Source organism: Variovorax sp. GW821-FHT09A10 (genome assembly GCF_059418385.1).
The window spans coordinates 506,578-551,464 of the sequence record NZ_JBWKPT010000002.1; the positions used below are offsets into that span (position 1 = coordinate 506,578).

Consider the following 44,887-nt stretch of genomic DNA (forward strand, 5'->3'; position numbering starts at 1 on the left):
CCGCCGTCATCGACAGCGGGTTCGCGTTGTACGACTCGTCGATGACGCGAAAGCGCCTGTGGTCGAGCGTGAACGACAGCTCCTGGCCGCGCCCCTTCACGGCGGCGAACGAGGCCAGCTGCTCTGGCACGCGCCCGCTGTCGAGCGACAGCGCGTGCGCCACGGCGAAGCACACGAGGCTGTTGACGGCCATGTGGCGGCCCTTGGCGCCGAGCGTGTATTCGAAGCGCTGGCCGTCGCTGTGGGGGCGGCTGGCGCGGACGTGGCCGGTGGCCGGGTCGTGCGCGTCGAGACGGAAGTCGGCCGATGCGGCGCTGCCGTAGGTCAGCACACGCAGCTCGCGCGCCCGCGCACGCTCCACGAGATAGTCGAAGTGGTCGGTGTCGGTGCAGATCACGGCCCAGGCGCCGGGCTGCATGCCTTCGAAGATGTTGGCCTTGCGTCGCGCGACGTCCATCACGGTCTCGCCTTCGCCCAGGTGCGAGGCCGTGATGTTCGTGACCACGGCCAGGTCGGGCCGCACGCGCTTGATGTTCTGGTAGTCCACCGCGTTGATCGCGCTGACGGCCACCTCCAGGATCACCAGGTCGGTCTGCGCGGGCGTGTTGGCCAGCATCGACAGCATGCCCACGCGCGAGTTGTAGTTGTCGATGGTCGCGAAGCGGGTGTGCGTGGGCGCGAAAGCGTGGTCGAGCATGTGGCACACCGAGGTCTTGCCCGCGCTGCCTGTGATGCCGATGACCTTGCCCTGCAGCCGCTCGCGCGCGGCGATGCCCAGCTCGACCAGCGCCTGGATCGGGTCGTCGACCAGCAGCACCGGAAAGTCGGGCGCCAGGCCCGGCACGGGCTTGCGCAGCACCGCGCCGGCCAGCGTGGGCTGCATGCGCGCGACCGACTCCGACCAGTCCCAGTTGCGCTCGCTCTCGTTGTCGCCGAAGCGCTCGTGGGTCGCCAGGGTCCAGTAGTCGGAGGCGACAAACATCGTGGGCGGCGGCACCAGCGGCGTGTGGCCTTCGCCGCGCGTGAGCGAGCGAATGAACCAGCCCGGCGGCGGGGCCACATGCCAGGTGCCGCCCGTCACGGCTTCGATCTGCGCGGCGTTCCAGGTCTGCCGCGGCTCGCCCGGCTGGTCGGGCGGCAGCGACGCGGGCGCGACGACGCGGTAGCGCGGCACCGCCGGGTAGCGCCACGTCGGCGCAGGCGAGGCCTTGCCTTCCTGCACGACGAAGTCGAAGAAGCGCGGCATGCGCAGGCGCTCCACACGACGACCATCGGGGCCGATCAGTCCGGCTTCCATCTGCATGTCGACGTCGTACAGCCGCGTGGCCAGCGGCGGGCGCAGCACGTGGACGTCGCGGTAGACCTTGCCCGGCGTCCACCGGCTGACGGGGTGGCGGCCCTGGCAGGGCGCGTGGCCGGTCGAGAGGCCCCAGGCCGGCGCGGTGACGCAGGTGGCGGGGCGCGTGCCGATGTCCAGGCGCCAGTCGGTGTCGACGGGCGCGTCGGCCTGCCACCAGGTCTCGACGGTGAGCGGGCCGGGGCCGGTCATCTCGCGCGGGCGCACGCGCGCGCCGAGCAGGCGCAGCGGGCCCAGCGTGAGCGGGTGGGTGAAGCGGACATCGCGCGGCACGGCATCGAGCACTGCGTCGGCCAGCGGCTGCCGCGCGGCGGTGCGCACGGCCTCGGCCAGCGCCGCGTCGTGCAAGGGCGCGCCGGCCGTCGACTGCAGCAGCTTCAGGCAGGCGACGGCATCGGCGAGCGCCTGCGCGGTGTCGCCGAAGAAGCTGCCCTCGACGGCCGCCGGCTGCGCGAAGAACATCGCGCGCTCGGGCCCGGCATGGTTGTCGGCGAGGCGCTGCATGCTGTGCAGCAGCGCGCGGTGCAGCGCGGCGCGATCGAGCCCGTCGAGCAGCGGCTGCTGGGCGGGGTTGGCGTCGAGCCGCGCGACCAGTTCGGCACCGGCCGCCAGCTGGGCCGGCAGGGCCGCCACGGCGGTGGTCTGTGCCAGCGCGAAGTCGAGCGAGGCGTGGAGGTTCTGCAGGCCGAACTGGAAGTAGCGCGGCTCGGGCCGGTAGCGCACGAGCGCGCTGGTGGCGCGGCACAGCGCGTGGTCTTGCGCGTTGGCGTAGCCGACGGCGACGAAGTGCTCGAAGGCCTTTTCGACGGCGCCGAACCAGCGGCGGTTGCCCGTGAGGCCGTACAGACGCAGCAGCGCCACCACGGCCTGGTCGTCCTCGCGCGCGTCGCCGGGCGCTTCGGGCTTCTCGGCCATCGACGGGTGGTGCAGCGCGTGGGCGAAGCGCCCGGACACCGGGTCCTGCATGTGCAGCACGGTGCGCGCGAGCTGGTCGAGCAGGGGCAGGTAACGCCGGTCGCGGCTGAGCTCGGTGTAGCGCACCAGCGCGCCGATGCAGGCGGCGTTGGCGCCCAGCGAGGTGTCGCTGCTGCCGGACTCCACGAGGCAGGCGACGTGCGTGCCGTTGGGCAACGCGGCCGGCCGGATCAGCGTGCGCGTCAGCCGCGCGAGCGCGCGGTGGATCGCGGCCTGGCGGGTTTCGGCCTGCGCCGGGTCCCAGGCGCCGAGCAACGCGTGCACGGCGTGGGCATGGTCGGCGGCGCGGGGGGCGTCGGCATCGGGCGTGCTCGGCGCGAGCGCGCCGTCCGCTTGCACGCGGGCGGCGAGATGGTCGGCGCTGGCGGCGATCAGGCGGCGCAGCAAGGGTGCGTCGATGGATTGCCGTTCGCGGTGGCCGTCGGTAGCGATGGTGTGCACGCCGCTGGCGTCCACGTGCACCGCGCGGGTCTGGAAGGCCCAGACGGTCGTGTCGTCGTCGGTGGGGGCGTCCAGAAGGCGCAGGCGCTGGTTGTCGATCTGCGGAGCGAGCAGGGCGGTGTCGCATCGCGCGTCGAAGGCCAGTCCTTCGGCGGCGGGGGACGTCAGGGCCGCCTTGAACGCGCCCCAGTGCAGCGGACGCACGCGCCGGACCCAGTCGACGCGCAGGTCACGTGGCACGCCCGTGGCCTGCGCTTCGAGCGCCCGCGTGCCTTGTGCCCACGCGGTCTCGAGATTCTTGCCGCGTCCGGACATCACCCGCGCCTGCGTCGTGCCGTCGCTCCAGGCGAAGAAGACGAGGCAGTCCTCGAGGCCTTCGGCGGCGTGCGTTTCGTCGGGGTTCGATGCGGCGTGCAGGCCCTGCCAGGCGCTGCCCAGAAGATCGGAGAGACTCACGGCGTTGTGTCCTGTCCTGCCCGACTCGCGGCGGGTGCGGTTACAAATGGCGTTCAGTCTAGCGTTACAGATACAAATTCCGCATGAGGCTTTCCATAGCTCCCTCTCTCCTCGAGATCCAGAACCTGCGCTTCGCGTACCCCGACCAGCCCGCGCTGGCCGACCGCTGGTCCGCCTCTATCGGCGAGGGCGTCACGCTGCTGTACGGCGACACCGGCAGCGGCAAGTCGACCTTGCTGCGCGTGCTGGCGGGGCAGCAGCCCGCATCGGCCGGGCAACTGCGCGCGGCCGGCGTGGCGCTCGACGCCGAGCGCGAGGCCTACCGGCGCCAGGTCTTCTTCTGCGAGCCGGCGTCGGAAGCCTTCGATCAGCTCGGCGTGCAGGCCTGCACGGCCTTGCTGGGCGAGGGCGACGCGGGGTTCGACAAGGCCGAGTGGCTGCGCCTTGTCGAGGCCTTCTCGCTCACGCCGCACCTCGAAAAGCAGATGTTCATGCTGTCGACCGGCTCGCGCCGCAAGGTCGGACTGGCCGCCGCGCTCGCGTCGGGACGGCCCGTGGTGCTGCTGGACGACCCGGTGGGTGCGCTCGACGCGCGTTCGATCCACGGCCTGTGGCAGGCGATCGAACGGCGCATGGCGCAGCCGGGGCGGGCCGTGGTCGTGGCGAGCAGCGAGCGCGTCACGGAAGTGCCGCTGGCCGCCTGCATCGAGTTGCCGCTGGGCTGATCAGCGGCCCGGCGTCGCCATCACGTGGTTGTCGTGCGGCTTGCCGCCGAGCATGAACTGCGTGAGCCCCATCGCGACCAAGCCTTGCTTTTCGTAGAACGCGACCGCACGCGGGTTCTTCGCGTACACCGCGAGCCACAGGCCGTCGCTGCCCGTGTGTGCGTGGGCGGCGTCGCGGGCTTCGCGCAGCAGCATCGACCCGACACCGCTGCGCTGGAAGGGTGACTGCACATAGAGCGTGCGCAGCTCGGTGTCGCAGCCCGGCACCAGCGGCTGCGCGGCGTCGAACTGCAGCAGCGCATAGCCCACGAGCTGGTCGCCGACCTGCGCCACGCGCAGCGCGACCTGGGGCGACTGCGACCACGCAGCGAACGCGGCCGGCGTGAAGGTCGAGAGCACGTAGCGCCCGAGCACATCGTTCACCCCGTCGGTGGCGTAGGTGTCGAGCCAGACCTGGATCGCGAGCGCGGCAAGGGTGTGCGCGTCGGCTGCGGTGGCGGGGCGGAGGGTGACAGGCGGACGGTTCATGGTGCGGCGCATTCTGCGGCAAACGCCTCACACCGCCTGCAGCGCCGACCGGAACCGGCTCGGCGGCGCACCGGCCGACTTGCGCATCAGCCGCCGCAGCGCCGTGGCGTCTTCGTAGCCGACCTGCGCCGCGACCTGCTCGATGGTCATGCGGCTGCTCTCGATGAGCAGGCGCGCGCGGTTCAGCCGCACGCTCTGAACCAGCGCCAGTGCCCCCAGGCCGGTGGCGGCGCGCACGCGGCGGGCCAGCGTGCGCTGCGACATCGCGAACTCCTCGGCCAGCGCGGCCACGCTGGGCGGCGTGGGCAGCGCGGCCTCGATGCGCCGCGTGAGGCGCGCGACCAACTCGTTGCCGTTGGACAGCATCGAGGGCACGACGAACGGGGCCTGCGCCTGGCGGCCGTCGATCAGCAGCACCTTGCTCACCGCCTCGGCCAGCGCGGGGCCGAAGCGCGTGCGCAGCAGGTGCAGCATGAGGTCCGACTGCGCAAAGGCCGCGCCCGCGGTGCTCACCGGCCCGTCGGCGCAGACCATGCGGTCGGCATCGACATGGCAGGCCGGTTCGAGCCGGCGCAGCTCGGGCGCCAGCCACCACGACGTGGTGACGCGGCGCTGCGCCAGCAGGCCGGCTGCCTGCAGCAGGAACACGGCCGAGCACGAGGCCGCGACTGCACCGCCGCGCGCGGCATGGCGCCGCACGGCGTCGATGGCGGCGCGGGCGTGGTCGTCGGTCAGGCGCAGCGCGAGGTCGGCCGGCTTGTCGACGCCGAGGCCGGGCACGATCCACGCCGAGCCGTCGGCGCGCGCGCGGCGGGGCATGGCGAGGGTGTCGATCTGCAGGCCGTTGCTCAGCGGCACGCTGCCGCCATCGGGCGACACCACGCGCCAGGTGGGGCGGGGCATCTGGTGGCGCGGTGCGAGCGTGGCGGCGGCCGCCAGCACGTCGAGCGTGACGGCGGTGCTGGTGGCGAAGCTGCCCGGAAGAACGAGAACGGTGAAGTCGTGCATGGCAGAAAACGCCCGATAGGCGTCTGAATGGACACTGGCAGTCTAGTGCGTGCTCGGGTGCAATGGGCATCGTCGCAACATCGAAAGTGCCTTCGTGTCCCACATCCTTGCCCTTGCTCCTCACGGCGCCCACCTGCACGCCCGGGAGGCCTTGCCATGACCGACCCGCTCGACGATTTCACCCGTCGCGAGATCACGCTCGACGGCGCCACCAAGGCGGTCTACGTGGCCGGCACCGGCCCGGCCGTGATCGTGATGACCGAGATGCCCGGCATCAGCCCGCACGTGGCGCGTTTCGCCCGCTGGGTGCGCGACGCCGGCTTCACGGTCTACATGCCGTCGATGTTCGGCCGCGACGGCGCGGTGCCGGATGCGGAAGAGGGCAAGGCCGTGTTCCAGCGCGCCTGCGTGAGCGCCGAGTTCCGCGCCTTCGCGGGCAACGCCTCGAGCCCGGTGACGCAGTGGCTGCGCGCGCTCGCGCGGCTGGCGCATGCGGAATGCGGCGGGCCGGGCGTGGGCGCGATCGGCATGTGCTTCACCGGCAACTTCGCGCTCACCATGATGCTGGAGCCTGCCGTGCTGGCGCCGGTGCTGTCGCAGCCGTCGCTGCCGCTGGACAACCCCGGCGGCATCGAGATCTCGCAGGAAGAAATCGCCCAGGTGCGCCGGCGCCTGGAGCGCGAGGACCTGACCGTGATGGCCTACCGCTTCGAGGGCGACCGCTTCTGCCGGGCCCAGCGCTTTGCGGCGTATGCCGACGCGCTGGGCGATCGCTTCGTGGCCCGCGTGCTGCCCGACAGCGCGGCCAACACGCGCGACCTGCCGTCGTTCTTCTCGCAGGTGGTCGCGAGCCCGCACAGCGTGGTCACGGCGCACCTGATCGACGAGGCCGGCCAGCCGACGATTGCGGCGCGCGACGAGATCCTTTCGTTCTTCGCGTGCCGCCTGGGGGTGCAGGATCAGGCCCGTGCCGAGGCGCTGTCGGCCGGCAGCTGACCGGTCTTCTGTGCGCGACGGTCGAGCGCGCGGCTCCACAGCGCGATCGCCAGGCCCACGAGCGTGAGCAGCGCGGCCACCCAGCCCAGGGCGCGCAGCCCCGGGCCGTGGTCGATGGTCACGCCGCCGACCCAGGCACCTAGCGCGTTGCCGAGGTTGAAGGCCGCGATGTTCAGGCTCGAGGCGAGGTTCTGGCCCGCGCCCGAGGCCTTCTCGAGCACGCGCAGCTGCATCGGCGCCACGGTGGCGAACGAGGCCACGCCGAGCAGGCCGACGAACACCACGGCGGTGAACGGCGTGCCGATGGTGAACTGCATCGCGCCGAGCACCACGGCCAGCGCCACCAGCGTGCCGAGCACGGCGGCCATCGGTGCGCGGTCGGCCAGCTTGCCGCCCAGGATGTTGCCGACGGCCAGGCCGCCGCCGAACACCAGCAGGACCGGCGACACGGCCGATTCCGACAGGCCGGTGACCTGCGTCAGCAGCGGCTGGATGTAGGTGTAGACCACGAACACGCCGGCAAATCCGAGCACCGTCATCGCCAGGCCCAGCAGCACCTGCGGGCGAGCGAGCACGGCGATCTCTTCGCGCAGCGGAGCCGGCTTGGCCTCGCCCTTCATGCGGGGCACGAAGGCCGCGAGCACCACGAAGGCCAGCACGCCGATCAGCGTCACGGCCCAGAAGGTCGAGCGCCAGCCCAGCTGCAGGCCCAGCCAGGCGCCGGCCGGCACGCCCAGCAGTGTGGCGGCGGTAAGGCCGGTGAACATGATCGCGATGGCCGAGGCGCGGCGCTCGGGCGCCACGAGGCCGGTGGCCACCACCGAGCCGACGCCGAAGAAGGTGCCGTGCGCCAGCGAGGTGATGACGCGCGCGGCCATCAGCATTTCGTAGTTGGGCGCGAGCGCACAGGCGAGGTTGCCGAGCGTGAAGATCGCCATCAGCGCGAGCAGGACGGTCTTGCGCGGCAGCTTGCGGGTGGCGATGGTGAGCACGGGCGCGCCGACCGCGACGCCGAGCGCGTAGCCCGAGATCAGCAGGCCGGCGGCCGTGATGGAGACGTGCAGATCCGTCGACACCTGCAGGAGCAGGCCCATGATGACGAATTCGGTGGTGCCTATTCCGAAGGCACCGGCGGTGAGGGCAAGAAGAGCGATGGGCATGATGCCTGTACTGTGCGGACGATCGGCCTCGATGACTAGAATGCCGCCAGTACATGCACTTGTGAATTCAAGTCACAGACAAGGAAGCCCATGCCCCGCATCGACGTCAACCGCTCCGGCGAAATGGAGGCCTTCGTGCAGGTGGTGGAGGCGGGCGGCTTCTCGGCGGCGGCGCGGCTGCTGGACATGACGCCCTCGGCCGTCAGCAAGCTGGTGGCGCGGCTCGAGCTGCGCCTGGGCATCCAGCTGGTGCACCGCTCCACGCGCAAGCTGCAGCTCACGCCCGAGGGGCTGCATTTCTACGAGCGCAGCACGCGCGTGCTGGCCGACATGGACGAGGCCGAGCGTTGCGCCGCGGCCGGTGCGGCGCCGCGCGGGCGGGTGAGCATCAACGCGAGTGTTTCCTTCGGGCACCACAAGCTGGTGCCGCTGGTGCCGCGCCTGCTCGAGATGCATCCGCAGATCACGCTCGACATTGCGCTGACCGACCGCATCGTCGACCTGATGGACGAGCGCGCCGACATTGCGATCCGCTGGGGCCAATTGCCGTCGTCCGACCTGGTGGCGCGGCGCCTGGGCGAAACGAGCCAGGCCATCGTGGCCGCGCCGGACTACCTGGCGAAATACGGCACGCCGCGCACGCCGCAGGAGCTGGAGGCGCACAACCGGCTGGGCTGGAGCTACCGGCGCAACACGCCCGACTGGCCGTTGCGTGTCGACGGCCGCATGGTGATGCTGCCGGTGGCGGGGCCGGTGCGCGCGGGCGATGGCGAGACGCTGCGGCAACTGGCGATTGCGGGGGCGGGTGTGGCGCGCTTGTCGCTGTATCACATCCAGCACGACATCGATGCCGGCCGGCTGGTGCCGCTGCTCGAGGAGTTCAACCCGGGCGAGATCGAGCCGATCCACGCGGTGTACATCGGCAAGGCCGGCACGCTGCCCGCGCGGGTGCGGGCGGTGCTCGACTTCCTGGTGGCGTGTTCGGGCGTGGGCGGCGGGCGTTACACGCTCAAGCGCACGGCGCCGATGCCGGGAAACTCGGCTGTCACCTGATCACCGCGGCGGCAGGGCAGCACGCCGACCCACGAGCCGGTGGTGACGACGGTGCCGGCGGGCACGGTCTGGCCGTGGCGCGTGAGGTGGCGCAGCCAGATCGGCAGCAGCCACGCCGGATCGGCCAGCGGATGCGTGCCTTCGCGCACCACCGTTTCTGCGTCGCCGATCTTCGTTTCGCAGCGCTGCGAGGCCCAGTCGACGGCGGCGTACGGTTGCCACTCGCCGAGCACGAGTGCGCCGTGCACCTGCGAATCGGCCAGGCGCAGCAGGGCGGGCGTGGCGGCCAGGTCCTGCCAGCGGGCATCGACGATTTCGACGGAGACGGCCATGGCGTCGATGAGGGCTGCCGAGTTCTCGTGGTCGAGTGCGGCGGCTTGGGCGGGGGTGACGTCCTGGCCGAGTCTCAATGCAATTTCTGCCTCGATGCCGGGGGTGTGGAACGTGAGGTCGCTGAAGTTGGCCGGGCTTTGGCGCACGCCGTGCGGGGGCAGCGGGGCGTGTGTGAGCGTGGCGCTGCGGGAGCCGCCGCCGGACTTCCAGGTCTTCGGGACACCGTCGAACCAGCCGAGGGCTGCGGCTACCGCGTCTTGCACTTCATACGCTTGAGGTGCGTCTGGCAGGGCGTCGGTCCACGGGGTCGCGTCGAGCGTGCGGTTGGCCTGGCGTGCGGCGATGAGGGCTTCGGTGAGGGCTTTTTGGTCGGGCGTCATTCTTGAATCTTCTCAGTTTCTCTTGGAGGGCGTTCGGGGCCCGTGCACAGGACACCGGGTACTCCCCTCCGCGAATGTCCCCCGCCTTCGGCTCCTCCTTGATTTCGCTGCGGGGAGCACCCAGTGCCCTGCGCACGAGGGCACGCTGCGGGTGCACGCCGATCAACGACCGCTGCTGACAACGATCACGCTGGCGGGGTGCCTTGCGCAGCGAAATCAAGGGGGAGGGCGAAGCGCGGAGGACATTCGCGGAGCAAGGTGCCCCGTCGGCGTGATCGTGCCCCGAACCAGAGCGCAAGAAAATCAAGTCTCGACCTGCACCTTGCCGTCCTTCACCACCTTCGCCCACTTGGCGATCTCGGTGCTGATGAACTGCTTGAACTTGTCCTGCGAACCGCCGCCGTCTTCCGCGCCGTAGGTGTCGAGCCGTTCCTGCACATCGGGCATCGCGAGTACGGTGTTGACGTCGCGGTTCACTTTCTGTGCGATGGCCGGGGGCAGCTTGCCGGGGCCCGCCAGGCCGTACCAGGTGGTGGCCTCGAAACCGGCAAAGCCTTGCTCCTGCATCGTCGGCACGTTCGGATGGCCCTTGGCGCGCTTGGTGCGCGTCTGCGCGACGGCCAGCACGCGGCCGTTCTTCACGTGCGGCGTGGCGGCGGTCATGGTCTCGAAGCTGTACTGGATCTGCCCGCCCATCAGGTCCGCCAGCAGCGGGCCGCTGCCCTTGTAGGGCACATGCAGCGCATCGACGCCGCCCTGCAGCTTGAACATCTCCAGCGCCAGGTGCTGGGCCGAGCCCGCGCCGGCGGAGCCGAAGCTCACGGTGCCGGGCGCGGCCTTGCAGGCGGCGACGATGTCTTTCACGCTGAGGGCCTTCTGGCCCGGGTTGGCGATGAGCAGGTTGGGCGTGACACCCACGAGCACGATCGGCACGAAGTCGCGCTCGACGTTGTAGCGCAGCTTGGGCTGCAGGCTGGGTGCGAGCGCGTGGCTGTTGATGTGGGCCATGAGCAGGGTGCTGCCGTCGCTGGGCTGCTGCGCCACGTAGTCGGCCGCGAGCACGCCGGCGACGCCGGCCTTGTTCTCGACGATGACCTGCTGGCCCCACATCGTCGTGAGTTTCTGCGCGACCACGCGCGCGAGCGCGTCGGTGCCGCCGCCGGGTGGAAAGCCCACCACGATGCGCACCGGGCCCGTGGGCCACTCCTGCGCGAACAGCCGGGGCACGCCCAGCGTGGCGGCCGCGCCGGCGGCGGCCTGGATCAGGGAACGTCTTTGCATCTTCTTTGTCTCCGTCGGTTGGGGAATCCGATGCGTGCCGGGAGCCGCTTGCGCGGGCCCGGCAGGGTGGTGGACCGCCGCATCGTTCGAGCGATGCGCTGCGGCCCGTGTGGGTTGGCGTGCGCCGGGGTCAGGCTGCTTTTTGCAGGCCGACCGGCGCGGCCTGGTGGCTCGCGAAGTAGTCCATGGCCGCCTGCACGCCGCTGCCCGCGAGCTTGATGCCGCTGAGCTTCATGCCCATCTCGACACCCGCGACCATGGCCACGAGCGTGAGGTCGTTGCTGTCGCCCAGGTGGCCCATGCGGAACATGCGGCCCTTGAGCTTGCCCAGGCCCGTGCCCAGCGAGAGGTCGAAGCGCTGGTGGATCAGGCGGCGCACGGCGTCGGCATCGACGCCCTCGGGCGTGATCACGCCGGTGAGCACGGGCGAGTACACGGACGGGTCGGCGCACTGGATCGGCAGGCCCCAGGTGTTGACCGCCGCGCGCACGCCGGCGGCCCAGCGCTGGTGGCGCGCGAACACGTTGTCCAGGCCTTCGCCGAGGATCATGTCCAGCGATTCCGAGAGGCCGTACAGCAGGTTGGTGTTGGGCGTGTAGGGCCAGTAGCCGTCCTTGTTCATCTCGACGATCTCGTCCCAGGCCCAGAAGGCCTTGGGCAACTTCGCGTGCTTGGCCGTTTCGAGGGCGCGCGGCGAGAGGGCGTTGAAGCTGATGCCGGGCGGCAGCATCAGGCCCTTCTGCGAGCCGCTCACGCAGACGTCGACACCCCATTCGTCATGGCGGTAGTCGGCGCTGGCCAGGCCCGAGATGCTGTCGACCATGAGCAGCGCGGGGTGGCCTGCGGCGTCGATGGCCTTGCGCACCGAGGCGATGTCGGAGGTGACGCCGGTGGAGGTTTCGTTGTGCACCACGCACACGGCCTTGATCTTCTTCTCGGTGTCCTTGCGCAGGCGCGCCTCGATGAGCTCGGCCTGCACGCCGCGGCGCCAACTGGGCGCATTCGGCAGGTGGGCGTCGGTGCCGGTGTAGGCCAGGAACGCGGTCGACAGGCCCAGGCGCGTGGCCATCTTCTGCCACAGCGACGCGAAGTGGCCGGTCTCGTACATGAGCACGTGGTCGCCGGGGCTGAGTGTGTTGGCGAGCGCAGCTTCCCATGCACCGGTGCCCGACGCGGGGTAGATCGCGACCGGGTGCTTTGTCTTGAAGATCTGCTTGATGCCGCCGAGCACCTTCAGGCCCAGCGTGCCGAACTCGGGCCCGCGGTGGTCGATGGTGGGCAGGCTCATGGCCCGCAGGATGCGGTCGGGGACCGGGCTGGGGCCGGGAATCTGGAGGAAGTGACGGCCGGTGGGGTGGATGTCGAGTTGCAGCATGGGCTCTCCTTGTGCGCTCAGTTTTGCATTCAAAATGCATTTATGCATGCTGGTTTATACCTATCAGCCTTGGTTGTATCGGCTATTTTTTGCATTCAAAATGCAGACAAGGGAACCCCATATGACCGCTGAAATCATCGAAATCTCCAGGCTGGCCTTGCATGACCAGGTGGTGGCGCGCCTGCGCACCATGCTGGTGGAGGGGCGCATCGCGCCCGGCGCCAAGCTCAATGAACGCGAGCTGTGCCTGCAGCTGAACGTGTCGCGCACGCCACTGCGCGAGGCCATCAAGCTGCTGGCGGCCGAAGGGCTGGTCGACCTGCTGCCCAACCGCGGCGCGGTGGCGGTGAAGCTCACCGAGGCCGACGTGCTCAACACCTTCGAGGTGCTGGCGATGCTCGAGGGCATGTCGGGCGAGCTGGCGGCCAAGCGCATCACCGACGAGGAACTGGCCGAGGTGCGCGCGCTGCACTACGAAATGATGGCCTGCTTCGCACGGCGCGACCTGTCGGGCTACTACCGCCTGAACGCGCGCATCCACACGGCCATCAACGACGCGGCGGCGAACCCGGTGCTGTCGAACACCTACCGCTCGATCAACGCCCGCGTGCAGTCGCTGCGCTTTCGCACCAACCAGGACGAGACCAAGTGGAAGCACGCGGTCGAGGAGCACGAGCAGATGGTGCAGGCGCTGGCCGCGCGCGACGCGCAGGCCATGCGCAAGGTGCTCACGGCGCACGTGCTGCGCAAGCGCGACACCGTGCTGGAGCTGCTGCGCGCCGGGCAGATCTATCCGCAAGCCAAGAGCAAGAGCACCACCAACAAAGCGAGCTGACACCCCACCATGCGCATCGACCCCGCCAGCCACATGCAGCCAGCCGGAACCGTTCTTCCGCCCAACGACACCTGCGAACTGCTGGCGCGCCGGCTGCGCACCGACACGCAGGGCGAGGTGCTGTTCGACGACGGCTCGCGCGGGCGCTACGCCACCGACGCGTCGATCTACCAGATCACGCCGGTGGGCGCCTTCGTGCCCACGAACGAGCGCGACATTGCCACCGCCATCGACATCGCGCGCGACCTGAAGGTGCCGGTGCTGGCACGCGGCGGCGGCACCAGCCAGTGCGGCCAGACCACGGGCGCGGCACTGGTGATCGACAACAGCAAGCACTTTCGCAAGGTGCTCGAGGTGAACGTGGAAGAGGGCACCGCGACGGTCGAACCGGGCCTGGTGCTCGACCACCTGAACGCGCAGCTGAGGCCGCACGGGCTCTGGTACCCGGTCGACGTGTCGACCAGCGCGCAGGCCACGCTGGGCGGCATGGCGGGCAACAACTCCTGCGGCTCGCGCTCCATCGCCTACGGCAACATGGTGCACAACGTGCTGGGCGCGAGCGCGTGGCTGTCGAGCGGCGAACTGGTCGAGTTCGGGCCGCTGGGCACGCTGGGCGCACGCGCGGCGGGCATCGCGCAGTTCGTGCACGGACTGGCGCAAGAGCACCGCGAGGCCATGGCGCAGCACTGGCCCAAGGTGATGCGCCGCGTGGCGGGCTACAACCTCGACATCTTCGACAACCAGAGCGAGAAGCCGTACACGGCCGACGGCAGCGTGAACCTCGCGCACCTGCTCATCGGCGCCGAAGGCACGCTGGCCTACACGCGCAGCCTGAAGCTCAAGCTGGCACCGCTGCCGCGCGCCAAGGTGCTGGGCATCGTGAACTTTCCGACCTTCCATGCGGCCATGGACGCGGCGCAGCACATCGTGAAGCTCGGGCCGACGGCGGTGGAGCTGGTCGACCGCACGATGATCGAGCTGAGCCTGGCCAACCCCGCGTTCAAGCCGACCGTGGAAACGGCGCTGATCGGCAAGCCCGCCGCCATCCTGCTGGTCGAGTTCTCGGGTGCCGACAAGGCCGCGTTGCTGCCGCAGCTGAAGCGGCTGGTCGAGCTGATGGGCGACCTGGGCCTGCCCGGCAGCGTGGTCGAGATGCCCGACGACGGCCGCCAGAAGAACCTGTGGGAGGTGCGCAAGGCCGGCCTCAACATCATGATGAGCCTCAAGGGCGACGGCAAACCCGTGAGCTTCATCGAGGACTGCGCCGTGCCGCTGGAGCACCTGGCCGAATACACCGACGCGCTGACCGAGGTGTTCGCCAAGTACGGCAGCCGCGGCACCTGGTACGCGCACGCCTCGGTCGGCACGCTGCATGTGCGGCCCATTCTCGACATGCGCGCCGACGGCGCGGCCAAGATGCGTGCCATCGCGGAAGAGGCCAGCGCGCTCGTGCGCAAATACAAGGGTGCCTTCAGCGGCGAGCACGGCGACGGCCTGTGCCGCGGCGAGTGGATCGAATGGCAGTTCGGGCCGGCGATCAACGAGGCCTTTCGCGCGATCAAGCAGCAGCTCGACCCGATCGGGCTGTTCAACCCCGGCAAGATCATCGACCCGCCGCGCATGGACGACGGCGCGCTGTTCCGCTTTGCGCCGCCGACGGCGCCAAGGCCCTACCGCCGCATCGAACTCAAGCCGGTGCTCGACTGGTCGGCCTGGAACGTCAATGCCGACCCCGTGACCGAGGCGACCACCGCACCCGGCACCGGCGGCGACAGCACCGGCGGCCTCGCCAAGGCCGTGGAGATGTGCAACAACAACGGCCACTGCCGCAAGTTCGACGCCGGCACCATGTGCCCCAGCTACCGCGTGACGCGCGACGAGCAGCACCTGACGCGCGGGCGCGCCAACACGCTGCGCCTGGCGCTGTCGGGCCAGCTCGGCGCCGACGCCTTCACCAGCGAGGCCATGCACGAGACCATGGACCTGTGCGTGGGCTGCAAGGGCTGCAAGCGCGACTGCCCGACGGGCGTCGACATGGCGAAGATGAAGATCGAGTTTCTCGACCACTACAAGAAGCGCCACGGCCACACGCTGAAGGACAAGCTGGTCGCCTACATGCCCGACTACGCGCACCGCGCCAGCCGCATGCCGTGGCTGCTGAACCTGCGCAACCGCGTGCCGGGCGCGGCATGGCTGGGCGAGAAGATGCTCGGCCTTTCGGCGAAGCGCTCATTGCCCGAGTGGCGCACCGACACCTTCTGGCGTGCGAAGGACGCGGTGGCGGCCGGCCTGTTTTCCGATCAGGCCTCGGTGCTGGCTGCCGCAGCGCGCGGCGAGAAGGTCGCCGTGCTGTTCGTCGACACCTTCAACGGCACCTTCGAAAGCGAGAACGTCTTTGCGGCGGCGCGCGTGCTGCACGCCGCGGGCTATGCGTTGCACACGGTGGAGAAGGGCGGCGGGCACCACTGCTGCGGCCGGACCTTCCTGGCCAGTGGCATGGTGGACGAGGCCAAGGTGCGCGCCGGGGCGCTGATCGACGCGCTGCTGCCGCTGGCGCAGGCCGGTGTTCCCATCGTCGGTCTCGAGCCCTCGTGCCTGCTCACGCTGCGCGACGAAACGCTGGTGATGGGCTTCGGCGACAAGGCGCAGGTCGTCGCGAAGCAGGCACTGCTGTTCGAGGAGTTCATCGCCCGCGAACGCAAGGCCGGCCGCTTCGAACTCGCGCTGAAGCCGGCCACCGCGCCCATCCTGCTGCACGGCCACTGCCACCAGAAGGCCTTCGGCGCGGTGAGCCCGATCATGGACGTGCTGAAGCTGATTCCGGGCGCCGAGCCCGAGCTGATCGAGAGCTCATGCTGCGGCATGGCCGGCAGCTTCGGCTACGAGGCCAGCCACTTCGAGGTGTCGATGCAGATGGCCGAGGCGAGCCTGCTGCCCGCCATCCGTGCCCGGCCCGATGCGATCGTGGTGGCGGACGGCACGAGCTGCCGGCACCAGATCGGCGATGGCGCGCAGCGCGAGGCGGTGCATGTGGCGGTGCTGCTGGCGCGGCACATGATGCTCTGAGGGGGCTGCGGTTTTCCCTTTCGGAACTCAGAAGGGTGGCGAGACCACCTGGCGCCAGCTGCGGCGCCAGGTGCGGGACGCCCCGCAGCCGTCGCCGATTTTCTGCGTGTCGCCCACGCCGGTCAGGAAGCCCGTTTCATTGGTGCAATTGACTTCGGGCTTGCCGTCGGGGCGGCCTTCGTTGGGTTGGCCGACCATGTTGCGCGAGGTCACGTTGCCGCGCGTGAACCCGCCGGCAGGGTTCGAGACGATCGAATAGAAGTCGAAGCTGCCGTTGCCATCGACGTCGAACGAGTACTTGTTCTTGCCCGTCAGCGCGTCCAGCACGTAGGTGTTGTTCGGCAGGCTGCCGGTGGCCGTGCAGGACTCGATGCCCAGGTTCTTGTCCTCGGGCAGGAAGGACGTGACGATCACGCTGCTGCCCAGGTTGCTCAGGTCGCCCACCACGCGCTCGCCGTTCTCCATGGCGCCGGGGTAGGGGATCACGCCGAGGTTCAGCAGCCATCCCTTCCTGGTTTTCCAGTCCACGGCGTTGCTGCTGACCTGGTAGAAGTTCTTGTCGCGCTCGGCGAGCAGGCCGGCTTTTGCCGAGGCCTTGTCGATGGTTTGCTCCACGAGGTCGGCGAGTTCGACCTTGCGGGCGTCGGCCTTGGCGTCGCCGCCGATGGGCGTCGGGTCCCAGATGCCGTAAATGGCCTGTTTCCTGGCGGGCGTCGCGAGGTCTTCCTCGTCGAGCAGGATGCCTGTGCCCACGACCACGATGGCGCCGCACTGCGTGGAGGCGTTGTACGTGCAGGTGCTGCCGTCGCCGGGGTGGACCTGCCACGCCGGTGCGGCGTAGATCGGCTGCGTCTTGCCGCCCGGCGTGGTGAACAGCAACTGGCCCTTGGCGGAAGTCCCGAGCTTTGCGCTGCGCAGGTCGAAACGCCACAGGTTGCCGTTCGCGTCGCCGGCGTAGGCGGCGACGATGCGGCGGGTGGTGTCCCGCACCGCGACCACGCCGCCCAGGCCGCGGTTGCCGCCGGTGGCGGCGTTGCCAAATTCCGTCGGGAGCCCGATGAATTTCTTGAGCTTGCCAGTCAGCGCCTCCACCACGTACAGACCGACATGCCTGCCGGTTTCGGGGTAGTGGCCGCTGCCCGTCAGCATGACCCAGCTGCCGTCGTCCAGCTGCCCCGCGGCGGGGTTGTTGGTCACGTGGGCGAGGTCGGCATAGTCCTTGTGCTTGTTGTTCACCTCCCAGAGAAAGTGGTTCTGGGTGGGTGTGCGGCCGGTGGCACCCAAAGGCGATTCCAGGCCGTACATGAACGGGCCCGCGCGCCCGCCGGTGCCCAGCACCACCTGGCGCCACGTGTTCTTGCCACCCGCCGGGGTCAGGCCGTTCTTGTCGTACACGTCCTGCTCGACCAGCGGGCCATCGAGCGTGTAGCGGAAGCGGAAATTCGGATTGGCCAGATCGATCTGCGACGCCATGGCACCCTTGGGCATGAAGGCGGCCAGCTCGATGCCCCCTGTGTTGTTCCTGGCGGCGTTCAGCACATGGACCTTGCCGTTGTTGGTGGCGGCAAAGATGGTGGGAGGGGCCGTAGCCCATGTCGAAACGCCCGCCCACGAACACCGGCGGCGAGTTGACCGAGGCGCCGATGGGCTGCTTGCGCAGCCGGTAGACCGTGCCGTCGGCGTCCTTCTGCGGGTCGCTGCCCAGCAGGTAGCGGACAAAGCTCTCGTCGGTGGCCTGTTGCTTGTCGGCATTGAGCAAGGCCCGGAAATCATCTGGCAGTTTTTCCAGTCTCGTGCCGTAGGTCAGTGCCATGCGCAGGGCCGTGGCGGGCGTCGTGGGATCGTAGTTCGACAACGCGAAGATCGTTCGCTTGTCGGCGGCCGGCATCCTGGCATTGGCGGACCAGGCCGGGATCGGCTTGCCGGCCTTGTCGACCGCGTTGTAGTCGCCGTCGGCATTCAGTTCGAAGGCCTTGATGTCGCCGCTGTTGTCCGCGGTCTGGTACTCGGTCGTGTACTTGTACTGGCCTTGCAGCGTCTGGAACTCGTTGCTGTTGCCCGACACGGCCACGCCTGCGTCGTTGCCGGACCCGACCATGCTGCTCAGTGCGTTGTCGAGCGCCCGACGCACGTCGTCGCCCGAGTACACGCTGTAGGCACGGCCGCCGCCGGTGAAGCCGGCGTGGATGAAGTCGTCCACGCGCTGTGCGTCGCTTGTCTTGTTGCCGTCGTTCAGGTCGCCGGTGGGCCAGTTGGGTTTCTTCGCCGTGTTGCCGGCGAGCCAATCGTTGTTGTAGCTCTCGATCTGCGCCCAGGTCAGTCCTCCGGTCCAGCCTGCGTCGCCCGAAGGCGTCAGGCCCCAGCCGATGGTGAAGGTGGTCATGTTCTGCCAGAACGTGGGGTTGTGCTGGCCGCCCATGGGGGGAACGTCGTTGGGGAGCGTCTTGGAAAAATCCGTATGCCAGAAGTAGCGGGCCGTGAGGTCGGCAAACCCGTTGCTGCTGGTGACGCCGTCGCCGTAGGGGATGTACGTGTTTCTGGCGTTCAGCTTCTTGATCGCATCCGTGCTGTCGTAGCCGGGCGCACCCTTCGGGTCGTAGCTGAATGCGGTGGCACTTGCAGACGGCTTGCCGTCGAAGTTGATGCTTGCGCTGCTGGCGGTGTAGCGCGTGTCGATGCCTTGCGCAGTCTTCGCGTTCCAGGCGCCGTCGGACAGCACGATGCTGTAGGCGCGCCGGCAACTCAGCTCGCCGCTCTTCAGGTCGTTGGGGTCGTTCTTCCAGGGGCTGCTCAGGGGGAGGAGGTGATGGACTTCGTTGCGCTGCCGGCGTAGTAGTTGGCTGCGAGCACCAGGGCGTTGTGGCTTGGCGTTCCTCCCTTGGGGTTGATGCCGTAGATCCAGTCGTAGAAGTTGGTCTTCCACTTCTTTCCGTTCGCAGCCGCTTCGTCCCTGAAGTAGTTGACGCCACTCACGATGCCCAGCGCATCGTCTCCGTTGTTGTTGTACTGGACGTAGCCCACCCTGAACTTGTTGTCGTAGCTTTGCATCGCCAGGCCCAGGGCCGTGCTGACCGCCAGCGTGCGGGAGCGGTACCACTCATACCAGTTCGCGATGTTCTGGCGTTCTTGTTCGGTTGTGCACTTGGTGGCGCTCGGCCCGCAGTCGGTTCGCTTGTGCCCGCCGGGCAGCGGAACGTCCATGGTGGACGGAGGGCTGATGGTGGTCACAGACCTGTTCGAGGCAACGGAACAATCATTGTTCTTGCATTGAACGTAGGAGAACTTCCTGGAGTCGGCGGTTGCTCCCGCGTCGTGATCCGGCCTGTTGTTGTCCGATAGCTGGTTGCCCACGAAATAGGTCGGATTGCTTTTCGGCGTGCCGGCTGAATTCACTCTGGCCAAATAGGTGGTGGCGGGGTTGTAGTACTGCGTATTGATGTCACTCGATCGCATGGCGTACCAGCCGAACTTGCTGCTGTCGCAGTTCTTGTTGTCACCCCTGCCACCGTTCCTGCCACCACCGCCATCACTGCTGCTGCCATCCTTGCAGTCGTCCCCGACCGAATAGCCTTCCGGATATTCGTAGTCCATCGATCCGGAGTTGTCCAGCACCACCATCAGGTTGGGCTTGGCACCCGGCACGGCGTTGTACAGCGGGCTCTGGCTCGGCGTTGTCGCGGCATGCACGTCGCCGATGGGCAGGAGTGCGACGCCCCATGCAGCAGTTAAACCGATGAAGGTTCGCAGCGCGCGTGCGGCCTCGGGTGCAAGAAGGGGGGGAGTGGCGGTCATGCGGTTCTTCCCGGCGGTTGAAAGTGGGGACTTCATGGGGCGTGTGAGATTCATTTCCAGCAGTCCGCTGCCGACAGCCCCGTGGTTTCGTCATCCATGTCTTTCACGCCCAGGCTGCTCAAGGTCAGCGTGCCGCAGCGGTCGCCGCTCATGCTGCCGGTGCGGGTGGCCTTGAGCGTGTAGCGGGGCGGGGTGTCTTGCGCGAAGACGGCGATCGTGTAGTTCGCACCGCCGGACCGCGGCGACTGCTGCAGCCCTTCGGGCAGCAGGCTCCTGGCGCCTTTCTTCTGCTCGGATTCCTGGGCGCTGTCGCCCGCGGCGGCGGTGTAGCGGTCGTTGGCCGAGTAGTAGCGCTGCATGAACTGCGCGGCCTCCATCAGGACGCCCTGGGCTTCGACGCGCTTGGAACGGCGCACGTACTCCTGGTAGTTCGGCAGCGCGATGGCCGCGAGGATGGCAACGATCGCGACGACGACCATGACTTCGATCAGCGTGAAGCCGCGGTGCAAGCGTGAGGAAAAAATAGGTGAGCGTGTCATGGCGATGAAGGGGCAGGAGGTCATTTGTCGCGTGTCAGCACGGACTGCAGCCAGGCCTCGGCGCCCTGGGTGGCTTTTCCGGTCGTGCCGTCGAACCTGGCGTTGTTGGCGAAGCCCCGGGCGGTGATCAGGTAGCCGGTGAGCTTGGGCGTGGCGCTGGTTTCGATCTTCTGGATGAGGCAGCGCGGAGCGATCTCCAGTTGTGCGGGGTCGACCTCGGTGCCGCTGGGCTTCTTTTTGAAGAAGGCGGGCGGGACCTTGATGGCCTTTGCATCCGTCCAACTGATGCTGTCGCGCCATTGGGCCGTGGGGTCGAACTCCGAGCCGATGGGAGTCGCGACGATCTTGGCGCGCATGCCGGTGGAGGCGTACTCGGTGTAGTCCTTGCCGTCGCCGTCGAAGATGGCCACCTGCTCGCAGAAGCGCAGCGCGGTCTCGGCGGCCTCGCGCGCGACCTCGGTCGAACGGATGCCGTTCACGCTGCGTTCGCTCTGCGTGGCATTGCGAATCGCGAAGGTCCCCAGCAGCGACAGGATCACGACCAGGACCAGCGTGACGACCAGCACCACGCCGCGCTCGCGCGGGCTGGCGCCGGTGCGGCGGACAGAAGAACGAGAAGCGCTCATGTTCATGGTGCGATCACCCGGTTGCGCAGCAGGACGGTGGTGGTGTAGGTCCTGCGCAGGTAGCCGTCGGTGCCGGTCTCGTCGGTGTTGTCGCACTGCTTGTAGGCCATGCCGCCTTCGGGCACGTCGCGCACGGGCCGTTCGCTGCGCATGAGCAGGCACACGCGCACGCTCAGCACGCGGCCCCAACGGTCTTCGGTGTTGTCGGACAGCGTGCCGGTGACGGGCAGGTCGTCGACATGGGTGGCATCGAGGTAGTCGACGATCTGGTGGCGCAGCGGGTCGTAGGTGGCCGCGAGTTCCGCACTGGGGCGGCTGGCCACGCCGTAAAGAACCTGCACGTGTTCGACATTGGCGAGCAGCGGCTGCGGCAACCCGATGGCGTTGCCGGTGTTGCGCTTCTCCATGCCGCGGCAGGACAGCATGGGGGCCGTGCCCGCGCCGGTCACCAGGTAGCGGTTGTCGGCCAGCGCGTAGGCAGCCGGCAGCGGCATGCCGGGGGCCGGCGTGGGGGGCGGCGCCACCTGCGAAGGCGTCAAGGGGTTGATGGCGTTGCCCAGGCAGTTCGTCGCCAGCGTCGGGTCGGTGAGCTGGGGCATGGTGTTGTCGGTGGTGGCTTCGTAGCGGATGGCGATGGCGTCGCTGCCGTCGCCCTTGGTGCACGAGAGCTTGTCGAAGGCGGCTCCGGCATCGGTGAATCCGCCGTCGCAGCCGCGCACGGCAGGGCCGGCGTAGTTGCCCATCACCGTGGCGCCGCCGCTCGGGATGCGCTGCTGCGAATAGCCGGCCTGCTTGAGCTGCTGCTGGACCAGGTTGAGCGCGAGGATGCCGTCCTCGTTCAATTGCGTCTCGAGCTCCGACAGCTGGCTGCTGCGGCTGGAGGTCGCGAAGACAGACAGGGCCGCGGCCAGGATCACCAGCCCGATCGTCAACGCGACCATCAGTTCGATCAGCGTGAAGCCGCGGGCCGGATGGCGCATGCGGCCAGGAACCATGGGGGCGGTGCTCATAGCGTGATTCGGAAGTACATGCAGTTCACCGAAGCGCCGGTCGCAATGTTGGCGCCGGCGGGGCAGGGTTGCTGCAATTGCTCCTTCCGTCCGAAGCCGGCGCCTTCCTCGATGGCGCTCCAGATCAGCCAGATGTTCAACACGCGCGTGGCGGGCAGGCCGTTCACGCCCGATGCAACGTCGGGCAGCTCCGTGCTGACGTAGGCCGTGCCGCCCGGCAGTCGGTTTGCAACGTTGGTGAGCCACTGCGACTGGTCATACGTGGCGATGGCTGCGCCGCAGGTGTTGACCGGGCTGGCGGGGTTGCTTGTGTCGACGAGGCAGGCGCCGCGCGGCGAGGTGGGGTCTTTGGAGGCCGCCGCGCGCGCACTGGCGTTGTAGGCCTTGGTGTGGGCGTAGCCGGCAAAGCCCGCGAGGTTGGCGCGGGCACGCTCCGCGTAGTCGTTCACCAGGCTCAGGCCGGTGGCGCGCATGCGCGAGAACTGGTTGTACTTGAGGGCCGCCGACGTGAGCCCCGCCATGCCGAACAGGCCGATGGCCAGGATGACGATGGCGACCAGCACCTCGATGAGGGTGGCGCCGCGCTGGGTGGGGCACTTCATTCTTCGTTGTCCGAACAATCGGCGGCATCCGTCAGGTACCGGATGCGGCCGAGCTTGCTGATGCACAGCGACTTGCGCGCCCACGAGGGTGGGTTGGCCTTGTCGAATCCCATCGCATCAAAGGTGATGCCGTTGGCGTTCGACCGCATCAGTCCGTTGGGCAGGAAGACGAAGCGCCCCGCGTTCGCGAGCGCGATGCTCGCGATGCCCGGCAGCGCGTCCTGGCGCAGCAGCAGCTCGTCGCCCTTTGCCTCGGCGTAGACGGAGGCGGCGTCGCGGTCGTGGTTGACGAACACGATCCATCCGCCGGCAAGCTCCTTGGCGCCCGCGCCGCTTTCGCACGCGGTGTCGGTGCCCGGCGCTAGTTGGCAGACGATGACGGGTCTTGCGCGGGCGATGGCCTCGGTGCGCGCGATGCGCAGCGAACCGGTCAGGGCGTTCACGGCATTGGCAAGGCGCCATTGCACGACGAAGCGCGACATCGACGGGGCCGCCAGCCCGATCAGGATCGCGAGGATGGCGAGCGTGACCATCAGCTCGATGGCGGTCAGTCCGCGCTGGTCGCGCAGCCGCGCGGGCCGCGAAGAATCGCGTGGCCTCATGTGCATGTCTCTCCCTGTTGTTTTGGAATTTCAGCCGACAACTTCTGGGCGCGAGACTAGGGGGCGATGCACATGTCCGACAACGGCTTGCCGACGTTCGGTGCGTTCGAAAGGATGAGCGGAAATGCCTCGAAGCGCCGAGTGAAAGTCTGGTATTTCGGGGTATTCGGCCGGTACTTTTTCTCTTCTGCGGAAGTGGGCTTCGCCCCCGTGTCCGCGCGTCGTTTTTCAACCTTGAATCACAATGCCCCGATGACTGCCGCATCCCCTTCCGATTCCGGCTTTGCCTTGTTCCCGACCGCCATCGGCGTGTGCGCGCTGGCCTGGGGGCCGCAGGGGCTGGTCGGCGTGCAGCTGCCCGAAGAGCGGGGCGAGGCCGCGACGCGTGCGCGCATGCATCGGCGCTTTCCTGATCTGGAAGAAGCCCCGCCGTCGCCGCGCGCGCAGCACGCCATCGCGGGCGTGCAGGCGCTGCTCGAAGGCGCGACCGACGACCTGTGCGACATCGAGCTCGACATGCGCGGCGTGTCCGAGTTCCATCAGCGCGTCTATGCGATCGCGCGGCGCATTCCGCCGGGGCAGACGCGCACCTACGGCGAGGTGGCGGAAGAGCTCGGCGACAAGGGCTTGTCGCGCGCGGTCGGTCAGGCCATGGGCCACAACCCCTTCGCGCCGGTCGTGCCGTGCCACCGCGTGCTGGCCGCGGGCAACAAGCCTGGCGGCTTCTCGGCGGGCGGCGGCGCGTTGACCAAGCTGCGCATGCTCGACATCGAAGGCGCCACGCCCAGCGGAACGCGCTCGCTGTTCTGAGCTTGAAGGTTCAGGCCGCCGGCACCGGCAACTGCTGCAGCCTTGCGATGCGCGAACCGAAGATGATCGCGGCCTGCAACGCGAAGCCCGCGAGCGCCAGCAGCAGGCAGGCCGGCTCTCCCCACAAGGCGCCGACCAGGCCGCCGAGCGCCGCGCCCACGGGGCGCGCCCCCGCGTTCACCGTGAGGAACACCGCCGACACGCGGCCCAGCATCGCCGAGGCCGTCACGCTCTGGCGCAGCGTGGTCGAGGTGATGACCCAGACCATCGGCCCCGCGCCGAACAGGAAGAACGAGAGCGCGGCCAGCGAGGCGGTCGGCACGACGAGCGTGGCCGCCATCGTCGCGGCGGCGGCCACCGCCACCGCCGGCCCGACCTGGATCGCGCGGCCGAACGGCAGGCGCGCCGTCACGTGCGAGGTCAGCAGCGCGCCGACCACCATGCCCGCGCCGTACATCGCGAGGGTGAAGCCCACGGCCTGTGCGCCGAGGCCCAGCACGCGCACGGCATAGGGCACATAGCCCGCCTGCAGCACGAACCACGAGATGTTGAAGACCGCGCCGGTCATCAGCATCGGCCGCAAGAAAGCGTGCTGCCAGACGAAGCGTGCGCCATCGTGCACGTCGCGCAGCGGATGGCGCGACGGGGCCGCGGGGCGGGGCGCCTCGTTCAGGCGCAGCAGCAGGCCCACGGCCGCCACCGACAGCACCGCCGCCAGCACGAAGGCCGACGACGCGCCGGCCCACGCGACCAGCGCGCCCGCGAGCGCAGGCCCGGCCGTGAAGGCGGCACTGCGCGCCAGCTCCAGCCGCCCGTTGGCGCGCGCCAGCGCGTCGCGCGGCACGAGGGCCGGCACCAGCGCGGGCGCCGCAACGCTGAAGCCCACCGTGCCGACCGCGCCGAGGAACCCGAGCACGGCCAGCCCGCCGATGCCCAGCGTCGACGACAGCACCATGCCGAGCAAGGCCAGCAGTGACACCGCGCGCAGGCCTTCCGCCCACACCATCAGGCGACGGCGCGACATGCGGTCCGCGAGCAGGCCCATCGGCAGCGAGACCAGCAGGAAGGGCAGCGTCTGCACCGCCGCCAGGAAGCCGATCTCGCCCGGCCCGGCGCCGAGCGCGAGCACGGCCACCAGCGGCACGGCCGCGAGGCTCAGCTGTTCGGCGGACTGCGCCGCCAGATTGGCCCAGGCGAGGTGGGAGAAGGAACGGGGAAGAGGCGAGGGCATGGGGCGTGGCACGAAGAGAAAGACCGCATCCTCGGGGCCGCGCCCGTCTGCCGCTGGCCGTTTACGGACGTGGAAGCCTCAGCCCGCGTTCATCTGTTCGAACCACTCGGCCACGCACACCGCCTCGGGGGCCGCATCGGGCGCGAGGCCGTAGTAGTAGCGCTCCAGCGTCATCCGCAACCCAGGCAACGGCGACTGCAGCCGGCCCGACGCCAGGTCGTGCGCCACCAGCGAGGTCGGCGCCAGCGCGAGGCCCAGCCCGTCGACCGCGGCCTGCAGCACGAAGTGCAGATGATCGAACTGCAGCCGACCGGCCGGCCGTGCGCGCGGTGCGCCGACCTGCTTCTTCCAGTCGTCCCAATCGTCCTTGCGCGTGCGCGCCGACAGCAGCACATGCGAGGCGAGGGCGCGCAGGTCGGGCAGCGGCTGCGTCTTGAACAGCGCGGGCGCGCCGACCACCAGCACTTCGTCTTCGAGGAAAGGCCGCACCTGGATCGACGACGGCCAGCCCTCGAGGCCGCGGCGCACGGCGATGTCGAAGCTGTCCGTGGCCTGCTCGGGCATGACGGTGCTGGTGACGACCTGCGGCTCGATATCGGGATGGCGTTCCACGAACGATGGCAGCCGGGGGATGAGCCAGCGCACGGCGAACGACGGCCGCACGTTGATGCGTACCGCGCGCGCCGGGCCCTGCAGTTGCAGCGCGCGGGCCGCCGCGTGGATCTGCGCGAGCGCGGGTTCGGTCTCCGCGAAGAACTGCTGGCCCTCGGGCGTCAGCGTGACCTGCCGGATGCGGCGCTCGAACAGCGCCACGCCCAGGCAGGCTTCGAGGCTCTTGATCTGTCGGCTCACCGCACTGTGCGTCACGTGCAGCTCGACCGCGGCACGGGTGAAGCTCAGGTGGCGGGCCGCCGCCACGAAGGCACGCACGGCATGGAGGGGCGGTTCGCGAAGCGGCATGCGTGCGATTTTCTCACGCATGCCGCGCGGGAATGTCGTTTGTCGCCGGGCAGCGCGAGCGGGCACGATACGGGCTCGATGTCCGCCGCACCACCGCTTTCTCCCACCGTTCCCGTCCGTTCCACCGACCTGGATTCCCGCCACGCCGCGATGGCGCTCGGCCTGTCGCTGCCGGCCGACGTGGTGCTGTATCTGCTGTTGCCCATGTACGCGTCGCAGTTCGGCGTCTCGCTGGCCGAGGTCGGCCTGTTGCTGGCGGCCAACCGGCTGGTGCGCATCGCGGGCTACGGCTGGGTGGCGCGTTTCTATGCGCGCCACGGCGACCGGGCGAGCTGCACGCTGGCCGTAGTGGCCGCCGCCTGCTGCGGGCTGGGCTACGCCACGCTCTCGGGGTTCTGGGCGCTGCTGCCGCTGCGGTTGACCTGGGGCCTGTGCTTCGCGGCGCTCAATTTGTCGACGCAGGCCCTGGCCACGGCCGACCCGCTCGGTGCCGCGCGGCGCAGCGGGCGTTCGCGCGCCTTCATCGCGACCGGGCCGGTGCTGGCGCTGCCGCTCGGTGCGCTGCTGGCGTACACGGTGGGGCCGCGCGCGATCTTCGGCGTGCTGGCGGTGGTGTCGTTGCTCGCGCTGTTCGTCACCCGGCGGCTGCCGTCGAAGCCGCACCACAGTGCTGCGCCGACACGGCGCTTCCAGCGGCCGAACGCGCTGGACGGCTGGTCCTTCATGGAAGGGCTCGCCCTCGACGGCCTGTTCATCGTGGGTCTGTCGTACCTCGGCAAGGACCTGCTGCCCGGCGGCGCGGTGATCGTGGCCGGCGTGTTGATGGCGCTGCGCTACCTCGCGGAAATCTTCCTCGGACCGGTGGGTGGGCGCATGGCGGAGCACTTCGGCGCCGAGCGCCTGCTCGTGAGCCTGTCGCTGGTGACGTCGCTCGCGCTCGTGGGCTTCGGCCTGGGCTGGCTGTGGAGCTGCGCGGCGCTGATCGTGGTGCTGCGTGCGCTGCAGCTGCCGCTGTTGCCACCCATCGTGGCGCGTCGCACGCCCGGGCTGGAGCGTGTGCGGGCGCTCGCGGCCCGCGCGGTCTGGCGCGACATCGGCGCGGGCGCCGGGCCCTTGCTGGCCGGCGTGCTGCTGCCCGTTGCCTCGCCGCCGTGGATCTACGGCAGCGCCGCGCTGTTGCTGGCGGTGGCGGCGCTGGCCTGTGTCCGGCGCGCATCGCCACCCACCCCGATCCAGGAGAACATCACCCCATGACCACCATCGACACCGTCGCCCAACTCGAAGCCCTGTTCGGCCAGCCGGGCGAGGCTTCGCTCAAGAAGGAAGTGCCGTACCTGCACCCGAGCTACCAGGCGCTGATCGCCGCATCGCCGTTCGCGGTGCTCGCGACCACCGGCCCCGGCGGGCTCGACGCCTCGCCGCGCGGCGACGCCCCGGGCTTCGTCGCGGTGCAGGACGAAAGGACGTTGCTGCTGCCCGAGCGGCGCGGCAACAACCGCATCGACAGCCTGCGCAACATCGTGGCCGACCCACGCGTGGCCTTGCTGTTCCTGATTCCGGGCGTGGGCGAGACGCTGCGCGTGAACGGGCGCGCACGCATCAGTGTGGCGCCCGAGCTGCTGGCGCGCTTCGCGGTGGAAGGGCGTGCGCCGCAGTGCGTGATCGAGATCAGCGTCGAGACCGTGTTCTTCCAGTGCGCCCGCGCGATCCAGCGCTCGAAGCTCTGGGCGCCTGTGCCGGAAGACGCGCCGCGCACCGTGCCGACGCCGGGCGCCATCCTTTCGGCGCTGACCGATGCGGCCTTCGACGGCGCCACCTACGATCGCGAACTGCCCGCGCGGCAACGGTCGACGCTGTACTGAACCGCGCGGCGTACCGCCCGGTAGAACGAATGCACTAGCGGCGAAAGCCGCCGACCCCACGCCTGCACCGATTGCGAGCCTTCGCCACAATCGGCCCAATGCGTTCTTCTCCGTTCTTCAAGATGGCCCTGCTGCTGGGCCTGCTCTCCGCCATCGGGCCTTTCGCGATCGACATGTACCTCCCGGCCTTGCCCGCCATCGGGCAGAGCCTGCATGCGGACATCGGCGCGGTGCAGATGAGCCTCACCGCCTTCTTCCTGTCGCTCGGCGCGGGCCAGCTGCTCTACGGCCCGATCTCCGACATGGTCGGGCGCAAGCCACCGCTGTATGCGGGGTTGGTGCTGTTCGCGCTGGCCAGCGTGGGCTGCGCGCTGGCGACCGACATCCAGACCCTGATCGCGCTGCGCTTCGTGCAGGGCTTGGGCGCCGCCGCCGGCATGGCGATTCCGCGCGCCGTGGTGCGCGACCTGCACACCGGCACCGACGCCGCGCGGCTGATGTCGCTGCTGATGCTGGTGTTCAGCGTGTCGCCCATCCTGGCGCCGCTCGCGGGCAGCCTGGTCATCGCCTTCACCGGCTGGCGCGGCGTGTTCTGGGCCGTCACCATCGCCGCGGTGGCAGGCCTGGCCATGATGGTCAAGCTGCTCGACGAAACGCGCCCGGCCTCGGAGCGTGTCGAAAGCAGCCTGGGCAGCGCGCTGTCGGCCTACTGGCTGCTGCTGCGCGACTGGCACTACCTCGGGCTGGTGTTCATCGGCAGCTTCGCGATGGCGGGCTTCTTCACCTACCTGGCCAATTCGTCGTTCGTGATGATCGACCACTACGGCCTGTCGCCCGCGATGTACAGCGTGGCCTTCGGCGTGAACGCGGCGGCCTTCATCGCGGCCTCGCAGTTCACGGGCTCGCTGGGCGAGCGCTACGGGCTGGTCAACCTCGTCAAGTTCGGCGTGGCCTGCTGCGGCGTGGCGATGGTCGCCATGTTCGTGTACTTCGCGATGGGCGGCGACAACCTGTGGGTGCTGATCGTCCTGTACTTCATCGCCTCGGGCTTCATGGGCCTTGTCATCCCGACCACCGGCGTGCTGGCGCTCGAGATGCACGGTGCCATCGCCGGCACGGCCTCCGCGCTGCTGGGCACGCTGCAGATGCTGACCGGTGCGCTCGCGATGGCGGTGGTGGGCCTGTTCTCCAACGGCCGGCCGCTGCCGATGGTGGCGGGCATGGCCGGCGGTGCGCTCATCGCGCTGGTGCTGACCTGGCTCACGCTCGGCGGTGTGCGCTCGGAGCCGACCGGGGGCAGGGCGCAGGAGGCCTGAGATGACGGTGGCCATGACAGGCAACGGCCCGCAGGCCCAGCTCGACGGTCTGGCCGCGCCCGCGCGCGGCTGGGCGATGCTGGTCATCATCCTCGGGCTCACGGTGTCGGTGCTCGACGGCACCATCGTCAACCTGGCGCTGCCCGGCATCGCGCGCGAGCTGCAGGCCACGCCGGCGCAGGCCATCTGGGTGGTCAACGCCTACCAGATCGCCACGCTGGTGATGCTGCTGCCGCTGGCCTCGCTGGGCGACCTCGTGGGCTACCGGCGCGTGTACCTCGTGGGCATGGCGGTGTTCACCGTGTCGTCGCTGGCCGCGACCTTCGCCAATTCGCTCGGCACGCTGATCGCATCGCGCGCGCTGCAGGGGCTGGGCGCGGCAGGGATCATGAGCGTCAACGCGGCGCTGGTGCGGCTCACATTCCCCTCGGCGCAGCTGGGCCGGGGCATGGCCATCAACTCGCTGGTGGTCGCCACCTCGTCGGTGGCCGGGCCCTCGGTGGCGGCGGCGATCCTGTCGGTGGCGTCGTGGCCGTGGCTCTTTGCAATCAACGTGCCGCTGGGCATCGTCACCTTCGCACTCGGCATGCGCGCGCTGCCGTTCAACCGCTCGGCGCCGGCCGCCGGCGCGCGCTTCTCGCCGGTCGACGTGACGCTCAATGTGCTGATGTTCTCGCTGGTCTTCCTCGGCGTGGACCAGCTGGGCGTGCGCGAGGGCGGGGTGCAGGCCACGGGCACGCCGTGGTCGGCCTGGGCCACGTTGGGGGCCGGGCTGGCGGTGGGCTTTGTCTACCTGCGGCGCCAACGCAAGTTGACGGTGCCGCTTTTCCCCATCGACCTGCTGCGCATTCCGGTGTTCGCACTGTCGATGGGCACCTCGGTGGCGGCGTTCTGCGCGCAGATGCTGGCCTACATCGCACTGCCGTTCCTGCTGCTCGACGTGTACGGTCGCAGCCACATCGAGGCCGGCCTGCTCATCACGGCGTGGCCGCTGGCCATCGTGGTGATGGCGCCCATCGCCGGGCGGCTCATCGGCCGCTACCCCGACGGGCTGCTGGGCGGCATCGGCCTGGGCCTGCTGGCCACGGGCCTGGCGCTGCTGGCGGCGCTGCCGGCGCACCCGGGCAATGCTGACATCGCCTGGCGCATGGCGCTGTGCGGCCTGGGCTTTGGCCTGTTCCAGTCGCCCAACAACCACACCATCGTGAGTTCGCCACCCGCGCACCGAAGTGGTGCGGCCAGCGGCATGCTGGGCACGGCGCGGCTCACGGGACAGACGCTCGGGGCCGTGGTGCTGGCGGCGGTGTTCAGCGTCTGGAGCCCACACGGCGGGCATGGCCCGGTGGTGGCGCTGGTGCTGGCGGCGGGCTGCGCGGCGGTGGCGGCGGTTTTCAGCAGTCTGCGGCTGAAGACGACAAGCCCGCATGCCTGAATAAGGTAGGGTACGGCCTCATGAAGGAAGTACCTGACACCGTGGTCTGTCCGGGCTGCGACGCGGTCTACGCCCGCACGCCGCTGGCGCCGCGCGACGTGGCCGAATGCCCGCGCTGCGGCACCGAGCTCGACCGGCACCCGGGCGCGCAGCAGCGGCGCATCCTGCCGCTGACGGTCGCGAGCCTGATCATGTTCGCCATCGCCAACCTGTTTCCCATCGTCGAGATCGAGCTGCAGGGCCTGCGCAGCCAGACCACGCTGGCCGGCGCGGTGGTGGTGCTGAGCGCCGAGGGCATGTCGCCGGTGGCGCTGCTCGTGCTGGCCACGACCATCCTGTTTCCGCTGCTGCAGCTGTGCATCCTGGCCTACCTGCTGGTGCCGCTGGCCCGCGCGCACCGGCCGTGGGGGTTTGCGATGCTGGTGCGCATGATGCAGTCGCTGCGGCCCTGGGGAATGATCGAGGTCTTCCTGCTCGGCGTGCTGGTGGCGATCGTCAAGCTGTCGAGCATGGCGACGGTGGTGCCGGGGCCCGCGCTGTGGGCCTTCGTGGCGCTCACCGTGACGCTCACGGCCGTGTTGTCGTTCAACCCCGGCGCGTTCTGGGAGATGACCTTCCGCCAGGCCGATGAAGAAGATGCCGATGCACCGGAGGTGCGCGCATGAACATGCGCGGGCTGCCCGCCCGCCTGGCCTCGGCACGTCCCTGGGAGGCGCAGGCCGACGACGAGCACGACCACGAGAACCCGGTGCCGACGGCCGCCGCGCTCGGCCTGCACGTCTGCACGCACTGCACGGCCGTCTGGCGCGATGCCGAAGATGGCGACGCCTGCGCCCGTTGCGGCACGCGCCTGCACACGCGCAAGCCGCAGAGCCTGAACCGCACCTGGGCCTTCCTGATCGCGGCCTGCATCATGTACATCCCGGCCAACCTGCTGCCGGTGATGATCACGCGCACGCTGTTCGGCGCGCAGTACGACACCATCCTGAGCGGCGTCATCTACTTCTGGGTGTCGGGCGCCTGGGGGCTGGCGGCCATCGTGTTCATCGCGAGCTTCCTGGTGCCGCTGTTCAAGCTGGCGGTACTGCTCTTGCTTGTGGTGCTGGCACAGCGGCGCAGCAACTGGCGCCGGCGCGAGCGGGCCAAGCTGTATCACATCATCGAGATCATCGGACGCTGGTCGATGCTCGATGTGTTCGTGGTGTCGCTCTTGACGGGGCTGGTGCAGATCCAGGGCTTCGCGGTCATCACCGCGGGCGTGGGCATTGCAGCCTTCGGCGCGGTGGTGGTGCTGACCATGCTGGCCTCGCTGAGCTTCGACCCGCGCCTGACGTGGGACGGCCCGGTGCCTGAAGCAGACACGGACGAACGACAGATTGAAAGCAGGGAAGAAAAAATCGCATGAGTGAAGAAGACACGCAACCGCAAGACCGTCCGGCAGCGTCGGCCCCGCCCGCGCTGCCGAAGCCGAAAGTGGCGCGCCGCCGCGAATGGCTGCCCTCGCTGATCTGGCTGATTCCCATCGTCGCCGCGCTGGTCGGCGTGACGCTGGTGGCGAAGATCCTCATGGAGCGCGGCCCCGAGATCGTGCTCACTTTCAAGACGGCCGAGGGCCTCGAAGCCGGCAAGACCGCCGTGAAGTACAAGGACGTGCAGATCGGCCTGGTGCAGAGCCTGCGCCTGGCGCGCGACCGCTCGCACGTGCGCGTGCTGGTGCAGCTGAACAAGGACGCCGAGGGCTTCACCTCGGCCGACTCGCGCTACTGGGTGGTGCGGCCCCGGCTGGACACCTCGGGCATCTCGGGCCTGGGCACGCTGCTGTCGGGCGCCTACATCGGCGCCGACGCGGGCGTCGAGAAGGAAACCTCGGGCGAATTCACCGGCCTCGAAGCCCCGCCCATCGTCACGCGCGGCGACTCGGGCCAGCAGTTCCTGCTGCGCGCACGCGACGTGGGCTCGCTCGACGTCGGTTCGCCCGTGTACTTCCGGCGCATCAAGGTCGGGCAGGTCGCGGCCTACGAACTCGACGGCGACGGCCGCGGCGTCACGCTGCGGGTGTTCGTGAACGCGCCGTACGACAAGTTCGTCGGCATGAACACGCGCTTCTGGCAGGCCAGCGGCATCGACGCGCAGCTCAGCGCCAGCGGCTTCACGCTGCGCACGCAGTCGCTGGCCACCATCCTGCTCGGCGGCATCGCCTTCCAGGCGCCCGACGACGCCATGGGCCCGCTGGCCAAGGAGAACACGGCCTTCGCGCTGGCGCAGGACGAAAGCTCCGCCATGAAGGAGCCCGACGGCCCTTCGCAGACGCTGCTGATGTACTTCAACCAGTCGCTGCGCGGCCTCACGCCGGGCGCGCCGGTCGACTTCCGCGGCGTGGTGCTGGGCGAGGTGAAATCCATCGGCGTCGAGTTCGACCGCGCCGAGCGCGAGTTCCGCATGCCGGTGCTGGTGCAGATCTACCCCGACCGCCTGCGCCGCCGCGAGAGCGGTGCGCAGCCCACGGAGTCGCGCGCGACGCAGCAGGAACGGCTGCGCTTCCTGGCCGAGAAGGGCCTGCGCGCCCAGCTGCGCAACGGCAACCTGCTGACCGGCCAGGTCTACGTGGCGCTCGACTTCTTCCCGAAGGCGCCGCCCGCGAAGATCGACCTGTCGAAGAGCCCGATCGAGCTGCCGACCATCGCCAACGGCCTGGACGAAATCCAGACGCAGGTGCAGGAAATCGCCACCAAGCTCAACAAGGTGCCCTACGAGCAGATCGCCACCGACCTGCGCACCACGCTGGCCACGCTCAACAAGACGCTCACCAGCACCGAGCAGACCGTCAGCCGCATCAACAGCGACGTGACGCCCGAGCTGGCCGCCGCGATGAAGGACGTGCGCAAGACCGTCAACTCGGCCGAACGCACGCTGGCCGACGACTCGCCGCTGCAGCAGGACATGCGCCAGACCTTGCGCGAGCTGACGCGCGCCGCCGGTTCCGTGCGCATCCTGACCGACTACCTCGAACGCCATCCCGAATCGCTGCTGCGCGGCAAACCGGACGACAAGAAATGAAGACGACGACGACCTTCGCGCTCGCGGGCGCCGCCGCGTTGCTGGTGCTGGCAGGCTGCGCGAGCAAGCCCGACAGCTACTACACGCTGGCCAGCCCGCCCACGCTCACCGACGCCGCGCCGCGCACTCCTGATGCCGCCACGCCGCTGTACATCGAGCTCGCGCCCGTGGCCGTGCCCGAACGGCTGGCGCGCCCGCAGATGGTGGTGCGCCGCCCGACCGGCGGCGTGCAGGTCGACGTGCTCGAGCAGCATCGCTGGGCCTCGTCCTTCGAGAACGAGCTGCGCGACGCGCTGGGCAGCGGCATCGCCAGCCGGCTCGGCGCGCTCGACGTGACCCAGGGCGGTCGCCAGGCCTCGCAGCCCGTGTGGCGCGTGGCGGTGCAGGTGCGCCAGTTCGACCTGGTGGACGGCGGGCGCGTGGACGCCGGCTTCACCTGGACGCTGCGCCGCTCCGACGAGGCGCGCACGGTGGTGTGTCGGCTCGACGCGGGCGAGGCGACCGGCAGCGGCATGGATGCGCTGGCGCAGGGCGCGCAGCGCGTGACGGCCGCGGCGGCAGCAGCCATGGCGCGCAGCGTGAACGCGGCGCAGGCGAACCCGGGCGCGACGGCGTGCGCGATCTGACGCTTTGCCTTTGTCTTTCTCCCTCCCCCTCTGGGGGAGGGTAGGGGTGGGGGCGCGGCGGCGCTTGTGCAGGCGCTGCTTCCCGTTGGAAGATGCCCCCATCCCAACCTTCCCCCAAAGGGGGAAGGAGTCATACCGGCAACCCCTGAACCGGAGGCCCCATGGCACAGATCGGCAAGGCGCCCTGCGACGACACGCTGATCCTGCATGGGGCGAATCCACCCACGGAAGAGGGCGCCTGCCCCGAAGCCTCCAAGCCCTGGGTGCTCGCCGCGGCCATCGTCGGCTCGAGCATGGCCTTCATCGACGGCACCGTGGTCAACGTCGCCTTGCCTGCCATCCAGGCCGACCTGCACGCCACGGCCTTCCAGGCGCAATGGGTGGTCGAGTCCTACGCCTTGCTGCTTGCGGCGCTGCTGCTGGTGGGCGGCGCGCTCGGCGACCGCTACGGGCGGCGACGCATCTTCGCCATCGGCGTCGTCGTGTTCGCTGTGTCGTCGGTGGGTTGTGCGCTCGCGGCCGACGTGCAACAGCTCATCGCCGCACGCGCGATTCAAGGCATCGGCGGCGCGCTGCTGGTGCCGGGCAGCCTGGCGCTCATCAGCGCGTCGTTTCCCGAGAAGGAACGCGGCAAGGCCATCGGCACCTGGTCGGGCTTCAGCGGCATCACGGCGGCGGTGGGGCCGGTGCTGGGCGGCTTCCTGGTCGATCACTTCTCGTGGATCTGGGCTTTTCTCATCAACGTGCCGATGGCGCTGCTCGTGCTGTGGATCGTGCGCCGCCACGTGCCCGAGAGCAAAGGCGCTGCGGCGCGCGGCGGGCTCGACCTGTGGGGCGCATTGCTGGCGACCGCCGGACTGGGCGGCATCGTCTACGCCTTCATCGAGGCGCCGACGCAGGGCTGGCGTTCGCCGGCCGTGCTCGCGGCGCTGGCGATCGGCGTCGCGGGCAGCATCGGCTTCGTCGTCGCCGAACGCCGGGCGCGCACGCCGATGCTGCCGCTGTCGCTGCTGCGCATCGGCAACTTCAGCGGCGCCAACCTGCTGACCTTGCTGCTGTATGCGGCGCTGGGCGGCGGGCTGTATTTCTTTCCGCTCAACCTGATCCAGGTGCAGGGCTACTCGGCCACGGTGGCGGGCGCGGCGCTGCTGCCGTTCATCTTCCTGATGTTCGCGCTCTCGGGCTGGGCCGGGCAACTGGTCGACCGCTTCGGGCCGCGCGTGCCGCTGGTCATCGGGCCGGCCATCGCGGCCGTGGGCTTTGCGCTGTTCGCGCTGCCGGGCGTGGGCGCAAGCTACTGGAGCGGTTTCCTGCCCGCCGTGGTGGTGCTGGGCTTCGGCATGACGGTGACGGTCGCGCCGCTCACCACCACGGTCATGAACGCCGTGGGGCCCGACCTCGCGGGCGTGGCCTCGGGCGTGAACAACGCGGTGTCGCGCGCGGCGGCGGTGCTGGCGATCGCGGTGTTCGGCGCCATCATGGCCTGGGCCTTCGACGCGGCGCTGGCCGAGCGGCTGCAGGCGATGGGCGCGTCGGACGAGCTGCGGGCTTTTCTTGCGGCCGAGCGCGACCGATTGGCCGCGGCCGGCGCGCCGCCGGGCGCCGATGCGGCCACCGTCGCCGCCGTGAAGCGCGCGGTGGCCGAGTCCTTCGTCGCGGGCTTTCGCTGGGTGATGCTGCTGAGCGCCGGCCTGGCCGTGCTGAGTGCGGTGAGCGCCTGGCTGATGATCCGCCGCACGCCCGTGGAAAAGCCAGACAACAACAAGCCATGAGACAGGAGACAAAGAACCGATGGAAGCAGCACAACCGGCCGTCGCGCCGCCGCACGTCGATGTCCTGATCGTCGGTGCCGGCCTGTCCGGCATCGGCGCCGCCTGCCACTTGCAGGCGCAGTGCCCGGGCCGCAGCTACGCGATCCTCGAAGGGCGCGAACGCAGCGGCGGCACCTGGGACCTGTTCCGCTACCCGGGCGTGCGTTCCGACTCCGACATGTACACGCTGGGCTACGTGTTCCGCCCGTGGACGCAGGCCAAGGCGATCGCCGATGGCCCGTCGATCCTGCAGTACGTGCGCGACACCGCGCGCCAGCACGGCATCGAGGACAAGATCCACTACCAGCACCGTGTGGTGCGCGCCGCCTGGTCGAGCGCCGACGCCCGCTGGACGGTCGACGTGGAGCAGGGCGCCGACCAACGGCTCGTGCAGTGGCGCTGCAACTTCCTCTTCCTGTGCAGCGGCTACTACCGCTACGAGGCGGGCTACACGCCCGACTTCGCCGGCATGGCCGACTTCCAGGGCCGCATCGTCCATCCGCAGCACTGGCCCGCCGACCTGGACCACAGCGGCCAGCGCGTGGTCGTGATCGGCAGCGGCGCCACCGCGATGACGCTGGTGCCCGCGATGGCCCAGACCGCCGCGCACGTCACGCTGCTGCAGCGCTCGCCGACCTACGTGGTGGCGCGCCCGGCCGAAGACCCCATTGCCAACCGCCTGCGTCGCCTGCTGCCGGCAATGGCCGCGTACCGCCTCACGCGCTGGAAGAACGTGACGCTCGGCATGCTGTTCTTTAGGCTCGCGCGGCGCAAGCCGGCGCGCGTCAGGCGCATGCTGCTGGGCGGCGTGCGCCACGCGCTCGGGCCTGGCTACGACGTCGCCACGCACTTCACGCCGCGCTACAACCCGTGGGACCAGCGCCTGTGCCTCGTGCCCGACGGCGACCTGTTCGCGGCGCTGAACGCGGGGCGCGCCTCGATGGTCACGGATCACATCGACACCTTCACGCCCGAGGGCCTGCGGCTGAAGTCGGGCCGCGTGCTGGAGGCCGACATCATCGTCACCGCCACCGGCCTCGAACTGCAGGTGCTCGGCGGCATCGAACTGAGCGTGGACGGCCGCCGCGTCGACCCCGCAGCGACCTTCAACTACAAGGGCATGATGTACAGCGACGTGCCCAACCTGGCCTCGTCCTTCGGCTACACCAACGCCTCGTGGACGCTCAAGTGCGACCTGACCTGCGCGTACGTCTGCCGGCTGCTGAACCACATGCACAGGCACGGCTGGCGGCAATGCACGCCGCACAACGCGGGCCCCGATTTGTCGCCCGAACCCTGGATCGACTTCAGCTCGGGCTACGTGCAGCGCTCGCTCGACAAGTTTCCCAAGCAGGGCGCGCGCACGCCGTGGAAGCTGCACCAGAACTACCTGCGCGACATCCTCCTGCTGCGCCTCGGGCGCGTGGACGACGGGGTGATGGCGTTCTCAAATCGCGTGGCCTGACCGCGCTGCGTGACACGTCGATGTATAGCTCTGCTCAATACAACATCGAAGATTTTTGAATTGGATCGATGGCAGGCGGCGGTGATTTACTCCGCCCGGCGTTGCACTCGCACTGAAAAAACGGCGAGGCGGCACCCGGGAATCACCCCACGACCCTGTGATGAGGAGACCTCATGAAGTCATCGATCCGTGCATCCCTGGCGGGCTTGCTGTTCGCAGCGCTGGCAGGACATGCAAGCGCCGCTTCGCTGGACGCTTTCGCGGCCACGCCGAACGCCGCCATCTCCGGCAACAACATCGAGAACCTGACGCAGTCGACACCCGAAATGTGCGCGTCGGCCTGCCTGGGCGCGCCACGCGGCGCCTGGTGCGTCTCGTTCGACTACAACAAGGCCGGCCAGAGCTGCGACCTGAGCGACAAGCGCGCCGCCGACGTGGGCGGGCTGAAGACCGACTACCCCGGCAACCCCTATGACCACTACAGCCTCCAGCCCGATCCGCTGAAGCCTTTCGCGCGCACGCCCAATGCGGCCATCAGCGGCTACAACACCGAAGCCCTGCAGTCCGTGACGCCCGCCGACTGCGCCAACGCCTGCACCGACGCGAGCCGCTCGTCGTGGTGCAAGTCCTTCGACTACAACAAAACCCAGCAGCGCTGTGACCTGAGCGACAAGCGTGCGAGCGATATCGGCGGCCTGAAGACCGACTACGTCGGCAACCCCTACGACCACTATTCGCTGATCGCGGGCGAGGGCGTTCCTAACCCCGTGCCCGGCAACAAGCACATCCTGCTGATCGGCATCGACGGCCTGCGCGGCGACGCCATCCAGTGCGCCGGCTGCGTGCAGACGCCGGCGATGTCGGCGCTGATCGCCGGCGGCGCCTTCCACGGCAACGTGCTGGCGGGCGGCACCAAGCAGGCGACCGTGAGCGGGCCGGGCTGGTCGTCGGTGTTCACCGGTTTCTGGGCCGACAAGCACGGCGTGACCTCGAACACCACCACCTTGCCGCTGAAGAAGACGCACGTGTTCGACCAGATCAAGGCAGCCTGGCCGACGGCCACGACCGCGGTGGTGGGCGACTGGTTCAACATCACGCACAACCTGCGCCCGGCGCTGGCCGACTTCGTGGTCGCCAATGCGGCCAAGAACTCGCAGCAGGCCACCGATGCGGTGAAGGGCTGGCTGAGCTGGAAGCACCCGCCGACGGCCATCTTCTACTACCTGCACAACGTCGACGTCCACGCGCCGAGCTACGACCCGCTCAATGCCTACTACCAGGGCAAGATCGCCGGCGAAGACCAGCAGATCCAGCAGGTGCTCACGGCGCTCACGTCGCGCCCGAACTACGCGAACGAGGAATGGCTGATCGTCGTCACCTCCGACCACGGCGGCACCGGCAGCAGCCACGGCGGGCAGACGGCGGCCGAACGCGACACGCTGCTGATCCTGAACAACAACCACCTAAACCCGCTCAAGCCCAGCTACTGCGTGGGCAACCTGGGCGGCACCGTGCTGACGCAGGTGGACGGGACCACGCCGCACATCCTGGACTTCCTGGGCCTGCCGAACGCCACCGAAGGGCAGAAGCACCCGGCGTGCGGCCACTGAACGGAAGAGGGTAGCCCGCGCGCTCCCCTCCACCGGCAAGCGAAACGCCTACCTTTTTGCTGCAGTGCGGCGAGCCGGAACGTCCATCAGGTGCCGCCCCAGCGCCTCGAAAGCCGGGAGCGTCACCGGGTCGTTCGCGGCGTTGCCCGCCACCGGGTGCGAGGCGTAGCGCACGATCACCATCTGCGCCTTCGGGTCGATGTAGATGCGCTGGCCGTGCACGCCGCGCGCCATGTAGGCACCGTGGTCGTTGTGCGTGACCCACCACATGTTGCGGTAGCTCCAGCCCTGCAGCAGGGGGTAGCCGCCTTTGGTGAAGGCGGCCTTGTCACCGCCGCGGCGGATGTCTTCGACGGCGGCCTTGGGCACGATTTGTCGGCCCTGCACGCGGCCGTCGTTGCGCAGCATTTCGCCGAAGCGCGCGAGGTCGCGCAGGCCGGTGTTCAGGCCGCCGCCCGCGAAGGGCGTGCCGATGGAATCGACGGTGAAGTAGGCGTCCTGCTCGGCGCCCAGGTGGCGCCAGATGCGCTCCGACAGCAACTGCGCCACGGTGCGGCCGGTGGCGCGCGCGATCACCCAGCCCAGCACGTCGGAGTTGACGGTCTTGTAGCCGAAGCCCTCGCCATGCTTGCCCTCGGGCTGCACGGTCTGCAGGAACTCGTAGTAGCTGCGCGGGCCGGCGTAGTCCTTGGGCTTGGGCAGCGGATTGCCGGCCTGCGCATGGGCCCAGACCTCGGCCTTCGGGTCGGCGTAGTCCTCGCTGAATTTCAGGCCAGTCGTCATGTCGAGCACCTGGCGCACGGTGGCGTTGCCGAAGGCCGAGGTCGCCAGTTCGGGCACGTAGTCGGCCACCGGCTTGTTGGCATCGAGCGTGCCTTCGGCCACCAGCATCGCACCCAGCGTGCCGACCACCGACTTGGTGACCGACATGGCGCCGTGCTGGCCGTCGTCTTTCAGCACGCCGAAGTAGCGCTCGTAGACCACGCGCCCGCGGTGCAGCACGAGGATGCCGTCGGTGTAGGTGGCGGCGAGCGATGCGTCCCAGGTCATGGGCGTCTTCGCATCGAGCGGCGTGAAGCTGAGCGTGTCGATGTCCTTGCGCAAGGCCTGGGGCAGGGCGGTGGGCGCACCGAGCCCGCGTGACACGTTCACGGTCGGCATCAGCTGGCGGAAATTCGACACGCTCCAGCGCATCGCCGGAAACTGGAAATAGCTGCCGTCGTCGAAACGCAGCGTGCGGTCGGGTGGTGGCGGCGAGCCGGTCATCCAGCCGAGCCGGGCGGGGTCGCTGGCGGCGGCGTCGGGGTAGGTGGCATCGGCCGCACCGGCCGACACCGCCAGGGCAGCGAGCCCGGCGGTCAGGAAAGCCTGGGCGCTGAAGCGGGTTCTTGAGGGGGCGAACATGGCAGTTCCGAAGCAAAGGACCGGACCATTGTGACCCGCGGTCCCGCCTGCGAACTTCTCACTGACAGCCGCGGCGCAGGTTGACAACGCGCCGCTTCGGCTTTGATACTGAACCCTCCAGTTCATCATCGACGCAAAGGAGATGCCATGCAGAAGATCATTCCCTGCCTCTGGTTCGACGGCAACGGCGAGGACGCGCTCAAGTTCTACACCGCCATCTTTCCGAACTCGCGCCAGACCGACACGCTGCTCTGGGGCGACGTCAATCCGGCCAAGAAGGGCAAGCTGCTCACCGCGACCTTCGAGCTCGACGGGCAGTCGTTCATGGTGCTCAACGGTGGGCCTGAGTACAAGTTCACCCCGGCCATTTCGCTCAGCGTGACGTGCGAGACGCAGGAGGAGGTCGACTACTACTGGGACAGGCTGCTCGAGGGCGGCGGCCAGCCGGTGCAGTGCGGCTGGCTCACCGATCGCTTCGGCGTGTCGTGGCAGGTCGCGCCCATGCCGCTGATCCGCATGTTCCAGGACAAGGACCCCGCCAAGGCGGCCCGCGCGATGGCGTCCATGATGACGATGATCAAGCTCGACATCGCCACGGTGAAGAAGGCCTTCGACGGGGAATAGCCCCCGCCGAAGTCCGGGTCAGACCAGCCGGCCGATCGGCTTCTTGCGCCACACCAGGCGGTAGTACGCGGTCTGCAGCAGCAGCATCGCGCCGAAGGTGACCGGGTAGGCGACCCAGATCCCGTCCAGGCCCATGCCGAAGTGGCGGCTCATGAGCCAGGCCACCGGCACTTCCACGCCCAGGATGCAGGCGATGGTGATGAGCGTCGGCACCAGCACCGAGCCGCTGGCACGCATGATCCCCGACACCGCCGACGCCATGCCGAACAGCACCATGCTCCACAGCATGATGTGCAGCAGGTTCTGCGCGATCTCGATCACCGGCGCGCTGGTGATGAAGAAGCCCATCAGCGGGCGCGAGAACAGGTAGCCCAGCAGCACCAGCCCGCCCGTCAGCACGAGGTTCATGCCCAGCGCGGTCTGCACGATCGCGCCGAGCCGGTTGGCGCGGCCCGCGCCGATGGCCTGCGCGCCGAGGATCGACGTGGTGATCGCGATCGAGATGGCCGGGAACTGCACGTAGGCCACCACCTGGTTCACCGCGCCGTAGGCGGCCGTGGCGTTGGAGCCGTAGCTGTTGACCATCGACAGCAGCACCACTTCGGCCAGCGCCACCACGATCATCTGCACGCCCGTGGGCACGCCGATCTTCAGCACCGCCTTCAGCAGCTGCGGCTGGATGCGCAGGCAGCGCACGAACTCCGCGTCGGGCGCGAGCGGGCTCTTTTTCTGGCGCAGCCGGAAGCCCAGCCACGTGGTCGCGACTGCGAACGACAGCACCGAGGCCCACGCGCCGGCTGCCACGCCGAGCTGCGGCAAGCCGCCCCAGCCGCGGATGAGCGCGGGCGTGACGACGAGGCCGATGGCCGTGGAAATCAGCAGCGTCAGCAGCGGCGTGATGGTGTCGCCCACGCCGCGCAGCATGGCGGTGGCCAGCAGGAACAGGAACACGCCGGGCATCGCGATCAGCATGATGCGGGCGTAGCGCGTGGAGTCGGCCAGCACGTCGGGCGGCGTGCCCAGCATGGCCAGCATCGGCGTGGTGAAGACACCGCCGAACACCGCGATCGCCAGGCCCAGCAGCAGGCCCACCGTGAGCGTGGTGCCCGCCACCGCCTTGGCCTTGGCCGCGTCGCGCGCGCCCCAGGCCTGGCCGATGAGCACCGACGCACCGGCGCCCAGGCCGATGATGAAGGCGATGAAGAAGAACATCACCGGAAAGAAGCTCGACACCGCCGCCAGCGCACTCACGCCGAGCATCTGCCCGACGTAGATGTTGTTGATGGTGCCGGAGAGCGACTGCAGGATGTTGCTGAGCAACATCGGCGCCAGGAAGAACAGGAACACCTTCCACAGCGGACGCGACGCACCCACGGGCGCGACGGGCACGCCCTTGAGTCCGCTCTGGTTGCTGCCGGGGCCGGTGGCGTGGTCGGGCGCCGCGCTCATGCAGCACCCCAGCCACCGGCCGACAGCTTGTGCAGGTGCACGCGCAGGTCGGTGGGCCAGGGTTCCACGAGGTCGCTGAAGCGCTGATGCTCGCCCGCGAACAGCGCGCGCGTGGCTTCCTCGAAGCCGGGCAGGTTGCCCGCGATGGCGGTCATGAAGCGGTAGGTGGCTTCGCGCGCGGCACGCACCGTGTCGCGGTCGGCGTGCACGTGGCGTGCGTCGTCCACCAGCTTGCGCAGTGCCACCGAGGCGCCGCCCGGCTGGCGGCCGAGCCAGTCCCAGTGGCGCGGCAGCAGCGTGACTTCGCGCGCCACCACGCCCAGGCGCGGACGGCCGACGCCGCGGGGCGCGTCTTCGTGTTTTTCGGCTTCGAGCGCGGAGGTCTCGATGGCCTTCGGGTCGCGCAGATCGACATCGAGCTGCTCGCCGGTCTGGTCGTCGAACACGAGGCAGGCGGCGGCGTCGCCGCGCTCGCGCAGTTGCGTGAGCACCTGGGCCTTGGTGCCGGCGGCGACGCGCTGGAAGCCGGCAAACGCAGTGAATGTGGTCGGTAGTTCGTCGGGTGACATGCGGATTCTTTTTGGGTTGTCGATCCGGGCGGAACGAAACGAGGTTCGTAATCTACCCGCAGGACGGTTCAGGCGTGCGGCGTGTCGTGATCGCACAGCGCCCGCAGCGCGGCATGCAGGTCTGGCAGGCGTTGCGGGTCCAGCGATTTCACGGCGTCGGCGCAGATCGCCTCGACGGTCGTGAGGGCGGTTTGCACCAATTGCTTTCCGCCGCTGCGAATAATCGCATGGCGCCGGGGGTCGCCATCCGTTCCCGTCGTGCGCTCGGCCAGGCCGGTCTTTTCGAGCAGCACCATCTTGCGGATGAGCGCCGACATTGGCAACCCCAGCGTGTGCGCCAGCTCGGCCATCGGCAGGTGGCCGTTGCCGGCCCGCAGCAACAGGTGGAGCAGGGTGAAGTCGTCGTAGTCCAGGCCGTGGAACGCGCCCAGGTCTTCGTTGAGTTTCAGGCTCAGGCTGGCGTGGGCGCGGCCGAGGTCGAGGCAAAAGCCCAGTGCGTCGGTGCTCATGGCGTGTTGTAGCCCTTGTCCGTGGTGCACTGGAGCTCCTCGCGCCAGAGCTCCAGCAGCTTTTCCAGTTCCGCCGCGCGGTCGAAGGCGGGGTCGTCGCGCTCCTTCACCCGGTCGATCAGCTCGAAGCCGAAGTGCGTCGCACCCTGGGCAAGCCAGTCGCGCTGCAATGCCTTGTTGCGGTGCGAGCGCAGGTTCAGCTCGAAGCGGGCGCGGTTCATGGCGCCTTCGACGTCGAGGCTGCCGGCCACGTAGACGCGGCCGTCCTTCAGGTTGCGGATGACGAAGACGCCGGCGGGACGCACGCTGTCCTTGTATTGCTTGACGAGGGTACGTCGGGTGGAGGGAGATGGATTCATCTCCAAATATTACCCGGGCAAAATATAAAACACAATACACCCGGGTAAAAATAGATTCACTCGGCGCGCAGCCGGTGCCATCCCCGAAGGACGCGCCGGTGCACCGCCCGCACGATGCGCCAGGGGCGGCTCTCGCGCACCCGTGTCAGCACGCCGTCTTTCCACGTTTTCCAGCGCGGGTACCAGCGGGCGAACCAGGCCAGCTGCATCAGCGAGCCTTCGACCAGCTGGAAGATCCGCGCGACCACGGCCGTGCCCGCGAGCTTGGCCAGCAGCAGCACGGCCATGCCGCTGAACGCGTGGCCGCGCCCGAAGAGAAACAGCGCCAGCAGCTTCACCGGAAAGAGCAGCAGCACTGGCACGAAGAACGCCAGCAGGGCGCCCCAGGGCGGCAGCGCGCGCAGCAGGTTCTCCAGCCGCGCCCAGAAGGGCAGGCGCGACAGCCGCGCGACCAGCGCCGCCAGCGGGGCCCAGCCCCATTCCTCGAACAACAGCACGGGAACGAGCACCGCCGTGGCGGCGGCGCGGAGCAGGGCGCGCAAGGCGCGCACGAGGGGGTGTTGCATGTGCGAAGGGTATACGCACACGGCCGAGGGGGGGGGGGGGGGGGGGGGGGGGGGGGGGGGGGGGGGGGGGGGGGGGGGGGGGGGGGT

General features: G+C 69.3%; 41 protein-coding genes (1 of these 41 cut by a window edge). 19 read left to right on the forward strand and 22 right to left on the reverse strand.

The window, feature by feature from the left end; genetic code table 11:
* Positions 1-3,229: the 5' portion of a Mur ligase family protein gene (locus tag AC07Q9_RS09160; protein WP_495308879.1), read on the reverse strand. 1,271 nt of this gene lie to the left of the window's left edge; the window shows 3,229 of its 4,500 coding nt (coding positions 1-3,229); the start codon lies at positions 3,227-3,229; the stop codon falls past the left edge of the window.
* 83 nt (positions 3,230-3,312) lie between these two features.
* On the opposite strand from AC07Q9_RS09160, the gene AC07Q9_RS09165 reads away from it, so the two are divergent.
* Positions 3,313-3,954, forward strand: a complete 642-nt coding sequence (locus tag AC07Q9_RS09165; RefSeq protein ID WP_495308881.1) for an ABC transporter ATP-binding protein — start codon at positions 3,313-3,315, stop codon at positions 3,952-3,954.
* On the opposite strand, the gene AC07Q9_RS09170 is transcribed toward AC07Q9_RS09165, so the two are convergent.
* On the reverse strand, positions 3,955-4,482 hold the full coding sequence (locus tag AC07Q9_RS09170) for a GNAT family N-acetyltransferase (protein WP_495308883.1): 528 nt from the start codon (positions 4,480-4,482) through the stop codon (positions 3,955-3,957). It lies immediately after the preceding gene.
* 27 nt (positions 4,483-4,509) lie between these two features.
* Complete coding sequence (locus AC07Q9_RS09175; RefSeq protein ID WP_495308886.1) at positions 4,510-5,490, reverse strand: GlxA family transcriptional regulator; 981 nt, start codon at positions 5,488-5,490, stop codon at positions 4,510-4,512.
* 156 nt (positions 5,491-5,646) lie between these two features.
* Between AC07Q9_RS09175 and AC07Q9_RS09180 the strand changes: the two genes are divergently transcribed.
* Positions 5,647-6,486 carry a dienelactone hydrolase family protein gene (locus tag AC07Q9_RS09180; protein ID WP_495308888.1) on the forward strand — a complete coding sequence of 280 codons (840 nt, stop codon included), beginning with the start codon at positions 5,647-5,649 and terminating at the stop codon, positions 6,484-6,486.
* Here the strand turns inward: AC07Q9_RS09180 and AC07Q9_RS09185 are convergent.
* The gene (locus AC07Q9_RS09185) at positions 6,450-7,646 is read right to left on the reverse strand and encodes an MFS transporter (RefSeq protein WP_495308891.1); all 1,197 of its coding nucleotides are present in this window, start codon (positions 7,644-7,646) and stop codon (positions 6,450-6,452) included. The two genes, AC07Q9_RS09180 and AC07Q9_RS09185, sit on opposite strands and share 37 nt — an antisense overlap.
* A 90-nt stretch (positions 7,647-7,736) precedes the next feature.
* Between AC07Q9_RS09185 and AC07Q9_RS09190 the strand changes: the two genes are divergently transcribed.
* Complete coding sequence (locus AC07Q9_RS09190; RefSeq protein WP_095948546.1) at positions 7,737-8,699, forward strand: LysR family transcriptional regulator; 963 nt, start codon at positions 7,737-7,739, stop codon at positions 8,697-8,699.
* Here AC07Q9_RS09190 and AC07Q9_RS09195 read toward each other — a convergent pair.
* The 3 genes from AC07Q9_RS09195 to AC07Q9_RS09205 all read right to left on the reverse strand — a co-directional run bounded on the left by AC07Q9_RS09195 (position 8,648) and on the right by AC07Q9_RS09205 (position 12,068).
* On the reverse strand, positions 8,648-9,412 hold the full coding sequence (locus AC07Q9_RS09195) for a fumarylacetoacetate hydrolase family protein (RefSeq protein ID WP_495308894.1): 765 nt from the start codon (positions 9,410-9,412) through the stop codon (positions 8,648-8,650). The two genes, AC07Q9_RS09190 and AC07Q9_RS09195, sit on opposite strands and share 52 nt — an antisense overlap.
* A gap of 303 nt (positions 9,413-9,715) precedes the next feature.
* Positions 9,716-10,693, reverse strand: coding sequence for a Bug family tripartite tricarboxylate transporter substrate binding protein (locus tag AC07Q9_RS09200; protein ID WP_070060655.1), 978 nt, complete (start codon positions 10,691-10,693; stop codon positions 9,716-9,718).
* Positions 10,694-10,823: 130 nt separating this feature from the next.
* Complete coding sequence (locus AC07Q9_RS09205) at positions 10,824-12,068, reverse strand: pyridoxal-phosphate-dependent aminotransferase family protein (protein WP_495308897.1); 1,245 nt, start codon at positions 12,066-12,068, stop codon at positions 10,824-10,826.
* Between the two features lie 121 nt (positions 12,069-12,189).
* Between AC07Q9_RS09205 and AC07Q9_RS09210 the strand changes: the two genes are divergently transcribed.
* Positions 12,190-12,903 carry a GntR family transcriptional regulator gene (locus tag AC07Q9_RS09210; RefSeq protein ID WP_095745311.1) on the forward strand — a complete coding sequence of 238 codons (714 nt, stop codon included), beginning with the start codon at positions 12,190-12,192 and terminating at the stop codon, positions 12,901-12,903.
* A 9-nt stretch (positions 12,904-12,912) separates the two neighbouring features.
* A complete protein-coding gene (locus AC07Q9_RS09215) occupies positions 12,913-15,969 on the forward strand; it encodes an FAD-binding and (Fe-S)-binding domain-containing protein (protein ID WP_495308899.1) in 3,057 nt (1,018 codons plus the stop codon).
* A gap of 27 nt (positions 15,970-15,996) precedes the next feature.
* Here the strand turns inward: AC07Q9_RS09215 and AC07Q9_RS09220 are convergent, their stop codons facing one another.
* Positions 15,997-17,742: a pilus assembly protein gene (locus AC07Q9_RS09220; RefSeq protein ID WP_495308901.1), complete on the reverse strand. Its 1,746-nt coding sequence runs from the start codon at positions 17,740-17,742 to the stop codon at positions 15,997-15,999.
* A gap of 203 nt (positions 17,743-17,945) precedes the next feature.
* Between AC07Q9_RS09220 and AC07Q9_RS09225 the strand changes: the two genes are divergently transcribed.
* Complete coding sequence (locus tag AC07Q9_RS09225; RefSeq protein ID WP_495308904.1) at positions 17,946-18,125, forward strand: hypothetical protein; 180 nt, start codon at positions 17,946-17,948, stop codon at positions 18,123-18,125.
* Between the two features lie 634 nt (positions 18,126-18,759).
* Here AC07Q9_RS09225 and AC07Q9_RS09230 read toward each other — a convergent pair.
* Genes AC07Q9_RS09230 through AC07Q9_RS09255 form a run of 6 tightly spaced genes read right to left on the reverse strand, consistent with a single transcriptional unit; the run spans position 18,760 to position 23,140 of the window.
* Positions 18,760-19,761, reverse strand: a complete 1,002-nt coding sequence (locus AC07Q9_RS09230; protein ID WP_495308905.1) for a hypothetical protein — start codon at positions 19,759-19,761, stop codon at positions 18,760-18,762.
* A gap of 50 nt (positions 19,762-19,811) precedes the next feature.
* Positions 19,812-20,300: a type IV pilin protein gene (locus AC07Q9_RS09235; RefSeq protein ID WP_495308907.1), complete on the reverse strand. Its 489-nt coding sequence runs from the start codon at positions 20,298-20,300 to the stop codon at positions 19,812-19,814.
* 20 nt (positions 20,301-20,320) lie between these two features.
* On the reverse strand, positions 20,321-20,926 hold the full coding sequence (locus AC07Q9_RS09240) for a PilX N-terminal domain-containing pilus assembly protein (protein WP_489056788.1): 606 nt from the start codon (positions 20,924-20,926) through the stop codon (positions 20,321-20,323).
* 2 nt (positions 20,927-20,928) lie between these two features.
* On the reverse strand, positions 20,929-21,936 hold the full coding sequence (locus AC07Q9_RS09245; protein WP_495308909.1) for a PilW family protein: 1,008 nt from the start codon (positions 21,934-21,936) through the stop codon (positions 20,929-20,931).
* Positions 21,933-22,538: a type IV pilus modification protein PilV gene (gene pilV, locus AC07Q9_RS09250; protein ID WP_495308911.1), complete on the reverse strand. Its 606-nt coding sequence runs from the start codon at positions 22,536-22,538 to the stop codon at positions 21,933-21,935. The genes AC07Q9_RS09245 and pilV overlap by 4 nt, the downstream gene beginning before the upstream one ends.
* Positions 22,535-23,140 carry a GspH/FimT family pseudopilin gene (locus tag AC07Q9_RS09255; RefSeq protein WP_495308913.1) on the reverse strand — a complete coding sequence of 202 codons (606 nt, stop codon included), beginning with the start codon at positions 23,138-23,140 and terminating at the stop codon, positions 22,535-22,537. Before AC07Q9_RS09255 ends, pilV begins: the two co-directional genes overlap by 4 nt.
* 252 nt (positions 23,141-23,392) lie before the next feature.
* Between AC07Q9_RS09255 and AC07Q9_RS09260 the strand changes: the two genes are divergently transcribed.
* A complete protein-coding gene (locus tag AC07Q9_RS09260) occupies positions 23,393-23,950 on the forward strand; it encodes a methylated-DNA--[protein]-cysteine S-methyltransferase (RefSeq protein WP_159276978.1) in 558 nt (185 codons plus the stop codon).
* A gap of 10 nt (positions 23,951-23,960) precedes the next feature.
* Here AC07Q9_RS09260 and AC07Q9_RS09265 read toward each other — a convergent pair whose 3' ends face one another.
* Positions 23,961-25,181 (reverse strand): MFS transporter, encoded by a 1,221-nt coding sequence (locus AC07Q9_RS09265; RefSeq protein ID WP_495308914.1) that lies wholly within the window; start codon positions 25,179-25,181, stop codon positions 23,961-23,963.
* 78 nt (positions 25,182-25,259) lie between these two features.
* Positions 25,260-26,141: a LysR substrate-binding domain-containing protein gene (locus AC07Q9_RS09270; protein ID WP_495308915.1), complete on the reverse strand. Its 882-nt coding sequence runs from the start codon at positions 26,139-26,141 to the stop codon at positions 25,260-25,262.
* Positions 26,142-26,219: 78 nt separating this feature from the next.
* Here AC07Q9_RS09270 and AC07Q9_RS09275 point away from each other — a divergent pair, with 78 nt between their 5' ends.
* From AC07Q9_RS09275 to AC07Q9_RS09325, 11 genes are all read left to right on the forward strand, one after another.
* Positions 26,220-27,395, forward strand: coding sequence for an MFS transporter (locus tag AC07Q9_RS09275; protein WP_495308917.1), 1,176 nt, complete (start codon positions 26,220-26,222; stop codon positions 27,393-27,395).
* Positions 27,392-28,003 (forward strand): pyridoxamine 5'-phosphate oxidase family protein, encoded by a 612-nt coding sequence (locus AC07Q9_RS09280; RefSeq protein WP_495308919.1) that lies wholly within the window; start codon positions 27,392-27,394, stop codon positions 28,001-28,003. The genes AC07Q9_RS09275 and AC07Q9_RS09280 overlap by 4 nt, the downstream gene beginning before the upstream one ends.
* 98 nt (positions 28,004-28,101) lie before the next feature.
* Complete coding sequence (locus AC07Q9_RS09285; RefSeq protein WP_185993570.1) at positions 28,102-29,319, forward strand: multidrug effflux MFS transporter; 1,218 nt, start codon at positions 28,102-28,104, stop codon at positions 29,317-29,319.
* 1 nt (position 29,320) lies between these two features.
* Positions 29,321-30,751 (forward strand): MFS transporter, encoded by a 1,431-nt coding sequence (locus AC07Q9_RS09290; RefSeq protein ID WP_495308921.1) that lies wholly within the window; start codon positions 29,321-29,323, stop codon positions 30,749-30,751.
* A gap of 20 nt (positions 30,752-30,771) precedes the next feature.
* The gene (locus tag AC07Q9_RS09295) at positions 30,772-31,416 is read left to right on the forward strand and encodes a paraquat-inducible protein A (RefSeq protein ID WP_495308923.1); all 645 of its coding nucleotides are present in this window, start codon (positions 30,772-30,774) and stop codon (positions 31,414-31,416) included.
* 2 nt (positions 31,417-31,418) lie between these two features.
* Complete coding sequence (locus AC07Q9_RS09300; protein ID WP_495309954.1) at positions 31,419-32,156, forward strand: paraquat-inducible protein A; 738 nt, start codon at positions 31,419-31,421, stop codon at positions 32,154-32,156.
* Positions 32,153-33,808, forward strand: a complete 1,656-nt coding sequence (locus AC07Q9_RS09305; RefSeq protein ID WP_495308924.1) for a PqiB family protein — start codon at positions 32,153-32,155, stop codon at positions 33,806-33,808. Before AC07Q9_RS09300 ends, AC07Q9_RS09305 begins: the two co-directional genes overlap by 4 nt.
* A complete protein-coding gene (locus AC07Q9_RS09310) occupies positions 33,805-34,434 on the forward strand; it encodes a PqiC family protein (RefSeq protein ID WP_495308927.1) in 630 nt (209 codons plus the stop codon). Before AC07Q9_RS09305 ends, AC07Q9_RS09310 begins: the two co-directional genes overlap by 4 nt.
* 161 nt (positions 34,435-34,595) lie before the next feature.
* Positions 34,596-36,206 (forward strand): MFS transporter, encoded by a 1,611-nt coding sequence (locus AC07Q9_RS09315; RefSeq protein WP_495308928.1) that lies wholly within the window; start codon positions 34,596-34,598, stop codon positions 36,204-36,206.
* Positions 36,207-36,225: 19 nt separating this feature from the next.
* Positions 36,226-37,710, forward strand: coding sequence for a flavin-containing monooxygenase (locus AC07Q9_RS09320; RefSeq protein ID WP_495308930.1), 1,485 nt, complete (start codon positions 36,226-36,228; stop codon positions 37,708-37,710).
* Between the two features lie 173 nt (positions 37,711-37,883).
* Positions 37,884-39,320 carry a PAN domain-containing protein gene (locus AC07Q9_RS09325; RefSeq protein WP_495308932.1) on the forward strand — a complete coding sequence of 479 codons (1,437 nt, stop codon included), beginning with the start codon at positions 37,884-37,886 and terminating at the stop codon, positions 39,318-39,320.
* A 48-nt stretch (positions 39,321-39,368) separates the two neighbouring features.
* Here AC07Q9_RS09325 and AC07Q9_RS09330 read toward each other — a convergent pair whose 3' ends face one another.
* The gene (locus AC07Q9_RS09330) at positions 39,369-40,724 is read right to left on the reverse strand and encodes a serine hydrolase domain-containing protein (RefSeq protein WP_495308934.1); all 1,356 of its coding nucleotides are present in this window, start codon (positions 40,722-40,724) and stop codon (positions 39,369-39,371) included.
* A gap of 147 nt (positions 40,725-40,871) precedes the next feature.
* On the opposite strand from AC07Q9_RS09330, the gene AC07Q9_RS09335 reads away from it, so the two are divergent.
* The gene (locus AC07Q9_RS09335) at positions 40,872-41,348 is read left to right on the forward strand and encodes a VOC family protein (RefSeq protein ID WP_495308936.1); all 477 of its coding nucleotides are present in this window, start codon (positions 40,872-40,874) and stop codon (positions 41,346-41,348) included.
* Positions 41,349-41,366: 18 nt separating this feature from the next.
* Here the strand turns inward: AC07Q9_RS09335 and AC07Q9_RS09340 are convergent, their stop codons facing one another.
* The 5 genes from AC07Q9_RS09340 to AC07Q9_RS09360 form a co-directional block, all read right to left on the reverse strand.
* Positions 41,367-42,797: an MATE family efflux transporter gene (locus AC07Q9_RS09340; RefSeq protein ID WP_489056806.1), complete on the reverse strand. Its 1,431-nt coding sequence runs from the start codon at positions 42,795-42,797 to the stop codon at positions 41,367-41,369.
* On the reverse strand, positions 42,794-43,366 hold the full coding sequence (locus tag AC07Q9_RS09345; protein ID WP_489056807.1) for a DUF2239 family protein: 573 nt from the start codon (positions 43,364-43,366) through the stop codon (positions 42,794-42,796). Before AC07Q9_RS09345 ends, AC07Q9_RS09340 begins: the two co-directional genes overlap by 4 nt.
* A gap of 68 nt (positions 43,367-43,434) precedes the next feature.
* Positions 43,435-43,875 carry a MarR family winged helix-turn-helix transcriptional regulator gene (locus AC07Q9_RS09350; protein WP_495308938.1) on the reverse strand — a complete coding sequence of 147 codons (441 nt, stop codon included), beginning with the start codon at positions 43,873-43,875 and terminating at the stop codon, positions 43,435-43,437.
* On the reverse strand, positions 43,872-44,234 hold the full coding sequence (locus tag AC07Q9_RS09355; RefSeq protein WP_495308939.1) for a GIY-YIG nuclease family protein: 363 nt from the start codon (positions 44,232-44,234) through the stop codon (positions 43,872-43,874). The genes AC07Q9_RS09350 and AC07Q9_RS09355 overlap by 4 nt, the downstream gene beginning before the upstream one ends.
* Before the next feature lie 56 nt (positions 44,235-44,290).
* Entirely contained in the window at positions 44,291-44,800 is a 510-nt protein-coding gene (locus AC07Q9_RS09360) for a hypothetical protein (RefSeq protein ID WP_489056810.1), read from the reverse strand.
* Positions 44,801-44,887: the final 87 nt, after the last annotated feature.

Bases quoted from the DNA above. Each gene is read 5' to 3' on its own strand.
- AC07Q9_RS09360 (WP_489056810.1), bottom strand. From the start codon at position 44,800: ATGCAACACCCCCTCGTGCGCGCCTTGCGCGCCCTGCTCCGCGCCGCC.
- AC07Q9_RS09200 (WP_070060655.1), bottom strand. From the start codon at position 10,693: ATGCAAAGACGTTCCCTGATCCAGGCCGCCGCCGGCGCGGCCGCCACG.
- AC07Q9_RS09325 (WP_495308932.1), top strand. From the start codon at position 37,884: ATGAAGTCATCGATCCGTGCATCCCTGGCGGGCTTGCTGTTCGCAGCG.
- AC07Q9_RS09280 (WP_495308919.1), top strand. From the start codon at position 27,392: ATGACCACCATCGACACCGTCGCCCAACTCGAAGCCCTGTTCGGCCAG.
- AC07Q9_RS09170 (WP_495308883.1), bottom strand. From the start codon at position 4,482: ATGAACCGTCCGCCTGTCACCCTCCGCCCCGCCACCGCAGCCGACGCG.
- AC07Q9_RS09255 (WP_495308913.1), bottom strand. From the start codon at position 23,140: ATGAGGCCACGCGATTCTTCGCGGCCCGCGCGGCTGCGCGACCAGCGC.
- AC07Q9_RS09330 (WP_495308934.1), bottom strand. From the start codon at position 40,724: ATGTTCGCCCCCTCAAGAACCCGCTTCAGCGCCCAGGCTTTCCTGACC.
- AC07Q9_RS09265 (WP_495308914.1), bottom strand. From the start codon at position 25,181: ATGCCCTCGCCTCTTCCCCGTTCCTTCTCCCACCTCGCCTGGGCCAAT.
- AC07Q9_RS09185 (WP_495308891.1), bottom strand. From the start codon at position 7,646: ATGCCCATCGCTCTTCTTGCCCTCACCGCCGGTGCCTTCGGAATAGGC.
- AC07Q9_RS09290 (WP_495308921.1), top strand. From the start codon at position 29,321: ATGACGGTGGCCATGACAGGCAACGGCCCGCAGGCCCAGCTCGACGGT.
- AC07Q9_RS09245 (WP_495308909.1), bottom strand. From the start codon at position 21,936: ATGAGCACCGCCCCCATGGTTCCTGGCCGCATGCGCCATCCGGCCCGC.
- AC07Q9_RS09175 (WP_495308886.1), bottom strand. From the start codon at position 5,490: ATGCACGACTTCACCGTTCTCGTTCTTCCGGGCAGCTTCGCCACCAGC.
- AC07Q9_RS09355 (WP_495308939.1), bottom strand. From the start codon at position 44,234: ATGAATCCATCTCCCTCCACCCGACGTACCCTCGTCAAGCAATACAAG.
- AC07Q9_RS09260 (WP_159276978.1), top strand. From the start codon at position 23,393: ATGACTGCCGCATCCCCTTCCGATTCCGGCTTTGCCTTGTTCCCGACC.
- AC07Q9_RS09190 (WP_095948546.1), top strand. From the start codon at position 7,737: ATGCCCCGCATCGACGTCAACCGCTCCGGCGAAATGGAGGCCTTCGTG.
- AC07Q9_RS09230 (WP_495308905.1), bottom strand. From the start codon at position 19,761: ATGACCGCCACTCCCCCCCTTCTTGCACCCGAGGCCGCACGCGCGCTG.
- AC07Q9_RS09210 (WP_095745311.1), top strand. From the start codon at position 12,190: ATGACCGCTGAAATCATCGAAATCTCCAGGCTGGCCTTGCATGACCAG.
- AC07Q9_RS09315 (WP_495308928.1), top strand. From the start codon at position 34,596: ATGGCACAGATCGGCAAGGCGCCCTGCGACGACACGCTGATCCTGCAT.
- AC07Q9_RS09320 (WP_495308930.1), top strand. From the start codon at position 36,226: ATGGAAGCAGCACAACCGGCCGTCGCGCCGCCGCACGTCGATGTCCTG.
- AC07Q9_RS09220 (WP_495308901.1), bottom strand. From the start codon at position 17,742: ATGATTTCCGGGCCTTGCTCAATGCCGACAAGCAACAGGCCACCGACG.
- AC07Q9_RS09310 (WP_495308927.1), top strand. From the start codon at position 33,805: ATGAAGACGACGACGACCTTCGCGCTCGCGGGCGCCGCCGCGTTGCTG.
- AC07Q9_RS09300 (WP_495309954.1), top strand. From the start codon at position 31,419: ATGCGCGGGCTGCCCGCCCGCCTGGCCTCGGCACGTCCCTGGGAGGCG.
- AC07Q9_RS09215 (WP_495308899.1), top strand. From the start codon at position 12,913: ATGCGCATCGACCCCGCCAGCCACATGCAGCCAGCCGGAACCGTTCTT.
- AC07Q9_RS09240 (WP_489056788.1), bottom strand. From the start codon at position 20,926: ATGAGCGCTTCTCGTTCTTCTGTCCGCCGCACCGGCGCCAGCCCGCGC.
- AC07Q9_RS09195 (WP_495308894.1), bottom strand. From the start codon at position 9,412: ATGACGCCCGACCAAAAAGCCCTCACCGAAGCCCTCATCGCCGCACGC.
- AC07Q9_RS09285 (WP_185993570.1), top strand. From the start codon at position 28,102: ATGCGTTCTTCTCCGTTCTTCAAGATGGCCCTGCTGCTGGGCCTGCTC.
- AC07Q9_RS09270 (WP_495308915.1), bottom strand. From the start codon at position 26,141: ATGCCGCTTCGCGAACCGCCCCTCCATGCCGTGCGTGCCTTCGTGGCG.
- AC07Q9_RS09275 (WP_495308917.1), top strand. From the start codon at position 26,220: ATGTCCGCCGCACCACCGCTTTCTCCCACCGTTCCCGTCCGTTCCACC.
- AC07Q9_RS09205 (WP_495308897.1), bottom strand. From the start codon at position 12,068: ATGCTGCAACTCGACATCCACCCCACCGGCCGTCACTTCCTCCAGATT.
- AC07Q9_RS09305 (WP_495308924.1), top strand. From the start codon at position 32,153: ATGAGTGAAGAAGACACGCAACCGCAAGACCGTCCGGCAGCGTCGGCC.
- AC07Q9_RS09335 (WP_495308936.1), top strand. From the start codon at position 40,872: ATGCAGAAGATCATTCCCTGCCTCTGGTTCGACGGCAACGGCGAGGAC.
- AC07Q9_RS09295 (WP_495308923.1), top strand. From the start codon at position 30,772: ATGAAGGAAGTACCTGACACCGTGGTCTGTCCGGGCTGCGACGCGGTC.
- AC07Q9_RS09165 (WP_495308881.1), top strand. From the start codon at position 3,313: ATGAGGCTTTCCATAGCTCCCTCTCTCCTCGAGATCCAGAACCTGCGC.
- AC07Q9_RS09345 (WP_489056807.1), bottom strand. From the start codon at position 43,366: ATGTCACCCGACGAACTACCGACCACATTCACTGCGTTTGCCGGCTTC.
- AC07Q9_RS09225 (WP_495308904.1), top strand. From the start codon at position 17,946: ATGTCGCCGCTGTTGTCCGCGGTCTGGTACTCGGTCGTGTACTTGTAC.
- AC07Q9_RS09180 (WP_495308888.1), top strand. From the start codon at position 5,647: ATGACCGACCCGCTCGACGATTTCACCCGTCGCGAGATCACGCTCGAC.
- AC07Q9_RS09235 (WP_495308907.1), bottom strand. From the start codon at position 20,300: ATGACACGCTCACCTATTTTTTCCTCACGCTTGCACCGCGGCTTCACG.
- AC07Q9_RS09350 (WP_495308938.1), bottom strand. From the start codon at position 43,875: ATGAGCACCGACGCACTGGGCTTTTGCCTCGACCTCGGCCGCGCCCAC.
- AC07Q9_RS09340 (WP_489056806.1), bottom strand. From the start codon at position 42,797: ATGAGCGCGGCGCCCGACCACGCCACCGGCCCCGGCAGCAACCAGAGC.
- pilV (WP_495308911.1), bottom strand. From the start codon at position 22,538: ATGAAGTGCCCCACCCAGCGCGGCGCCACCCTCATCGAGGTGCTGGTC.